57 protein-coding genes (2 of these 57 cut by a window edge) are annotated in these 55,245 nt (G+C 63.2%); 33 read left to right on the forward strand and 24 right to left on the reverse strand.

The features are described 5' to 3' along the window. Positions 1 to 719: the 5' portion of a YeeE/YedE family protein gene (locus ACIQUF_RS05495; RefSeq protein ID WP_403129265.1), read on the reverse strand. Its footprint begins 496 nt before the window's first position; only the first 719 of its 1,215 coding nucleotides appear in the window; the start codon lies at positions 717 to 719; its stop codon lies beyond the left edge, outside the window. A 132-nt stretch (positions 720 to 851) separates the two neighbouring features. On the opposite strand from ACIQUF_RS05495, the gene ACIQUF_RS05500 reads away from it, so the two are divergent. Then, on the forward strand, positions 852 to 1,760 hold the full coding sequence (locus tag ACIQUF_RS05500; RefSeq protein ID WP_403129268.1) for a LysR family transcriptional regulator: 909 nt from the start codon (positions 852 to 854) through the stop codon (positions 1,758 to 1,760). Here the strand turns inward: ACIQUF_RS05500 and ACIQUF_RS05505 are convergent, their stop codons facing one another. The 4 genes from ACIQUF_RS05505 to ACIQUF_RS05520 form a co-directional block, all read right to left on the reverse strand. Further along, positions 1,761 to 2,279 carry a DMT family transporter gene (locus ACIQUF_RS05505; protein ID WP_403129270.1) on the reverse strand — a complete coding sequence of 173 codons (519 nt, stop codon included), beginning with the start codon at positions 2,277 to 2,279 and terminating at the stop codon, positions 1,761 to 1,763. Positions 2,280 to 2,415: 136 nt separating this feature from the next. Further along, entirely contained in the window at positions 2,416 to 2,994 is a 579-nt protein-coding gene (locus tag ACIQUF_RS05510; protein WP_403129272.1) for a hypothetical protein, read from the reverse strand. A gap of 75 nt (positions 2,995 to 3,069) precedes the next feature. Further along, a complete protein-coding gene (locus tag ACIQUF_RS05515; RefSeq protein ID WP_403129274.1) occupies positions 3,070 to 4,362 on the reverse strand; it encodes a PQQ-dependent sugar dehydrogenase in 1,293 nt (430 codons plus the stop codon). After that, the gene (locus ACIQUF_RS05520) at positions 4,359 to 4,787 is read right to left on the reverse strand and encodes a DUF2231 domain-containing protein (RefSeq protein WP_403129276.1); all 429 of its coding nucleotides are present in this window, start codon (positions 4,785 to 4,787) and stop codon (positions 4,359 to 4,361) included. The genes ACIQUF_RS05515 and ACIQUF_RS05520 overlap by 4 nt, the downstream gene beginning before the upstream one ends. 174 nt (positions 4,788 to 4,961) lie before the next feature. Between ACIQUF_RS05520 and ACIQUF_RS05525 the strand changes: the two genes are divergently transcribed. Next, positions 4,962 to 5,261, forward strand: a complete 300-nt coding sequence (locus ACIQUF_RS05525; protein WP_400803122.1) for a hypothetical protein — start codon at positions 4,962 to 4,964, stop codon at positions 5,259 to 5,261. A gap of 131 nt (positions 5,262 to 5,392) precedes the next feature. On the opposite strand, the gene ACIQUF_RS05530 is transcribed toward ACIQUF_RS05525, so the two are convergent. Both ACIQUF_RS05530 and ACIQUF_RS05535 read right to left on the reverse strand, forming a co-directional pair. Continuing rightward, positions 5,393 to 6,205, reverse strand: coding sequence for a class I SAM-dependent methyltransferase (locus ACIQUF_RS05530; RefSeq protein ID WP_403129278.1), 813 nt, complete (start codon positions 6,203 to 6,205; stop codon positions 5,393 to 5,395). 212 nt (positions 6,206 to 6,417) lie between these two features. Next, on the reverse strand, positions 6,418 to 8,604 hold the full coding sequence (locus ACIQUF_RS05535) for an OsmC domain/YcaO domain-containing protein (protein WP_403129280.1): 2,187 nt from the start codon (positions 8,602 to 8,604) through the stop codon (positions 6,418 to 6,420). Positions 8,605 to 8,850: 246 nt separating this feature from the next. Here ACIQUF_RS05535 and ACIQUF_RS05540 point away from each other — a divergent pair, with 246 nt between their 5' ends. Genes ACIQUF_RS05540 through ACIQUF_RS05555 form a run of 4 tightly spaced genes read left to right on the forward strand, consistent with a single transcriptional unit; the run spans position 8,851 to position 13,961 of the window. Further along, complete coding sequence (locus ACIQUF_RS05540; RefSeq protein WP_346614344.1) at positions 8,851 to 9,306, forward strand: (2Fe-2S)-binding protein; 456 nt, start codon at positions 8,851 to 8,853, stop codon at positions 9,304 to 9,306. Continuing rightward, positions 9,306 to 11,555 carry a molybdopterin cofactor-binding domain-containing protein gene (locus ACIQUF_RS05545; RefSeq protein WP_403129283.1) on the forward strand — a complete coding sequence of 750 codons (2,250 nt, stop codon included), beginning with the start codon at positions 9,306 to 9,308 and terminating at the stop codon, positions 11,553 to 11,555. Before ACIQUF_RS05540 ends, ACIQUF_RS05545 begins: the two co-directional genes overlap by 1 nt. 18 nt (positions 11,556 to 11,573) lie before the next feature. After that, positions 11,574 to 12,920 (forward strand): c-type cytochrome, encoded by a 1,347-nt coding sequence (locus ACIQUF_RS05550; protein WP_403129285.1) that lies wholly within the window; start codon positions 11,574 to 11,576, stop codon positions 12,918 to 12,920. A 12-nt stretch (positions 12,921 to 12,932) separates the two neighbouring features. Continuing rightward, positions 12,933 to 13,961, forward strand: coding sequence for an XdhC family protein (locus tag ACIQUF_RS05555; RefSeq protein WP_403129287.1), 1,029 nt, complete (start codon positions 12,933 to 12,935; stop codon positions 13,959 to 13,961). 130 nt (positions 13,962 to 14,091) lie between these two features. Here the strand turns inward: ACIQUF_RS05555 and ACIQUF_RS05560 are convergent, their stop codons facing one another. Both ACIQUF_RS05560 and ACIQUF_RS05565 read right to left on the reverse strand, forming a co-directional pair. Continuing rightward, positions 14,092 to 14,907, reverse strand: coding sequence for a substrate-binding periplasmic protein (locus ACIQUF_RS05560; protein WP_403129289.1), 816 nt, complete (start codon positions 14,905 to 14,907; stop codon positions 14,092 to 14,094). Between the two features lie 141 nt (positions 14,908 to 15,048). Next, positions 15,049 to 15,369 carry a hypothetical protein gene (locus ACIQUF_RS05565; protein WP_403129291.1) on the reverse strand — a complete coding sequence of 107 codons (321 nt, stop codon included), beginning with the start codon at positions 15,367 to 15,369 and terminating at the stop codon, positions 15,049 to 15,051. Between the two features lie 250 nt (positions 15,370 to 15,619). Here ACIQUF_RS05565 and ACIQUF_RS05570 point away from each other — a divergent pair, with 250 nt between their 5' ends. From ACIQUF_RS05570 to ACIQUF_RS05580, 3 genes are all read left to right on the forward strand, one after another. Beyond that, on the forward strand, positions 15,620 to 16,282 hold the full coding sequence (locus tag ACIQUF_RS05570) for a TetR/AcrR family transcriptional regulator (RefSeq protein ID WP_403129293.1): 663 nt from the start codon (positions 15,620 to 15,622) through the stop codon (positions 16,280 to 16,282). Further along, complete coding sequence (locus tag ACIQUF_RS05575) at positions 16,279 to 17,796, forward strand: MDR family MFS transporter (RefSeq protein WP_403129295.1); 1,518 nt, start codon at positions 16,279 to 16,281, stop codon at positions 17,794 to 17,796. Before ACIQUF_RS05570 ends, ACIQUF_RS05575 begins: the two co-directional genes overlap by 4 nt. A 129-nt stretch (positions 17,797 to 17,925) precedes the next feature. After that, positions 17,926 to 18,399 carry a YMGG-like glycine zipper-containing protein gene (locus ACIQUF_RS05580; RefSeq protein WP_403129297.1) on the forward strand — a complete coding sequence of 158 codons (474 nt, stop codon included), beginning with the start codon at positions 17,926 to 17,928 and terminating at the stop codon, positions 18,397 to 18,399. Between the two features lie 202 nt (positions 18,400 to 18,601). Here the strand turns inward: ACIQUF_RS05580 and ACIQUF_RS05585 are convergent, their stop codons facing one another. Beyond that, positions 18,602 to 19,429, reverse strand: coding sequence for an amidohydrolase family protein (locus ACIQUF_RS05585; RefSeq protein WP_403129299.1), 828 nt, complete (start codon positions 19,427 to 19,429; stop codon positions 18,602 to 18,604). Positions 19,430 to 19,569: 140 nt separating this feature from the next. Here ACIQUF_RS05585 and ACIQUF_RS05590 point away from each other — a divergent pair, with 140 nt between their 5' ends. From ACIQUF_RS05590 to ACIQUF_RS05610, 5 genes are all read left to right on the forward strand, one after another. Further along, positions 19,570 to 20,514 carry a LysR family transcriptional regulator gene (locus tag ACIQUF_RS05590; RefSeq protein ID WP_403129301.1) on the forward strand — a complete coding sequence of 315 codons (945 nt, stop codon included), beginning with the start codon at positions 19,570 to 19,572 and terminating at the stop codon, positions 20,512 to 20,514. A gap of 85 nt (positions 20,515 to 20,599) precedes the next feature. After that, complete coding sequence (locus ACIQUF_RS05595) at positions 20,600 to 21,100, forward strand: sigma-70 family RNA polymerase sigma factor (RefSeq protein ID WP_403129303.1); 501 nt, start codon at positions 20,600 to 20,602, stop codon at positions 21,098 to 21,100. A 4-nt stretch (positions 21,101 to 21,104) separates the two neighbouring features. After that, positions 21,105 to 22,043: a FecR domain-containing protein gene (locus ACIQUF_RS05600; protein ID WP_403129305.1), complete on the forward strand. Its 939-nt coding sequence runs from the start codon at positions 21,105 to 21,107 to the stop codon at positions 22,041 to 22,043. A gap of 102 nt (positions 22,044 to 22,145) precedes the next feature. Beyond that, on the forward strand, positions 22,146 to 24,554 hold the full coding sequence (locus ACIQUF_RS05605) for a TonB-dependent siderophore receptor (protein ID WP_403129307.1): 2,409 nt from the start codon (positions 22,146 to 22,148) through the stop codon (positions 24,552 to 24,554). A gap of 234 nt (positions 24,555 to 24,788) precedes the next feature. Beyond that, positions 24,789 to 25,022, forward strand: a complete 234-nt coding sequence (locus tag ACIQUF_RS05610; RefSeq protein WP_403129309.1) for a hypothetical protein — start codon at positions 24,789 to 24,791, stop codon at positions 25,020 to 25,022. Here the strand turns inward: ACIQUF_RS05610 and ACIQUF_RS05615 are convergent. Continuing rightward, positions 24,988 to 25,461 (reverse strand): isochorismatase family protein, encoded by a 474-nt coding sequence (locus tag ACIQUF_RS05615; protein ID WP_403129311.1) that lies wholly within the window; start codon positions 25,459 to 25,461, stop codon positions 24,988 to 24,990. The two genes, ACIQUF_RS05610 and ACIQUF_RS05615, sit on opposite strands and share 35 nt — an antisense overlap. 177 nt (positions 25,462 to 25,638) lie before the next feature. On the opposite strand from ACIQUF_RS05615, the gene ACIQUF_RS05620 reads away from it, so the two are divergent. The 5 genes from ACIQUF_RS05620 to ACIQUF_RS05640 all read left to right on the forward strand — a co-directional run bounded on the left by ACIQUF_RS05620 (position 25,639) and on the right by ACIQUF_RS05640 (position 30,090). Continuing rightward, positions 25,639 to 26,025, forward strand: a complete 387-nt coding sequence (locus tag ACIQUF_RS05620) for a hypothetical protein (protein ID WP_403129313.1) — start codon at positions 25,639 to 25,641, stop codon at positions 26,023 to 26,025. A 107-nt stretch (positions 26,026 to 26,132) separates the two neighbouring features. Next, complete coding sequence (locus ACIQUF_RS05625) at positions 26,133 to 26,774, forward strand: TetR family transcriptional regulator C-terminal domain-containing protein (protein WP_403130294.1); 642 nt, start codon at positions 26,133 to 26,135, stop codon at positions 26,772 to 26,774. Between the two features lie 102 nt (positions 26,775 to 26,876). Further along, a complete protein-coding gene (locus ACIQUF_RS05630) occupies positions 26,877 to 27,416 on the forward strand; it encodes a winged helix-turn-helix transcriptional regulator (protein WP_403129315.1) in 540 nt (179 codons plus the stop codon). 5 nt (positions 27,417 to 27,421) lie between these two features. Further along, positions 27,422 to 28,528 carry an HlyD family secretion protein gene (locus ACIQUF_RS05635; protein WP_403129317.1) on the forward strand — a complete coding sequence of 369 codons (1,107 nt, stop codon included), beginning with the start codon at positions 27,422 to 27,424 and terminating at the stop codon, positions 28,526 to 28,528. After that, a complete protein-coding gene (locus ACIQUF_RS05640) occupies positions 28,525 to 30,090 on the forward strand; it encodes a DHA2 family efflux MFS transporter permease subunit (protein ID WP_403129318.1) in 1,566 nt (521 codons plus the stop codon). The genes ACIQUF_RS05635 and ACIQUF_RS05640 overlap by 4 nt, the downstream gene beginning before the upstream one ends. 9 nt (positions 30,091 to 30,099) lie before the next feature. Here ACIQUF_RS05640 and ACIQUF_RS05645 read toward each other — a convergent pair whose 3' ends face one another. The 6 genes from ACIQUF_RS05645 to ACIQUF_RS05670 all read right to left on the reverse strand — a co-directional run bounded on the left by ACIQUF_RS05645 (position 30,100) and on the right by ACIQUF_RS05670 (position 34,528). Further along, entirely contained in the window at positions 30,100 to 30,831 is a 732-nt protein-coding gene (locus ACIQUF_RS05645; protein ID WP_403129320.1) for a DUF2063 domain-containing protein, read from the reverse strand. Then, positions 30,824 to 31,669 carry a DUF692 domain-containing protein gene (locus ACIQUF_RS05650; RefSeq protein ID WP_403129322.1) on the reverse strand — a complete coding sequence of 282 codons (846 nt, stop codon included), beginning with the start codon at positions 31,667 to 31,669 and terminating at the stop codon, positions 30,824 to 30,826. Before ACIQUF_RS05650 ends, ACIQUF_RS05645 begins: the two co-directional genes overlap by 8 nt. Before the next feature lie 64 nt (positions 31,670 to 31,733). Then, entirely contained in the window at positions 31,734 to 32,255 is a 522-nt protein-coding gene (locus tag ACIQUF_RS05655; protein WP_403129324.1) for a hypothetical protein, read from the reverse strand. A 213-nt stretch (positions 32,256 to 32,468) separates the two neighbouring features. Then, entirely contained in the window at positions 32,469 to 33,233 is a 765-nt protein-coding gene (locus ACIQUF_RS05660) for a hypothetical protein (RefSeq protein WP_403129326.1), read from the reverse strand. 93 nt (positions 33,234 to 33,326) lie between these two features. Then, positions 33,327 to 33,611 (reverse strand): DUF1330 domain-containing protein, encoded by a 285-nt coding sequence (locus tag ACIQUF_RS05665; RefSeq protein ID WP_403129328.1) that lies wholly within the window; start codon positions 33,609 to 33,611, stop codon positions 33,327 to 33,329. Continuing rightward, positions 33,608 to 34,528, reverse strand: coding sequence for a DMT family transporter (locus tag ACIQUF_RS05670; RefSeq protein ID WP_403129330.1), 921 nt, complete (start codon positions 34,526 to 34,528; stop codon positions 33,608 to 33,610). The genes ACIQUF_RS05665 and ACIQUF_RS05670 overlap by 4 nt, the downstream gene beginning before the upstream one ends. Before the next feature lie 127 nt (positions 34,529 to 34,655). Between ACIQUF_RS05670 and ACIQUF_RS05675 the strand changes: the two genes are divergently transcribed. Continuing rightward, entirely contained in the window at positions 34,656 to 35,546 is an 891-nt protein-coding gene (locus ACIQUF_RS05675) for a LysR substrate-binding domain-containing protein (protein WP_403129332.1), read from the forward strand. A gap of 34 nt (positions 35,547 to 35,580) precedes the next feature. After that, positions 35,581 to 35,964 (forward strand): tautomerase family protein, encoded by a 384-nt coding sequence (locus tag ACIQUF_RS05680; protein WP_403129334.1) that lies wholly within the window; start codon positions 35,581 to 35,583, stop codon positions 35,962 to 35,964. Positions 35,965 to 35,975: 11 nt separating this feature from the next. Here ACIQUF_RS05680 and ACIQUF_RS05685 read toward each other — a convergent pair whose 3' ends face one another. Continuing rightward, the gene (locus ACIQUF_RS05685) at positions 35,976 to 36,137 is read right to left on the reverse strand and encodes a DUF2986 domain-containing protein (RefSeq protein ID WP_403129336.1); all 162 of its coding nucleotides are present in this window, start codon (positions 36,135 to 36,137) and stop codon (positions 35,976 to 35,978) included. A gap of 215 nt (positions 36,138 to 36,352) precedes the next feature. Between ACIQUF_RS05685 and ACIQUF_RS05690 the strand changes: the two genes are divergently transcribed. After that, complete coding sequence (locus ACIQUF_RS05690) at positions 36,353 to 37,597, forward strand: DUF1835 domain-containing protein (protein ID WP_403129338.1); 1,245 nt, start codon at positions 36,353 to 36,355, stop codon at positions 37,595 to 37,597. Between the two features lie 15 nt (positions 37,598 to 37,612). Here ACIQUF_RS05690 and ACIQUF_RS05695 read toward each other — a convergent pair whose 3' ends face one another. Beyond that, on the reverse strand, positions 37,613 to 37,813 hold the full coding sequence (locus ACIQUF_RS05695) for a DUF1289 domain-containing protein (protein WP_400804727.1): 201 nt from the start codon (positions 37,811 to 37,813) through the stop codon (positions 37,613 to 37,615). A gap of 67 nt (positions 37,814 to 37,880) precedes the next feature. Further along, positions 37,881 to 39,092, reverse strand: coding sequence for an MFS transporter (locus ACIQUF_RS05700; RefSeq protein ID WP_403129340.1), 1,212 nt, complete (start codon positions 39,090 to 39,092; stop codon positions 37,881 to 37,883). A 197-nt stretch (positions 39,093 to 39,289) separates the two neighbouring features. Here ACIQUF_RS05700 and ACIQUF_RS05705 point away from each other — a divergent pair, with 197 nt between their 5' ends. Next, on the forward strand, positions 39,290 to 39,748 hold the full coding sequence (locus tag ACIQUF_RS05705; RefSeq protein WP_403129342.1) for a GNAT family N-acetyltransferase: 459 nt from the start codon (positions 39,290 to 39,292) through the stop codon (positions 39,746 to 39,748). A gap of 4 nt (positions 39,749 to 39,752) precedes the next feature. Here the strand turns inward: ACIQUF_RS05705 and ACIQUF_RS05710 are convergent, their stop codons facing one another. After that, positions 39,753 to 40,484 (reverse strand): SDR family oxidoreductase, encoded by a 732-nt coding sequence (locus ACIQUF_RS05710; RefSeq protein ID WP_403129344.1) that lies wholly within the window; start codon positions 40,482 to 40,484, stop codon positions 39,753 to 39,755. Between the two features lie 123 nt (positions 40,485 to 40,607). On the opposite strand from ACIQUF_RS05710, the gene ACIQUF_RS05715 reads away from it, so the two are divergent. After that, positions 40,608 to 41,411 carry a LysR family transcriptional regulator gene (locus ACIQUF_RS05715; RefSeq protein WP_403129346.1) on the forward strand — a complete coding sequence of 268 codons (804 nt, stop codon included), beginning with the start codon at positions 40,608 to 40,610 and terminating at the stop codon, positions 41,409 to 41,411. A gap of 4 nt (positions 41,412 to 41,415) precedes the next feature. Here ACIQUF_RS05715 and ACIQUF_RS05720 read toward each other — a convergent pair whose 3' ends face one another. Further along, on the reverse strand, positions 41,416 to 42,300 hold the full coding sequence (locus ACIQUF_RS05720; protein ID WP_403129348.1) for a LysR family transcriptional regulator: 885 nt from the start codon (positions 42,298 to 42,300) through the stop codon (positions 41,416 to 41,418). A 105-nt stretch (positions 42,301 to 42,405) separates the two neighbouring features. On the opposite strand from ACIQUF_RS05720, the gene ACIQUF_RS05725 reads away from it, so the two are divergent. Together ACIQUF_RS05725 and ACIQUF_RS05730 are read left to right on the forward strand one after the other, a co-directional pair. Further along, on the forward strand, positions 42,406 to 43,509 hold the full coding sequence (locus ACIQUF_RS05725; protein ID WP_403129350.1) for an NADH:flavin oxidoreductase: 1,104 nt from the start codon (positions 42,406 to 42,408) through the stop codon (positions 43,507 to 43,509). Positions 43,510 to 43,595: 86 nt separating this feature from the next. Beyond that, positions 43,596 to 44,258 carry a class I SAM-dependent methyltransferase gene (locus ACIQUF_RS05730; protein WP_403129352.1) on the forward strand — a complete coding sequence of 221 codons (663 nt, stop codon included), beginning with the start codon at positions 43,596 to 43,598 and terminating at the stop codon, positions 44,256 to 44,258. A gap of 46 nt (positions 44,259 to 44,304) precedes the next feature. On the opposite strand, the gene ACIQUF_RS05735 is transcribed toward ACIQUF_RS05730, so the two are convergent. Further along, complete coding sequence (locus ACIQUF_RS05735; RefSeq protein ID WP_403129354.1) at positions 44,305 to 45,183, reverse strand: hypothetical protein; 879 nt, start codon at positions 45,181 to 45,183, stop codon at positions 44,305 to 44,307. 209 nt (positions 45,184 to 45,392) lie between these two features. Here ACIQUF_RS05735 and ACIQUF_RS05740 point away from each other — a divergent pair, with 209 nt between their 5' ends. The 4 genes from ACIQUF_RS05740 to ACIQUF_RS05755 all read left to right on the forward strand — a co-directional run bounded on the left by ACIQUF_RS05740 (position 45,393) and on the right by ACIQUF_RS05755 (position 49,457). Next, on the forward strand, positions 45,393 to 46,373 hold the full coding sequence (locus tag ACIQUF_RS05740) for an aliphatic sulfonate ABC transporter substrate-binding protein (RefSeq protein WP_403129357.1): 981 nt from the start codon (positions 45,393 to 45,395) through the stop codon (positions 46,371 to 46,373). Between the two features lie 16 nt (positions 46,374 to 46,389). After that, positions 46,390 to 47,754 (forward strand): LLM class flavin-dependent oxidoreductase, encoded by a 1,365-nt coding sequence (locus ACIQUF_RS05745; RefSeq protein WP_403129359.1) that lies wholly within the window; start codon positions 46,390 to 46,392, stop codon positions 47,752 to 47,754. Positions 47,755 to 47,886: 132 nt separating this feature from the next. After that, complete coding sequence (locus tag ACIQUF_RS05750) at positions 47,887 to 48,723, forward strand: bifunctional allantoicase/(S)-ureidoglycine aminohydrolase (RefSeq protein WP_403129361.1); 837 nt, start codon at positions 47,887 to 47,889, stop codon at positions 48,721 to 48,723. 89 nt (positions 48,724 to 48,812) lie between these two features. After that, on the forward strand, positions 48,813 to 49,457 hold the full coding sequence (locus ACIQUF_RS05755) for an START domain-containing protein (protein WP_403129363.1): 645 nt from the start codon (positions 48,813 to 48,815) through the stop codon (positions 49,455 to 49,457). On the opposite strand, the gene ACIQUF_RS05760 is transcribed toward ACIQUF_RS05755, so the two are convergent. Further along, positions 49,408 to 50,526 carry an MFS transporter gene (locus ACIQUF_RS05760; RefSeq protein ID WP_403130296.1) on the reverse strand — a complete coding sequence of 373 codons (1,119 nt, stop codon included), beginning with the start codon at positions 50,524 to 50,526 and terminating at the stop codon, positions 49,408 to 49,410. The two genes, ACIQUF_RS05755 and ACIQUF_RS05760, sit on opposite strands and share 50 nt — an antisense overlap. 250 nt (positions 50,527 to 50,776) lie before the next feature. Here ACIQUF_RS05760 and mexE point away from each other — a divergent pair, with 250 nt between their 5' ends. The 3 genes in view from mexE to ACIQUF_RS05775 are tightly spaced (at most 12 nt apart) and all read left to right on the forward strand, a layout consistent with a single transcriptional unit that may run on beyond the window. Beyond that, positions 50,777 to 52,018 carry a multidrug efflux RND transporter periplasmic adaptor subunit MexE gene (gene mexE / locus ACIQUF_RS05765; protein ID WP_400803505.1) on the forward strand — a complete coding sequence of 414 codons (1,242 nt, stop codon included), beginning with the start codon at positions 50,777 to 50,779 and terminating at the stop codon, positions 52,016 to 52,018. 12 nt (positions 52,019 to 52,030) lie between these two features. Beyond that, positions 52,031 to 55,210, forward strand: a complete 3,180-nt coding sequence (locus ACIQUF_RS05770) for an efflux RND transporter permease subunit (protein WP_400803503.1) — start codon at positions 52,031 to 52,033, stop codon at positions 55,208 to 55,210. Continuing rightward, on the forward strand, positions 55,207 to 55,245 hold the beginning of the coding sequence (locus ACIQUF_RS05775) for an efflux transporter outer membrane subunit (protein WP_403129366.1). It continues 1,377 nt past the right edge of the window; 39 of the gene's 1,416 nt are visible here — the first part of the coding sequence; the start codon lies at positions 55,207 to 55,209; the stop codon falls past the right edge of the window. Before ACIQUF_RS05770 ends, ACIQUF_RS05775 begins: the two co-directional genes overlap by 4 nt.

The raw sequence follows: 55,245 nt of genomic DNA on the forward strand, positions 1-55,245 counted from the left end.
ATCGCGCCCCACAGCAGCGGCCATGGGCCACGCAGGAAACGGCGCAGGCCCTGATCTTCACTGCTCACCGGGGCCTCCAGGGCGCCGTGGCGGCGCTTTTCCAGCACCACGGTGGCCCAGGCGATCAACGCGAACACGGCCACGCTCACCAGCAACGCCGGGGCCACTCCCCAGGCTTGGACAATCGAAGTCGCGGGGAATGACGGCAAGGCAAACCACCAGTCGGCGTGGTGCGTGGCGGTTACCGAGCCGATGATGAAAAACAGCAGAGTCACCAGCATCCGCGCATTGCCACCGCCCACGGTGAACAGCGTGCCCGAGGCACAGCCGCCGCCCAGCTGCATGCCGATGCCGAAGATGAAGGCGCCGAACACCACCGACACACCCGCCGGGGCCACCAGACCGGTCACCGGGTTGCCGAACAAGCTGCCGGCTGAAAGCGCCGGGAAGAACAGCAGCACGGCCAGGGTCAGCATGACCATCTGCGCGCGCAGGCCGGCGCCTCGGCGTTCGTTGATGAAGACTCGCCAGGCCGAGGTGAACCCGAAGGCGGCGTGGTACAGCGTCAACCCCAGTGCGGCGCCAACGATCAGCAGCAGTACCTGCTTGAAGCCGGCGTTGAGGTTGAGGAACCAGGCGCCTGCCAGCAGCAGGGTCAGGGCGATCACGGGGGCGCCCAGACGGCGTGGTTCGGGTGTGGCGGTTGTGGAAAGACCCATTGGAATGCTCGGATTACAGTAAAACGGGCGGCGATTATAGCGCCGTAGGCCATTCAATGGCTGCCCGCGAACAGGTCGGTACATCTGTTAGGCTGATAGACAGCCCATCAAGCCACCCAGGCCATTCGCCCCATGGATGAACTGCGCAAGATCGACCTCAACCTGCTGCTGGCCCTCCACGCCCTGCTGAGTGAAAAGCATGTGACCCGTGCAGCCCTACGCCTGCACCGCAGCCAGCCGGCGGTGAGCCATGCTCTGGCGCAATTGCGCACATACTTCAACGACCCCTTGCTGATTCGCCAGAACGGGCAGATGGCCCTGAGCGCACGCGCCGAGTCCCTGATCAAACCCCTGCAGGATGCCCTGGGTAGCCTCAACAGTCTGCTGGCCGCCCCCTCTTTCGAGCCTGCCCTGGCGCAGCGCCGTTTCCGCCTGTCGTTGTCCGACTACTCCTCGCGGATCATCCTGCCGCCGTTGGTTCGCCACCTGCGCCAGACGGCTCCCGGCGTCGACCTGGCCATCAGCCAGGCCAGCCGCGAGGCGATGATGGCGCAGCTGCTCGATGGTGAGCTCGACCTGGCCCTGGGCATCTTCCCCGAGCTGCCTCCAGACATCACGGCCCAGACCTTGTTCGAGGACACCTTCGTCAGCATCGCCGACCGCCAGGTACTGCCGCCCAAAGGCGGACTAATGCTGGACGATTGGCTGATGCGCCCGCATGTGCTCATGGCCATGCGCCCGGATGCCCATGACGAGATCGAACGCGCGCTGGCCGCGCAGGGCTTGCGGCGACGTATTGCACTGGCGCTGCCGCACTGGAGCGCCGCCGTGGAGGTGCTCGGCGGCACCGACCTGATCCTCACAGTGGCCAAACGCGCAGTGGGCCCGATGGGGCAACACAAGACGCTGCGACAATTCACACCGCCGTTGGCGATACCTTCCCTGGCTTATCAACAGGCCTGGCACGCGAGAAAAGACAGCGACCCCGGTCATCGCTGGCTGCGCGAGACGGTCTGGGCCTGCTGCCAACCCGGGCAGTGATCAGCCTTCCGGCTGTTTGACGACAGTTGCCTGAGCAGCAGCCGGACTTGCTGCCCAGGTACTCTGGACCAGAAATACGCCTGCCAGGATCAGGACAACGCCAGCAATCCTCGGCAGACTCACCGGCTTGCTGGTCACGCCCATCAGCCCGAAGTGATCGACGACTACCGACGTCAGAATCTGCCCTGCCACCACCAGTACCAGAAAACCCGCAGTGCCAAGTTTGGGCGTCAACGCCGCGGCAGCCGCCACGTACAAGGCGCCCAGCACCCCGCCGACCCACAGCCACCAGGGGCCTTGCACCGCCTTGCCCAGATCGGGCATGGGTACCCGCAGGATCAGCAGGGCCGCAATGACCACCACAGAGCTGATCGTCAGCGATGTGAAGGCACCCCATAACCAGTGCCCAAGCGTGCGGCCCACTGCCGCGTTGCTGGCGGCCTGATAGGGCAGCACCATCCCGGCCACAAGCGCCAGTACCAGAGGAAGAAAACCGATAAACAGAGCCTTGTTAGGCATGAAGATACTCATTTGCGGACGTGGTGAACCTATGATCTACAAATTCACGTGAACTATGGAAATCGAAACCTTGCACCCTGATCATTCGCCATATGGATACTGAACGGCCCCTTCATTGCGAAGGGGCCGGTACGACTCACCGCGAGGTCTCGATCCGCAGCACTTCGGTGTAGATCGCATCAACCGTCTGGTCGACCTTCAAGTTCTTCATGCGCGCCTGCAGTTCAGGGTCCTCGACCTTGACCACCTTCAGCTTGCCTTCCGGTGGCAACAAGCTCACCTCATGGTTTTTCAGGTCGATCTTCTTGATCTGCGATGTGACCCTGACCTGGCGGAACGCCTCGCCGCCCGGGTTGGGGTTGTCCTTGGTGGCGCGGATGGTGCCGGACTCTTCGCTGGCCTTCGGCGCCCCACCCACATTGGTGTTGAGCACATAAGCCACAGCACGCGTCACGTAGATGTCGACTTTGTCACCCACCTTGAGGTTGGGCAGTGCCTTGGCTTTTTCCGTGAGCTGGAAGGTTACATCCTTCTCGTGCGGCCCTTTCACCGTAACCCGGCGATTAGCCTGGTCGATGGCCGTGACCTGAGTGGTGACATGGCTTTCCAGCGCTTCGCTGGCAATCGGTATATCGGCAGCTTGCACCGCGAAACTGGCGGTGCCGACGAGCGTAGCAAGCGCAACGGCGCGAGCGAGTGTACCAAGAGCATTCATAGGCCTGCTTCCCTGTGATCAAGACCGGACTGGCGCGTGAACGGTTCACGCGCCGCCCTTTCACCATAGCTGGAGTTACTGATTGCGCGTGACCCGCCACACGGTATTGGCCAGGTCATCGGCGATGATCAACGCCCCCTTCGGATCCACCGTCACCCCGACCGGCCGCCCGCGAGTCTTGCCATCATTACCCCGGAAGCCCGTGGCAAAATCGATCGGCTCACCGGCAGGCTTGCCGTTGCTGAACGGCACGAAGATCACCTTGTAGCCCACCGGGTTCGGCCGGTTCCAGCTGCCGTGCTCGCCCACGAACACGCCGTCGGCGAACCGCTCGCCCATGGCGGGGAGGGAGAAATCCACACCCAGCGCGGCGACGTGCGAGCCGAGGCTGTAATCCGGCTTGATCGCGGCAGCCACCTTGTCCGGGTTCTGCGGTTTCACTCGCTCATCGACGTTTTGCCCCCAGTAGCTGAACGGCCAGCCATAGAAGCCACCTTCGCGCACCGAAGTGAGGTAGTCCGGCACCAGGTCCGGGCCCAGTTCATCGCGTTCGTTGACCACCGTCCATAGCTGCCCACTACCAGGCTGAATGGCCAGCGCGGTCGGGTTGCGCAGGCCAGTGGCATAAGGCTTGTGCGCACCGCTGGCGGCATCGATCTGCCAGACCATCGCCCGGTCGACCTCCGCCTCCATGCCTCGCTCGGTGATGTTGCTGTTAGAGCCGATGCCCACATACAGGTAGCGGCCATCCGGGCTGATGGTCAGGGCCTTGGTCCAGTGGTGGTTGATCTCGCTTGGCAGGTCGGTGACCTTGGTCGGCGGCCCCCCGGCTTTGGTCTGGCCGTCCTGATAATCGAAACGCACCAGCGCATCCTGGTTGGCCACGTACAGCTTGCCATCGGCAAAGGCCAGGCCGTAGGGCGCGTTGAGGTTTTCGGCGAACACCGTCTGCACCTCGTAGGTGCCATCGCCGTCGGCGTCACGCAGCAGGGTCAGGCGGTTGCCGCCCTTGACCTGGGTGTTGCCCTTGGCCTTGATCTGGCTGGCGATGACGTCCTTGGGCTTGAGTTTGGCGGCACTGCCACCCCGGCCTTCGGCCACCAGAATGTCGCCGTTGGGCAATACCAGGCTCTGACGCGGGATTTTCAGGTCGGTGGCGATGGCGGTAATGCTGTAGCCCTCCGGCACCGTCGGTTTCTGCTCGCCCCACTGCGCCGGTTGGGCAATCTTCATGCTCGGCAGCAGGCCCCGCTCCGGGGCGGGTAGTTTCGGGTCAGGGCCAAGCGCCTGAGTGGCCTCGCCGTCACCGCCACACGCGCTCAACAACAGCGCCACGCTCAATACGGGCAATGCCTGCAATGGCTTCATGCCTCACCTCCCGAACGCAGATTGCTCATCCCCAGCCAGGCCGCCACGCAGGCCAGCACCGTCACCACCAGCGACAGCACCAGGCCAGCCGGCATCACTGCCCAGGCGTCCTTGGCATGCTCGAACGCATTGACCAGGCCCAGTACCCAGGTCACCAGCAGCAACAGGAAATACAACGTCGGCCTCCCGCCCTTGCGCTCGGCGCGGATCAGGTTTGCCAGGGCGAACAACAGTGCCAGGCCGCAGAACAGCAACCCGCCCGCAATCAGCCAGGCGGCGAAGTTGCTCCACTGGATCTGGTAGCTCTTGAAGTAGGCAATGTCGCTCAGCAAGGCGCCGAGAAACAGCGGAACCGTGCCGGCCAGCAGAATCGCATGCAGCGGGCTGGGCCTGCATCGGTAGAGGGTTTGCTCAGTAGCGGTCACGGCGCCTCCTTATCAGTCAGTGACCTGGAACTGATGACCTGGCGTGGATGCCCGGTCCATCAGGCGTGCGCGGGGTGCGCAATGCAAGTGATCACGATGTCGTCCGATAAGTTCACCGCTTGGCTTGATTGACCTATCCTGAAAGCATTAATCCACCGCTGCAGAGGCAATTGCATGAGCGCTAACTCCGTACGGCCCTACGCGTTCTGGGCTGCCCATGCCCTGCTGGCCCTCAGCCTGGCGGTGAACGCGGGGTGTTCGAGCAAGAGCAGCAAGGCGCGCTACTACGCAGCGGCACCTGGCTCGAATTGCTTCGCCAAGGCCGTGCCCAGCTTGGGCGAAGGGGGCCTGGCGTGGGGCAATACGTTGAGCATTGCCCGGCAGAAGTCGATGAACAATTGCATCCGCTATGCAGGGCGGTCTGGCGGGACACCGAACACTTGCCAGGTAGTCATGGCCAAGTGCAAGAACTAGTCACTGACTTGTCTGTCCCGGCCTCTTCGCGGGGCAAGCCCGCTCCCACAGGTTCACTACCGTTCTTCAGTTAGTGTTATGCCTCTGGGAGCGGGCTCGTCCCGCGAAGAGGCCGGCAAGGTCAATGCAAGTCAGCGTTTCATGATCACCACTTCCAGATACTCGCTAGGCACTACCAGCGACGATTGACCTCCTTGATTGTTCTCGTTCAGCAAGGCCGTCAGGTCACTTTCCAGCGCTGCAGCAGCCTCCGCCGGCAATGCCGCGAATGCTTTGTGAACCGGCCCGTACCAGGTGCGGAACACCTCGATGAAGTGCGCCGCCGAGCGATAACGGAAGTTGAAGTGCTGGCGGCTGACATCCATGGCGCCGATGGCGCCCTCGAACATCGCCCGCAGTTGTTCCTCATCGCCCCAGCGCGACGGTGGCAACGCGCCGGCGGGTGGTGGCACATGCCGGCCCAGGGTCTTGAACATCTGCCCGACGAAGCCCTGGGGCGTCCAGTTTGCCAAGCCCACCCTGCCACCGGAACGGCAGACGCGCGCCAACTCCCGGGCGGCCTGCGCCTGGTCGGGCGCGAACATCACGCCAAAGGTCGAGACAACCGCATCGAAGCTGCCGTCGCGAAACGGCAAGTCCTCTGCATCGGCCACCTGAAAATCGACATTGAGGTGTTCGGCACGAGCGCGCTCTTCACCGCGTTTGAGCAGTTCGGGCACATAGTCGGTAGAGGTGACCCGGCAACCGCGCCGGGCCGCAGCCAGGGTGGCATTGCCGTTGCCCGCCGCTACATCCAGTACCTGCTCGTCCCAACGCAGGTCGCAGGCTTCGGCGAGCCGTTCGCCCACCAGCTGCAGGGTAGTGCCGATCACCGCGTAATCACCACTGGCCCACGCAGCCTGCTGGCGGGCTTTCAAGGCATTGGTATCGAAAGGAGTGCTCATTGGTCTGCGCCTTCTCGTTCTGCGCGCGGCCGAGGTCCTTCTGGCGGTTATCGCGCCGTGGGTTGGATAGTTTTGAGCGGGATATAGCTAAGCGCCGGGCAATGCACTCGGCAAGCGATACGGAATGGATGGCAATACGGATTGGCGATAGGGCGAATGCTGTTCAGCTATATGGTTGTGACAAGGGGCGCCTGGCGCCCCTTGAAAACCTATCAGATTGCCTTGGCCCGCGCGGCATGCAGCTTCTTGTAGCTCTCGATCAGGCGCAGGTGACGATCCAACCCTTCAAGCTTCATGCTGGTCGGCGTCAGCCCGTGGAAACGCACACTGCCGTCCACCGAGCCCAACACCGCGTCCATACGCGGGTTGCCGAACATGCGGCGGAAGTTGGCTTCGTAGTCTTCCATCTCCAGCTCATCGTCCAGCACCACTTCCAGCACCACGTTCAGCGCCTGGTAGAACAAGCCCCGGTCGACGGTGTTGTCGTTGAACTGCAGGAACGCTTCGACCAGCTCCTTGGCATCTTCGAACTTCTTCAACGCCAGGCAGATCAGCAGCTTCAGCTCAAGAATGGTCAGCTGGCCCCACACCGTGTTGTCGTCGAACTCGACACCGATCAGCGTGGTGATGGTGGTGTAGTCATCCACCTCGCACTTTTCCAGGCGTCGGCGCAGCGCGCGCAGGGCGCGGTCGTCGAGGCTGTGCAGGTTGAGGATGTCGGCACGGAAGCCCAGGGCGCGGTTGGTGTTGTCCCAGATCAGGTCCTCGACCGGGTAGATCTCCGAGTAACCCGGTACCAGGATTCGGCAGGCGTTGGCTCCGAGGTTGTCGTACACGGCCATGTACACCTCTTTGCCCAGGTCTTCGAGGATACCGAACAAGGTGGCGGCTTCCTGGACGTTGGAATCTTCGCCGTGGCCGGAGAAGTCCCACTCGACGAACTCGAAGTCGGGCTTGGCACCGAAGAAGCGCCATGACACCACGCCGCTGGAATCGATGAAGTGCTCGACGAAGTTGTTCGGCTCGGTCAGCGCATGGCTTTCGAAGGTCGGCTGCGGCAGGTCGTTGAGGCCCTCGAAGCTGCGGCCCTGCAGCAGTTCGGTGAGGCTGCGCTCCAGCGCCACTTCGAAGCTTGGGTGCGCGCCGAACGAAGCGAACACACCGCCGGTGCGCGGGTTCATCAAGGTCACGCACATCACCGGGAATTCGCCGCCCAGCGAGGCGTCCTTGACCAGCACCGGGAAGCCCTGCTCTTCCAGCCCCTGGATACCGGCGACGATACCTGGGTACTTGGCCAGCACCGCCTGCGGCACGTCCGGCAGGCAAAGCTCGCCTTCGAGGATTTCGCGCTTGACGGCCCGTTCGAAGATTTCCGACAGGCACTGCACCTGCGCTTCAGCCAGGGTGTTACCGGCGCTCATGCCATTGCTGAGGAACAGGTTTTCGATCAGGTTGGACGGGAAGTACACCACCTTCTCATCCGACTGGCGCACGAACGGCAGCGAGCAGATGCCGCGCTCGGTGTTGCCGGAGTTGGTGTCGTACAGGTGCGAGCCACGCAGCTCGCCGTCCGGGTTGTAGATTTCCAGGCAGTGTTCGTCGAGGATCTCGGCCGGTAGCTCGTCCTTCGGACCTGGCTTGAACCACTGCTCGTTGGGGTAGTGCACGAACGGCGCATTGGCGATGTCCTCGCCCCAGAACTGGTCGTTGTAGAAGAAGTTGCAGTTCAATCGCTCGATGAACTCACCCAGCGCCGAGGCCAGCGCGGCCTCCTTGGTCGAGCCCTTGCCGTTGGTGAAGCACATCGGCGACTGCGCATCGCGCACGTGCAGCGACCACACGTTCGGCACGATATTGCGCCACGAGGCGATCTCGATCTTCATGCCGAGCCCGGCGAGCAGGCTGGACATGTTGGCGATGGTCTGCTCCAGCGGCAGGTCCTTACCAGCGATGTAGGTGGTGGTGTCGGCCACCGGCATGAGCAGGCCCTGGGCATCGGCGTCGAGGTTTTCCACCTCCTCGATGATGAACTCGGGGCCGGTCTGCACGACTTTCTTGACCGTGCAACGGTCGATGGAGCGCAGGATGCCCTGGCGGTCCTTGTCGGAGATGTCCTCCGGCAGCTCGACCTGGATCTTGAAGATCTGGTTGTAGCGGTTTTCCGGGTCGACGATGTTGTTCTGCGACAGGCGAATGTTCTCGGTGGGGATATCGCGGGTCTGGCAGTACAGTTTGACGAAATAGGCGGCGCACAGGGCCGACGAGGCAAGGAAATAGTCGAACGGCCCCGGCGCCGAGCCATCACCCTTGTAGCGGATCGGCTGGTCGGCGATCACCGTGAAGTCGTCGAATTTGGCTTCTAGACGGAGGTTGTCGAGAAAGTTGACCTTGATTTCCATGCGGGGGTACCAGAAAGCGTGCGGAACGAATGGCGGGCATTATCCGGCTTTTTTGCCGGAAAGTCTTGGGGGCAGCACCCTGCCCCGCGCAATTGCGCATTTCACCGGATTGCTTGCCTGATCCTCTGAACTTGCAGCCCCTGCCAGACCGGCGGTCACAGCGCTGTGCTAGCGTTTCTGGATTGGGGAACAACGTATTCCTCACCAGACCGTAAACGATGACAACCGATGATCAGCAGGTGAGCCATGGAACTTCGAATCAACCAGAAGACCTACCAGGTCGAGGCCGACGCCGACACGCCGCTTTTGTGGGTGATCCGCGACGACCTGGGCCTGACCGGCACCAAGTATGGCTGCGGCCTGGCCCAGTGCGGCGCCTGCTCGGTGCTGGTGGACGGCAATGTGGTACGCGCCTGCGTCACGCCAGTGGCCGGGGTGGTCGGGCGTGAAGTGACCACCATCGAAGCCATAGAGGCCGATGACGTGGGCAAGCGCGTGGTGGCGGCGTGGGTCGAACACCAGGTCGCGCAATGCGGCTATTGCCAGTCCGGCCAGGTGATGGCGGCCACCGCGCTGCTCAAGCACACCCCGCAACCCAGCGATGCGCAGATCGACGCGGCAATGGTCAACCTGTGCCGCTGCGGCACCTACAACGCCATCCACGCCGCCGTGCATGAGCTTGCCCAAGGGGAGAAGGCCTGATGAACACGCCTGTCGAAATCCCTGCAGCCCTGCTCGACCTGCCAGCGGGCGAAACGGTCAACCTGTCGCGTCGGCGCTTTCTCGCCGGCACCGCCGTAGGTGCTCTGGTACTCGGTTTCGGCCTGCCGCTGGGCGCCGGTCGGGTGCAGGCAGCTGTGGCTGCCACTGTGGAACGCGGCACACAGGTTCCTGCTTTTCTGGAAATCCGCCCTGACAGCACGGTGCGCCTGCTGTGCCCCTTCATGGAAGGCGGCCAAGGCACCTACACCGCCATGGCGCAGATCGTCGGTGAAGAACTGGACGTCGACCCGGCCACTTTCGTGGTCGACAGCGCCCCGCCTGGCGAAGCCTATGTGGTGATGGACAATGGCATGCGCATCACCGGCGGCAGCATGTCGGTGCGCACCAGCTACCCGACCATGCGCCGCCTCGGCGGGCTAGCCCGGGCCATGCTGCTGCAGGCGGCCGCCGAGCAATGGGGGGTGCCGGTGGGTGAACTGTCCACCGAGCCTGGCAAAGTGCTGCATGCCGCCTCCGGCCGTTCACTGGCCTATGGCGAGCTGGCCGAACGGGCCATGGACCTGCCGGTGCCGGACCCGGCCAGCATCAAGTTGCGCGACCCCAGCCAGTTCCGCTGGATCGGCAAGCCGGTACGCCGCGTCGATGCCTACGACAAATCCACCGGCAAGGCGCTGTACACCATCGACATCAAGGTCGACGACATGCTCCATGCCGCCGTGCAGCACGCGCCACGCCTGGGCATGACCGTCGGCGGCCTGCGCAACGAAGCCCAGGTCAAGGCGATGAAAGGCGTGCATTCGGTGCATCAGTTGCCGGGCGCCGTCGCGGTGGTGGCCGAGCGCTGGTGGCACGCCAAACGCGCTGTGGAAGCCATCCAGGTGGACTGGCAAGAACCCGGTGCCGACAGCAAGGTGCGGCCGATGCCGGCCTACTTCTCCAGTGATGCCTGGCGCGACCATCTGGCTGCCCAGCAGGGCCCGGCCCGCGACGAGGAAAACGAGGGCGACATCGCTGGCGCCCTGGCCAACGCCAAGACCAAGGTCGAGGCCACCTATCAAAACCAATACCTCAACCACGCCCAACTTGAGCCACCGTCAGCCATCGCGCGGTTCAACCCGGACGGTTCGCTGGAGGTTTGGCTGCCCAATCAGGCACCGGACATGTTCCGCGACGACATTGCCAAGCGCACCGGCCTGGCCCCGGCGCAGATCACGCTGCATTCACCGCTGCTGGGCGGCTTCTTTGGCCGTCACTTCCTGTATGACTCGGCCAACCCTTACCCGCAGGCCATTTTGCTGGCCAAAGCGGTTGGCCGGCCGGTCAAGCTGATCTGGAGCCGCGAGGAAGAATTTCTGCGCGATGTACTGCGGCCCGTGGCCGTGGTCAAGTTCCGCGCCGGGCTCGATGCCGACGGCCTGCCCGTGGCCATCGAAGCGGTCAGCGCCACCGAAGGCCCGACCGAAGCTTTGGCTGGCAAGCAAGGCGAGAAAATCGACCCGACCGCGCTTGAGGGGCTGTCGGGCAAGTCATACGCCATCGCCAACAAACGCATCGCGCAGATCTACGTCAAAGGCCCGGCCATGCTCGGTTACTGGCGTTCGGTGGGCAACTCGCTGAACGACTTCTTCTATGAATCGTTCCTGGATGAACTGGCCGACAAGGGTGGCAAGGACCCCTTTGAACTGCGCCTGCACCTGCTGCGCGACAACCCGCGGCTGACCACGCTGCTGCAGGCGGTCGGCGAGCTGTCCGGCGGCTGGAAACGCGGGCCGTTTACCGCCGAAGACGGCAGCAAACGGGCGCGCGGCGTGGCGATGGCTTCGCCATTCGGTTCTGAAGCGGCGGTGATCGCCGAGGTGTCGCTTGAGGGTGGCCAAGTCAAGGTGCACGACATCTGGCAGGCGATCGACCCCGGCAGCATCGTCAACCCGGCGATCATTGAAGCGCAGGTCAACGGTGCCGTGGCATTGGGTCTGTCGCAGACGCTGATCGAAGAAGCGGTGTTCATCGATGGTAAACCGCGCGCGCGCAACTACGACCTGTACCCGATCCTGCCGGCCTCGCGCATGGCCCGGGTGCATGTGCGCATCGTTGAAAGCGGCGCGAAGATGGGCGGCATCGGTGAGCCGCCTCTGCCGGCAGTGGCGCCGGCCGTGGCCAACGCGGTAGCGCAGCTCACGGGCCAGCGCGTGCGCAGCCTGCCATTGAGCCGCCATACCTTCAGCTGACCAGACAAGGACTGCCCCATGACCCAGCGTCGCTTCGCAAGAACCGCAACCTGGCTGGCGCTGCCGTGCCTGGTCGCGGTAGGCCTGTTGGCCTGGTATGTCACCCGCGAGCCCGCCTCGCCGTTCGTTACTGAACAAAACAGCAGTTTCGACCCGGCGCTGGTCAGCCGTGGCGAGTATGTGGCCAGGCTCAGCGATTGCGTGGCCTGCCACAGCCTGCCCGACGGCAAGCCCTTTGCCGGCGGGCTGGAAATGGCCACGCCACTGGGCGCGATCCACGCCACCAACGTGACCCCGGACCCTGCGACCGGCATCGGCACCTACAGCCTCGCCGACTTCGACCGCGCGGTGCGCCATGGCGTCGCGCCGGGTGGCCGGCGCCTGTACCCGGCCATGCCCTACCCGTCGTACGCCAAGCTCAGCGATGACGATGTGCGGGCGCTGTATGCCTTCTTCATGAAGGGTGTACAGCCTGCGCAACAGGCGAATATCCCCAGCGACATTCCCTGGCCGCTGAACATGCGTTGGCCGATTGCCCTGTGGAACGGCCTGTTCTCGGCTGACACGCCTTACGCGACCAAGCCAGAGCAGGACGCGCTGTGGAACCGCGGCGCCTACATCGTCCAGGGCCCTGGGCACTGTGGCAGCTGCCATACCCCGCGCGGGCTGGCGTTCAATGAAAAAGCCCTGGATGAAGCGGGTAAACCCTTCCTGGCCGGTGCGCTGCTCGATGGCTGGTACGCACCCAGCCTGCGCAACGACCACAACACCGGCCTGGGCCGCTGGAGCGAAGCCGAGATCGTCCAGTTCCTCAAGACCGGGCGCAACCAGCATGCGGTGGTCTATGGCTCGATGACCGAGGCGTTCAACAACTCTACGCAGTTCATGGGCGATGACGACCTGGCGGCGATTGCCCGCTATCTCAAAACATTGCCGGGCGACCCACAACGCGACGGCGCACCCTGGCAGTATCAAACCGTATCGGCCGCCGAACGCCTGAACACCCCCGGCGCCCACACCTACGTAACGCGCTGCGCCACGTGCCACGGCCTGGACGGCAAAGGCCAGGCCGAGTGGATGCCGCCGCTGGCGGGGGCAACTTCGTCGCTGGCCAAGGAGAATGCCTCGGCGATCAACATCACCCTCAACGGCTCGCAACGGATCGTCGCCGCTGGCGTACCGGATGCCTATCGCATGCCGGCCTTCCGTGAGCAGTTGTCGGACCAGGAGATTGCCGAGGTGCTGAGTTTCGTCCGCAGCACCTGGGGCAATCACGGCGGCGCGGTGGATGCGCAGGCCGTCGGCAAGCTGCGCGAGCATACCGACCCGGCCAGCAGCAGCCCGATCATTTTGCATATGCGATAAGGAGCCCTGCCCATGGAAAGCATCGACCTGTTGGTCCTGCGCACCGCCCGCGACTGGTTGCAAGCTGGCCAACGGGTGCTGCTGGCCACCGTGGCCCGCACCTGGGGATCGTCGCCAAGGCCGGTGGGTTCGATGATGGCGCTGCGCGGCGACGGCCGAGTGATTGGCAGCGTGTCCGGGGGCTGTATCGAGGATGATCTGGTCCACCGCTACACCACCGCCTACCAGGGCGACGGTATGCCAGAGGGGCTGCCGCGCGTGGTCCGCTACGGTGTCAGCGCCGACGAGGCGCACCGCTTCGGCCTGCCCTGCGGCGGTACCCTGGAGCTGATCCTGGAATTCAACCCGTCTTTGCCAAGCCTGGAGCAGCTATTGCCACGCCTGGACGCGGGCAACCTGGTACGTCGCGAGCTGGACCTTGGCAACGGTGACGTTCAGTTGACCACCACCCACGCGCCCGAACAATTCAGCTTCGACGGCCAGCGCATGGTCAACACTTTAGGCCCTGGCTACCGCATGCTGATGATCGGAGCCGGTGTGCTGGCCGAATACCTGGCGACCATGGCGCTGTTCAACGGTTTCAAGGTGGCGGTGTGCGACCCGCGCCCGGAATACATGGATGGCTGGAACGTCGCAGGCGTAGAGAAGATCGTCGGCATGCCGGACGACGTGGTCAGAGATTTCGCCCCCGACCTACGCAGTTGCATCGTCGGCATCAGCCACGACCCCAAGCTGGACGACCTGGCCCTGCTTGAAGCCTTGCGCAGCCCGGCGTTCTACATTGGCGTGATCGGCTCAAGGCGTAACAACGAACTGCGCCGTGCGCGCCTGATCGAGCATTTCGGTGAAACCGAAGTCACCCTCAAGCGCCTGCATGGTCCCATCGGCATCTACATCGGCAGCAAGACTCCGGCGGAGATTGCCGTGAGCGTCATGGCCGAGATCCTTGCCATCAAGAATGGCGTGGCGCTACCCGGCGAGGTCAGTGTGACCCAGGCCAAGCGGGCCGGGGAAGCCAGCGCTGGATTGCCGTTTGCTTGAAATATACATCAGGCTCATTAACAGCGCAGGCCCTGTGGGAGCGGCTTCAGCCGCGAACACCGGCGAAGCCGGTGCCATCCACCGCGTCGTCTGCTTCGCGGCTAAAGCCGCTCCCACAGGGTTCGCCAGTTCAGTGCTGCAGCCGCAACTGCTCCTGCTTCCAGCGCTCGAGATTCTTCTCCAGCAATTGCCCAGGTAACGGGCCGGAAACGATTTCCTTCATCTTCTGCGCCAGCTGTTCACGCAGCGCTGGCTGGTTGCAGGGCGATTCCCGGGACAGCGCCAGGTACAACCCCTCACTGGAAACCGGCGGCTCAAGGACCTTCAGCTGCTTGTCCATACCCAGCGTACGCGCCAGCGCCATACCCGGATACTGCTCGAAGATCACGTAGTCGTTGCGCTTGTGCAGCAGCTTCTCGAATGCCTGCCTGGCACTGGGCACCGCTTCGAGCTTGAGGTTGGCCGCGGCATAGTCGTCGAACTGCTGGCCATGGCTATTGCTGACCAGCGTCCCACCGATGTGCCCCTGCAGATCTGCCCAACTGCGATAGACAAAGGCCGCGTCCTGGCGCACCCAGACAACGCTGGGAGTCCGCAGGAATGGCGGTTTGACGAAGTCCACCTCCTGCTGACGTGCCTGGGTCAGAAAATAGCCAGCCAGCAGGTCGATACGGCCAGTGCGTACTTCCTCCTGTGCCCGCGACCACGGCCCCCCGTAGAGCACCTGAATCTCTAGCCCAAGCGCCTCGCCCAGGTATTTGAGCAAGTCGGCATTGGCGCCAACCAAGTGCTGGGGATTACGCGGGTCGCGCCACAGGTAGGGGGGATATTCCGGATTGCCGGTGGCTGTCAGTTGCCGACAACCTTCGTCTGCCGCCGAGAATTGCGGCAGCAGAAACAGGCCAAGGAAAAGCAGCAAGGACCGGCCAGACTCGCGCGCAACCATCTGAACCCTCGATGCATGCGCCCTTCAGCGACCAGGCGTGGTCGCGAAAGGCTGCCACATCCAGTGGACGACTGCTGTACCGCTGTGCGCATGTCCTACACAGTCTGGACCAAAATCAGGCGGCCGCCAGTCCTTCCGGGATCATCTTGGCAAACGCTCCAAGGAGCGCTTCGCGGCCGCCTGGAACACGCCGCGCAACGCTTTGATCTGCTCTTCGGTAAACGCCTGGGCGCAGGTCAGCCCCTGCAGGAAGCCAATGCCCCAGTTCCTGGTCTGATCCAGTTGCTGGCGGCTTTTGGCATCGGCGATATCGCCCAGGTAAAGCGCAGCATGGTACTCGTAGCGGTCACCCAGCGCCAGTTTGCGCAATTCATCCAGAGCGACCTTGAATTCGGCGGCGGCAACATCGTCCAGGCCCAGGTGCTCATACTGCAGCAGGCTCAGACGGTCGGTGGCGGTCATCTTCGAATCTCCGTTTCACAATAAAAGGAGCAGTTGCATGTTAATCACCACCCAAGCGTGGACTCATCCGGGGGCCAGGCGATAAGTGGTGTCGTTAAGGGGCTTGTATACCATAGGTAGAGGCTCTCGCCCTAGCACTGTGCGCCGCCCGGTTACCTTGACCCGCCCGTCGCCAACACCATATTTAAATTGAATTTAGATTTAAATTAAGTCAGCTTGATTTCACCTGTGTTTTTTCGGAACCGACCTCATGGCAACAGCGCCGCGTGAACCGCGCAAGGATGGCGAAGCGACCCGCAACCGAATTCTTGAAGCTGCCGGCGAACTGTTCGCCGCCGTTGGCTATGCCGAAACCAGCAACAAGGCGGTCGCCGCCAAGGCCGAGGTCGACCTGGCCTCGATCAACTATCACTTCGGCAGCCGTAACGGCCTGTACCTGGCGGTGCTCGACGAAGCCCGGCGGCGCTTCCTGGACATTTCCGACCTGCAGCGGATCACCCTCGGCGAGCAGCCCGCAACCGAAAAGCTGAGCGCCCTGATCGAGCTGGTGGTCAACAAGGCCTCGCAGCGGCGCAACAACTGGCACCTGCGCGTGCTGGCGGCCGAGATCCTCGCTCCCAGCCCACATGGCCAGACACATCTGCAAACCGGGGCGCCGTTGAGGCTGGCGCTGCTCAAAGGCCTGTTCAGCGAGATCACCGGGATTGCCCCGGAGCACCCCGCCCTCACCCGCTGCATCCTGTGCGTCACTGCCCCCTGGGCCATGCTGCTGATCGGCCCGCGCGGTGCCTCCGGTGCGCTGCACGAAATCCTCGGCATGCCTGCCGATGAAGTCGCGACTCACTTGTACAGCTTCGCGCAGGCAGGGCTGCGGGAAAGCAGCCGCTTGTATACCCAAGGAGTGCAGCCGTGACCCTGCTCCAACGAAATCCCCAAACCCCACCGGCCGAACCGCAGACACAGACGTCCATTCCCTTGCTGCTCGGCGCATTGATGCTGGTGATGTTCCTCGCAGCACTCGACCAAACCATCGTCTCTACGGCGCTACCGACCATCGTCAGCGACCTCGGCGGCCTGCGCTGGCTGTCGTGGGTGGTCACCGCCTACCTCCTGGCATCGACCGTGGTGGTGCCGCTGTATGGCAAGTTCGGTGATCTGTTCGGCCGCAAGCGGGTCCTGCAGATCGCCATCGCCTTGTTCCTGCTGGGCTCGGCGCTGTGCGGCGTGGCGCAGGACATGACCCAGTTGATTCTGTTCCGCACCCTGCAAGGCCTGGGCGGTGGCGGCCTGATGGTCGTGGCCATGGCGGCCATCGGCGACGTCATCCCCCCTGCCGAGCGCGGGCGTTACCAGGGCCTGTTCGGCGGGGTGTTCGGCCTGGCCACCGTGGTCGGGCCGCTGATCGGGGGATTTCTGGTCGAGCACCTGTCATGGCACTGGATCTTCTTCATCAACCTGCCGTTGGGCCTGCTGGCGGTGGTGGTGATCGGCAGCGTGTTCCGCCCGCATGTTGCGCCGGTCAAACATGTGGTCGACTACATCGGCGCGTTCTTCCTCACCGTGATGCTCGGCTCGCTAGTGCTGATCACCAGCCTGGGCGGCGGCCTTTTGCCCTGGGCCTCGCTCGATGTGCTGTGCCTGGCGCTTTTTACCATGATCGGCCTGGTCGGTTTCGTTTTCGAGCAACGCCGCGCCGCCGAACCGATCATGCCCCTGCACCTGTTCCGTCACCGCACCTTCGTGCTGGCCGGCCTGATTGGCCTGATCGTCGGCGTATCGCTGTTCGGCTCAGTGACCTTCCTGCCGCTGTACATGCAAGTGGTCAAGGATGCCTCGCCCACCAGCGCCGGTTTGCAGATGCTGCCGTTGATGGGCGGCCTGCTGGTGGTGTCGGCCATCACCGGGCGCCTGATCAGCCATTGGGGCCGCTACCGGATCTTCCCGATCATCGGCACACTGCTGCAGGTGATCGCTCTCGGCCTGCTGAGCCGGCTGGAACTTAATACGCCGATGTGGCAGATGAACCTCTACATGGGCTTGCTCGGTGCGGGATTGGGGATGGTGATGCAGGTGCTGATCCTGGCCGTGCAGAACAGCGTCGAACGGCGCTATATGGGCGTGGCGACCTCAGGGGCCACACTGTTCCGCTCCATCGGCGGTTCGGTGGGCGTGTCGGTGTTTGGCGCGTTGTTCTCCCGCGCATTGCTGGATGGGCTGCGCGGCGATTTCGCCGCGGGTGCAGGAGGGGCGGCAAGCCTGTCACCAACGGCGGTGCATGCTTTGTCAGCGCCGCTGCAGCAGGCTTATCTTGCGGCGTTTTCCGGGGCCATGCATGGGGTGTTTCTGGTGGCGGCGGTGGTTAGCGGTGTGGCGTTCGGGTTGTCGTGGTTGTTGCGGGAGGTGCCGTTGCGTACGGCGCATGGCTGATACCTGAGCATAGTGATAGCCGTGATTAGCGGCAGCGCCTGATGCTGAAGCACTGGTCGCCCTGGCGGGGCGGTGCTTCCGATACCAGCTATGCTTTCTGATGCGATTCCCATCCAGTGGAGGTGTGCCATGCGTACGCTCACAGGGAGTTACCTGCTGGTGCTGCTTTGCGCAGCGCAACCCCTGCAAGCTCAATCGATAGTGCCTCTCAAAGGCCAGAGCAGCCAGCAGATGCAACTGGACATCAATGACTGCAACAACGTGGCCGCCAATGCCGCGAACAGTGCCAACACCCCCTCCAGCCCGCATGTCGGTGGGCGGGTAAAAGGCGCTGCCGTGGGTGCTACAGCCGGTGCGGTAGGGGCGCAGGTACGTGGCAATCAGCACGATGAAGTGTACGACCGGGTCAGCGACGACACCAAACAGCAATACCGGCAGAACCGTGCTGGCGAGGTTGCCGCAGCGGGTGCGGTAGTCGGCGGCGCTCATCAGCGTCAGGAGAGGCGCCAGGACCGACGCAGCCAAAGTCAGGCACAAAGCTCGGCTCAAGCCAGCGCCTACAGCGGTTGCCTGCAAGGGCGGGGATACCAGATCAACCCTTGAAACTGCACGCTGTCACCCTTGCAGCAGCAGAGAAGGCGTCTCCACACTCACCTGCACATCGGCCGGCAACGCATCCATCAACGCCGGCAACTGCCCCTGCCCAGGCAATAACCGCCCTTCCCTGTGGTGCGGCTCAGGGTATTTGCGCCGCCAGAGGTCAGCGCCAGGATCTTGAGCGAGTGCAGGTTCTTTGTTGCAGGCATCAGGCGAAGCCGAACAGGCGCCTGGGGGTGTCCCAGAGGATGGTGCGGCGCAGGTGCGGGTCAGGCATCAGGCGCTCGGCCAGCTTCAGTAGCGGGCCGTAATCCACGCGTGTGCGCTGGCGAATGAACGGCCAGTCTGAGCCCCACACGCAGGCCTGCGGGCCAAAGGCGTTGATCAGCTCATGCACGTAGGCGCTGCTCTGCGCGTGCAGGGCATCGGCGGCGGCAAATTTCTGCATGCCCGAAAGCTTCACGCAGACCCGCCCGTGCCGGGCCAGCCGGAGCAAGGCCTGGAAGCCGGGCTGCTGGATGCCGGCGGCAGCGTCCGGTCGCCCGCAATGGTCGATCAGTACACGCACCGCACTGCGCTCGATCAGGCCCAGCAAATCGAGCAACTGGTCTTCGCAGACTTGAACCTGGGCGAACAGGCCAAGCTCGGCAAGCTTGCCGAACAGCGGCTCGACATCGTGCAGGCTGGCCACGCCATAAAGCGCAGGATTGAACGCCACACCGACCACACCCTGCTCACGCAGCGCGGTCAGTTGTTCGAGGCTTATCTGGCGATCGACCACCGCCACGCCCTTGAAGCGCCCCTCGCCGCTGGCCAAGGCATGCAGCAGGCAGCGGTTATCGGTGTGGTAGCCGCTGTTCGGCCCCACCAGCAGGGCATGACGCACGCCGTAGGCGTCCATCACCTGGTTGAACTGCTCCAGCGGTGCGACCTCCTGGCCGGACGGTGCGTAGGGGGCGTCGGGGTGATACGGGAAGCGTGCGGGGTCAAACAAATGGTTATGGCAATCGATCTTCGGTTCGTCAAAGATGTTCAAAGGCGGCTCCTTCAAGCGCCACTGCGCTTGCCTGCAGATCTTGTTATTGTTCGCCACCAGGGCGATTGGCCTGGGCTCACGATACTGCGGGCGCGGCCCTGGCGCTCATACACAGATGGCCAAAACCATAACCGAAGGTAATGCCAATGCTTGCCGACGCCAGCACGCTGGTTTTCAAACTGCGTCACATGGAGGTGTTCCGCGCCGTCATGCTCACCGGCTCGATCAGCGCCGCGGCGAAGATGCTCTACGTTTCGCAGCCGGCGGTGAGCAAGCTGATCGGTTACATCGAGGGGCGCCTGGCCTATCGCCTGTTCGAGCGCATCAACAACCGCCTGGTGCCCACGGCTGAAGCGCAGATCCTGTTGCGTGAGGTCGAGCGGGTGTACCAGGCGGCGCTGCAGGTCAATGAGACCGCGCTGTCACTGGCGTCCGGCGCTCATCGCCAGTTGCGCATCTCCTGCAGCGCTTCGTTGTCGACGGTGGTGATTCCGATTGCCTTGGCCCAGCTCAAGCGTGAGGCACCGGCGCTGCAGATCGAATGGCAGACCTCGCTGATGGGCGAGATGCCCAACCAGCTCCTGTCAAAAAAAGTCGACCTGTCGATTGCCGCCCTGCCGGTGGTCCATGATCACCTGCATTCGCAGGCCTTCATGCGCGGGCGCATGGTGGCGGTGATGCCCGCCGATCATGTGCTGGCTCATCAGCCCACACTGACGTTGCACCAACTGGAGGGCCACGCGCTGCTGCTGTTCCGCCCGGACATGCCGTTCGGCAAGTTGTTGGCGCAGGAAATCGCTCGCCACGGCCTGCAACTGGAGTCGTTGCTGTCGTTTACCAATGCCAACGAAGCCGTGGCGCTGGTCAAGCAAGGCATGGGCATCACCCTGATCGATGAATTCGTCGCGCAAGACAGCGGCCTGGCGGTGGTGCCGCTGGCCGAGGAGATTCACTTCGACATCAGCTTCGTTTATTCGCGCTTCGAACCGCCGTCGCAGGCGATGCTGCACCTGATGCGTGTGCTACATGCGCGGGCGCTCAAGCTTGGCCGAGGCATTGGCGGGTACGAGCTGCCGACGGTTTAGTGAGCGATAGCTGCCGACTCGGGGCTTGTCTTCGACGACCATTGCAGCCAACAATATAGAGAATCATTCGCATAAAAAGATCACCATGCCTTCTCCCGACTCCGCCTCTCTGCATCAGCTCTTCCAAGCGCACAATGGCTGGCTGAACAATTGGCTACGTGCCCGCCTGGGCAACTCCAGCGACGCGGCGGATCTGGCCCAGGACACCTTCCTGAGAGTGCTGAGCGCACGTAATGTCGACACCATAAGGGAACCGCGCACCTACCTTACCGCCGTTGCCCGGGCCTTGATGATCGACCGCTTTCGCCGCCGCGCAGTCGAGCAGGCTTACCTCGATGCACTGGCGCTGCGCCCGGAAGCGCTGGATATCTCCCCGGAAACCCGGCTGTTGATCATCGAAACGCTCACTGCCGTGGACGCCATGCTCGACGGCCTGGGCGAACGTACCCGCAACATATTCCTCGCCGTGCAACTCGAAGGCCTGAGTTACGTGGCCACCGCCGAGCGGTTGAACGTGTCGGTGACCACCGTGAAAAAACACATGGTCCGCGCCATGACCCAGTGCCTGCTGCTGATGGAGGACTGAAAGCGTGCTTGATCGCAAGGTGCTGGAAGCGGCTGCCACCTGGTACGTGCAGCTCAACGCAGCGCTGCCCAGCCAGGCGGACCGGTTGGGCTGGGAGCGCTGGATGGCCCAGGATGCTCGGCACGCCCAGGCGTGGGCGCGGGTGCAGAAGCTCCAGCAGCAACTGGGCGTGCTGCCCTGTGACGTTGCATTGCCAACACTGGCCGGTGCCCGCGCACGGCGGCGGGCGGTGGTCAAGGTGCTGGGCCTGCTACTGGTGACGAGCGCTACGGGTTTGGGCTTGCATGCCAGCGAACCCTGGCCAGCGCGCTTGGCGCAGTTGCGCACGGGCAAGGGCGAGCGGCGCCTGGTGCAGCTGGCCGATGGCGGGCGAATGACCCTCAACACCGACAGCGCAGTGGACGTCAGCTACACCGAGCAGCTACGCGAGGTGCACCTGTACCACGGCGAGATCCTCATCGAAACCGCTCACGATCCCGCCGGGCGCGCCTTCATCGTGCATACCGCCCAAGGCAGCATTCGCGCGCTGGGCACCCGGTTTGTCGTGCGTGGGGGCGCCGAGTATTGCCAGGTGCGAGTGCAGGAGCACGCCGTCGAAATGCGCCCAGCCCTGGCCCCCCAACACATGCTGCGCCTGGGGGCCGGCCAACAGGCAGATTTTGATCGCCAGCAGCTCGGCCAACCGCAATCGCTAGCGCCAGACAGCGACGCCTGGGTTCACGGCATGCTGAGCGTGCCGGACTGGCCACTGCATGCATTGGTCACCGAACTGCAACGCTATCGCCCTGGTGTACTGAGCTGCAGTGAGGCAGTGGCCAACCTGCGGGTAACCGGCGCATTTCGGCTGGACGATACCGACATCATCCTGCAGAACCTGGCGAGTTCGCTGCCCATCCGCGTGCGCTACCTGACGCGTTATTGGGTGCGCATCGAGGCGGCATGAAAAAAATCATGTTCAGGGGTTGCTGATTTGCATTCTCATTCGGCCAAACCATGAAGCGGCGATAACTGCCGCATGTTTGCCACGCTAATCAGGAAACCCTCGATGCCCCGTCTTCCCCTGGCCCTGGCCACCCAGCTGGCTGTTGCCGGCCTGATCGCCCTGCCCTGCTGCGCACCCGCTTTTGCCGCCGAGCAGCAGCTCGGCCGCTACCAGATAGCACCCGGCCCGTTGGGCACTGTGTTGAGCCAGTTTGCGACGCAAGCGGGTGTCACCTTGTCGTTCGCCAGCGCCCAGACCACCGGGTTGACCAGCCAAGGCCTTCAAGGCGAGTACAGCATCGACGAAAGCCTTTCCCGATTGCTGGCAGGCAGCGGCCTGCAGGCTCGCCGAGAGAGCAATGGCAGTTATGTGCTGATGCCCGCCAGTGCGTCGGGAGACAGCGCGCTGGAGCTGACTCCCTTGAGCATTTCCGGCAAGGCGCCCGGTGCCACCACTGAAGGTTCCGGGTCCTACACCACCGAGTCGTCCAGCAGCTCGACCCGCCTGAACCTGTCACTCAAAGAGACGCCGCAGTCGGTCACCGTGCTCACGCGCCAGCGTCTGCAGGATCAGAAACTGGACAACCTCACCGATGCCCTGGACGCCACGACCGGGATTACCGTCGTGCGCGAAAGCGTCGGTGCCGACAGCACCGCGTATCTGTCCCGCGGCTTCCCCATCAGCAACTTTGAAATCGACGGCGTGCCGACCTCGTCACGCATGGACAACTACACCCAGAACACCGCCCTGTACGACCGCATCGAAGTGGTACGCGGCGCCACCGGCCTGATCAGCGGCCTGGGCACCCCCTCGGCGACCATCAACCTGATCCGCAAGCGCCCCACCAGCACCCCGCAAGTTCTGCTCTCGGCCGAGGCTGGCAGTTGGGACCGCTACGGGCTGCAGGTGGATGTTGCCGGGGCGCTGACTGACAGCGGCAACGTGCGTGGGCGTTTCCTCGCCGAGCAGAAAGACCAGCATGCCTGGATCGACCGCTTCAGCCAGGAACTGTCGACGCTGTATGGCATCACCGAACTGGACCTGAGCGACTCCACCTTGCTGACCGTGGGCTTCAGTCACCAGGTGACCCACGCCAACGCCCCAATGCGCACTGGCTTCCCCTTGTTCACCACCGATGGGGGCAAAACCGACTTCAAGCGCTCGTTCAACCCGTCGCCAGACTGGAGCTATTACGACCGTAAACAGAGCACGCTGTTTGCCTCCGTGGAACAGCAGTTCGACAACGGCTGGAGTGGCAAGCTGGAGTACAGCCATGCGCGCAACGACTATGACACGGTGATCGCTTACATGTCCGGCGAGATAGACCCGGCTACCGGTGCCGGCGCGTTCATCATGCCTACCCGCTGGCAGGCCACGCCCGAGCAGGACAACCTCGATGCCTACGTCACGGGCATGTTTCCCTTTCTCGGCCGTGAGCACGAGCTGATCGGTGGCGTGACCCTGTCCCGGATCGAAGAGCGCGACACGCCTAACTACGGGGGCTGGCAGCGCCCCTCCTCTGGCTATCAGGGCAGCATCGCCGATGTCTACAACTGGGATGGCCACACGCCCAAACCCGTGTTCAATGAAATCGGTGCCAGCGACCTCACCGAAACCCAGTACGCCGCCTACCTGACGTCGCGCTGGCACCTCACGGACGCCGCCAGCCTGATCGTCGGTGCCCGCGTGGTCGACTGGCACCGCGAGAACAAAAGTTGGCTCAACGGTGGCGCCACCACCAAGGTCGAGCGCACCGAGACCGGCATCGTCATCCCGTACGCCGGCCTGGTCTACGACCTGGACGACACCTGGACGGCCTACGCCAGCTACACGCAAATCTTCAACCCGCAGAACAACAACATCCGCGACGTCAATGGCTCGCCCCTCGATCCGCAGGAAGGCACCGGCTACGAGGTGGGGCTCAAGGCCGGCTTCGATGAGGGCCGCTTGAACGCCAGCCTGGCGCTGTTCCGGGTCGAGCAGGACAACCTGGCGGTCGCCGATGGCGGCCTGCTGCAGCCCAATGGCTTCCAGGCCTACAAGGCGGAGAATGGCACCACCAGCGAGGGCGTCGAGCTGGAGGTCAATGGCCAACTCAGCGAAGACTGGCAGGTCACCGGCGGCTACTCGTACAGCGTCAGCTTCAACGACGACGACCGCCGTATCGTCACCGAAATCCCGCGCAACAGCGTCAAGCTGTTCACCACTTACCGGCTGCCGGGTGAACTGGACAAGCTGACCGTGGGTGGCGGTGTGAACTGGCAGAGCGCGAGTGGCTATGACCTCAGTTATGCCACCACCCAAGGCAGCTATGCGCTGGTCAACCTGATGGCGCGCTACCAGATCACCCCGGCGCTGTCGGCGTCGGTCAACCTCAACAACCTGTTCGACAAGGAATACTTCACCACTACGGCCGCAGGGCTCTACGGCGCGCCACGCAATTTCATGACGACCTTGCGTTACGCCTACTGATGGGCCGGCCGCCGCTGTCGCCACCGCGGTTGAGTGGCTCGAAGATGCTCTGCAGGCGTGGGTGTGGCAGCGTGGGCCTTGATCAGCTGGCAGTGTCTATCCTGTAGGAGCGGATTCATCCGCGAAGCAAACGACGCGGTGGATGGCACCAGCTTCGCCGGTGTTCGCGGCTGAAGCCGCTCCTACGAGGTATTACGCGCGTTTACCCCAGCGTTACCCAAGTTGACAATCCGCTTGCCTAAGCTGGCATCCCCTAAAATTCTCTTGGCGATCCTGGATGCCGGCCGCGACCTGTCGCTGGAAGACACCGGCAGCATCAGCCCAGACTTCGCCGAACGTATGCTGACACTGGGCAAACCGCTCAAGTCCATGCTCGAATCGGAAATGTTCAAGCGCATGGCCAGCCATGATCCCTCCCGCCCCCTGGTCTGGGTCAGCGACCGGCCAACACCTCAGCACGGGTGGTGACGTTGCCGAAATGGTGCTTCCACAGCTCGATCCCCATCTTGCCTGAGCGGTCCAGGGAAGACCCCACCGTCAAGTCGGTAATCAACGTTGGCATCAGCCCCGCATCGAACAGCGCGAAGCCGGCGGCCAGCACGCAGGTTTCGGTCTGCAGCCCGCAGACCAGCACCCGCTCGACACCTAGCTGGCGGATGTAATCGAGGGTCTCGGGGGTTTGCCCATAGCCGTGCTTGATAAAGACCTTGTCGGCTTCGACCAGGCTTTCGTCTTGCGCCGCAGGGTGCCAGCCAAGCTGCCGATCAAAGGGGGTCACCTGCTCATCGTGCAATTCGATCGAGGCGATGGTCGGGATCATCGCGGACAACGCACGCACGCCGTCGACCAGCCACTCCGGCGGGCTGAAAGTGGACTGAACATCGACGATAAGCAAAACCTGCCGCATGAGCTTCTCCGGGGCATTGGCAAAAGCGCGAAGTATACCGTTCCCGATTGGCCCTGCCATTTAAGTGGCGGTTTTCCCGAACTTTTTCCGCTTTGCTGGTCTATGTGATCAGGCTCATGCCGTTCTCGTGAACGCATGGCCCAGCGTCCCAATATCCAGCAGAGGTTGTCTTCGCTCATGAAAATCCATGTCCCACGGATAGTGCTGTTCGGCCTGTTCGCGTTCGCGGCAATGGGCTCGGCATCTGCAACACCCATGAAGGCGTCCACGCCTGTTTCAGTAACCGAAGTCGTGCCTGTGCAGGCCCCAAACAACCCCTGGCCGAGCCTGGCAAGCGTGACTGCACAACAGCCCGCCACGCTGCTGGCCCATGATGACCGTTACCACCACGACGGCTACCGGCACGACCGTCGCGACGACTGGCGCCGTGAAAACTGGCGCCGGGAGCAGTGGCGTCGGGAGCAAGCCCGCCGTGAAGCCGAACGCCGTCGCGACTGGCAGCGCCACCATGACCGAGCCATGCACCATCGCTACGAGGCCGACCATCATTACTACCGCCGCTGATTCAATCCGAGACTGACTACAGGCATTTATCCAGCAAACTAACATTACCGCTGTATAGTTTTGTATATTGCGCAATCGCCCGACTCAGGTGCATTGCCGTGTACATCATGCCGTTCGAATTACCCCGCGAAACCCCGAAGGCATCCGACTCGCCTCAGGCTGACCCTGTCCGCAGGGTCATCCTGAATGCCGCCAGCGAGGCATTCGCCCAGCAGGGCTATGCCGCGACCAAGCTTTCGGTCATTGCCGGCTTGGCCAGCTTGCCCAGATCCAACGTCCTCTACTACTTCAAATCCAAAGCCAACCTCTATAACGGCGTACTGGAAGACATCGCTCCCGGCTATCTGCAAGCCTGCGCGCCCTTCCAGCACGACGACGAGCCTCTACAGGCGCTCAGCCGCACGGTCACTTCGATGATCCGCCTGTTCGAAGGCCGGCCCTACGCGTCGAAGGTGCTGCTACAGGAGCTCAAGGAAGGTGGGCGACGCATGCCCGGCGATTTCCTCGAACGCTGGGCCAGCCAGGCGCGGGACAACACCGCGCATATCCGGAGATGGGTCAACAGCGGACAGCTGGCAGCCGTCAACCCGGAGCATGTGTTGCCGTCGATCTGGGCCATCGCGCAGTCATGCGTCAACATGGGCTGGCACAGCGCCGGCGGCTCGAAGCACCGCATCGATTACCACGCCGCAATGGCGTCCTCTGTGCGCTTGCTGATCAATGGCCTGGCACCGGCAACCTCTAGCTGAGCCGACCAGCGGCATCGCTGATCAGGCAGATAGTAACTTGCATAATGAAAGTTACTGGCGGATAGTGAGCTCATCCGTAGCTCACAGGCCGAGATCAGCCCCATGAAAAAAGCCAGCTTCCAACCTATGCCCTGCCCGGTAGCTCGCGCACTCGAACACATCGGCGATGGCTGGAGCCTGTTGATCCTGCGCGATGCGTTCTATGGTTTGCGCCGCTTCGACGAGTTCCAGCACAGCCTCGGCATCGCCACCAACACCCTCACCCGCCGGCTCAACGACCTGATCACCGCAGGGCTGCTGGAACGCCGCCCGTACCAGCAAAACCCGCCACGCTTCGAGTATCACCTCACCGAAGCCGGTCGCGACCTGCGCCCGGTGATCCTCACGCTGATGGCCTGGGGTGCCAAGCATGCCGCTGGCTCGAAGAAGGTCTACCTGGCCGATGAAAAAACGGGTGAGCCGGTGGCCCTGGCGCTGATGGACAGCAACACCGGCAAGCCGATCACCGTCGACGACCACCGAGTGCATATCTCGCCCGATGCCGACCCGCTGACCCATTGGCGCGCCGAAACCGGCCGCGCCAACCGCCAGGGCAAGACCTGGGTAAGCCCCTTCCCTCAGCAAGACAGCGCAGAGGACTGACCGCCATGAACGCTCCTGCAGGCGCTTTACCGGGCACGATCGAAAGTAGCGAAACGGTTGCCCGCAAACCCGTTGCGAAGAGAGTGCTGCGCCTGGCCGCGCTGGCCCTCACGGTCATTGCCGGCGCGGGTTATGCCAGCCACTGGTGGTCGGCCGGGCGCTTTATCGAAGACACCGACGATGCCTATGTCGGCGCCGATGTAACAGTGATCAGCGCCAAGGTACCGGGCTATATCACCGAGGTGGCGGTGGCCGACAACCAGTTTGTCAAAGCCGGCGAGTTGCTGGCCCGCATCGATGTACGCGACTACCGCGCGGCCTTGGCCAAGGCCAACGGCGCCGTGGCCGCGCAGCGTGCCAGCCTGGCCAACCTCGACGCGGTCGAGCAGTTGCAGCAGGCGGTGATCAGCCAGGCCAGGGCGCAGATCGACGCCCGCAGCGCCGAAGCGCAACGGGCGCTGGATGACCGGGTGCGCTACCAGAACCTGGTACGCAGCCAGGCGGTGTCGGTGGAAAGTGCCCAACGCGCCGAAGCCACCTGGAAAACCGCACAGGCCGAACGCAGCCATGCCGACGCGGGCTTGCGCGCCGCCCGCCAGCAGTTGGCGGTGATCGACACCCAGCGTGAGCAGGTTCGCGCGGCACTGGCGCAGGCTGAAGCCGACCGCGACCAGGCACAGCTCGACATCGGCTATACCGAACTGCGCGCCCCCGTTGACGGCTATGTCGGCAACCGCCGGGCCAAGCTGGGTGCTTATGCCGCAGCCGGTAGCCAGTTGCTCTCCGTGGTCCCGGCCCACGGCCTGTGGGTGGACGCCAATTTCAAGGAAGACCAGCTTGCCCGCATGCAGGTTGGCCAGGCTGTCAGCGTGACTGCCGACATCCTTCCGGGGCGCACCTTCCACGGCCGTATAGAGAGCATCGCGCCGGCCACCGGTGCGCAGTTCAGCGTACTGCCGCCGGAAAACGCCACGGGCAACTTCACCAAGATCGTTCAGCGCGTACCGGTGCGGGTGCGTCTCGAGGGCGACGATGCCGACTTCGGCGCACTGCGCCCAGGCCTGTCGGTGATCGCCGAAATTGATACCCAGACCGCAGCAGCCCGGCCGTGAACAGCGAACTGCCGGCTCTCACTCCGGCGCAGAAAGTCGCCGCCTTTGCCTGCATGTGCGTGGGGATGTTCATTGCCCTGATCGATATTCAGATCGTGTCGGCCTCGCTCAAGGACATCGGTGGCGGGCTGTCGGCCGGCGCGGACGACACCACCTGGGTGCAGACCGCTTACCTGATCGCGGAAATCATCGTCATCCCGCTATCCGGCTGGCTGTCGCGGGTGATGAGCACGCGCTGGCTGTTCGCCGCCTCGGCGGCCGGCTTCACCTTGACCAGCCTGCTGTGCGCGCTGGCCTGGAACATCCAAAGCATGATTGCCTTTCGCGCCCTGCAGGGTTTTCTTGGCGGCTCGATGATCCCATTGGTGTTCACCACGGCGTTCATCTACTTCAGCGGCAAGCAGCGGGTGATCGCGGCATCGGTGATCGGCGCCATCGCCTCGCTTGCGCCGACCCTGGGGCCAGCGGTGGGAGGCTGGATCACTGATATTTCGTCCTGGCACTGGTTGTTTTACGTCAACCTGCTGCCCGGCCTGTTCGTTACCTTCGCCGTGCCGCTGCTGGTCAAGGTCGACCAGCCCAACCTCGGCTTGCTGAAAGGTGCCGACTATTGGGGCATGGCGCTGATGGCAGTATTTCTCGGTTGCCTGGAGTACACCCTGGAGGAAGGCCCGCGCTGGAACTGGTTCAGTGACGCCACGATCGCCACTACCGCCTGGATTGCAGCCCTCAGCGGTGCCCTGTTCATCTGGCGCTGCCTGCAAATCAAGGAACCCATCGTCGACCTGCGTGCACTGGGCGACCGCAATTTTGCCTTGGGTTGCCTGTTTTCCTTCATCACCGGCATCGGCATCTTCGCCACGATCTACCTCACCCCGTTGTACCTCGGCCGAGTACGTGGCTATGGCGCGCTGGACATCGGCCTGGCAGTGTTTTCCACCGGCGTGTTCCAGTTGCTGGCCATCCCGGTGTACGCCTTCCTGGCCAACCGCGTGGACCTGCGCTGGATCCTGATGCTGGGGCTGGCGCTGTTCGGCCTGTCGATGTGGAACTTCGCACCCATCACCCATGACTGGGGCGCCAAGGAGTTACTGCTGCCGCAAGCCATTCGCGGCTTTGCCCAGCAACTGGCGGTGCCGCCCACCGTCACCCTGACCCTGGGCGCGCTTGCGCCCGCGCGGCTGAAGCTGGCTTCAGGCTTGTTCAACCTCATGCGAAACCTGGGTGGCGCAATCGGCATTGCCGCTTGCGCAACGCTGCTCAACGACCGCACCAACGTGCATTTCCTGCGTCTTGCCGAGCACCTGGACGCGCGCAACGAGAATATGAACAACTGGTTTGAGCAACTGCGCGATGGCGCTCAAGCCCTCGGCCTGGATACCCTGCATGCCAACCAAGTTGCTCTGTCTCGGCTGTGGGCGTTGACCTGGCGTGAAGCACTGACCATGACCTTTGCCGACACCTTTCTGGTGATCATGGCCTGCTTCGTGCTCGCCACGCTGCTGGTGCCGCTGATGCGCCAGGTCAAGCCACCTGCGCAGCCTTCTGCCGATGCTCATTAGGTCCATCGATTACAGGGATATGCGCAATACACCCTGGGACCTGAGTTTATGCATAAGCTCCAGGCCCTGTGACTGAATGGCTTGCTGCTCGGTGCCGGCAAGCGCTGCCAAAGCTGCAAGGTGTTCACGGCCACTGCGCTGCTGCTCCTGGATGGACACCAACAACGCATGCGCCAGCGGCGCCAGACGCGAGAAGCGCACCTTGTGGTCGGCGCCCCGGTGAGCGAGCAACAAGGTCGGTTCAGTCGGCGCCTGCAGAGGAATATTGCCGGGGCCAACGTGGCTGACCGGCCAGGTATAGGCCAGCGGTACAGCCACGTTGGACAACAGCGGCACACCCTCGAGCAGGTCCCCGTCAGGATCATGCTCAGGCTCGGCATCGTCGCTGAGCAACAACACCGTCTCGATCCATTCGTAATGGGCCAGCTCAACCACCCAGCCAGGAAGGTCGACACGGGTTTGCAGGTAGCCGACCAGCTCACCGGCCACCTCGGTGAACAACGGCGTCTGGCAACGATGGTTTGTGTAGAAGTCTTCAATCAGCGCCTGCCATTGCGTGCCTCCCAGGCTGGCATGAAGCACCGGGAAGCTTCCGGCCAGCAGCGACTGCATATTGCCGAAGAACAACTGCCGATACACTGCCAGGCGCCGCGCTTCGATGCCCGGCGGCGCCGGGTTGGCCAGCGGGTCACGGATGAAGCCGGTCATGCTCAGTTGTTGTTCACGCAGGGTGTCAGCCATGGCGTACCTCCGGCGCCTGTGCGGCGATTTGCAGGTCGCGGATGTAGTCCACCTCGGTCAGCAACTCGGGCAGCGGCGGCAGGTTGAAGTCGCGTTCCAGCAAGGTTGGCACGCTACCCAGGTGCTGGTAGGCACTGGCCAGCAGGTTCCAGACATCGGCCTTCACACTCGCGCCGTGGGTATCGATCTTCAGGTCCGGCGCTTCGTCGTAGTGCCCAGCCACGTGCAGGCACGCCACGCGTTGGGCCGGCACTCGGGCGAGGAAATCGGCAGCGTCATAGCGGTGATTGCAGGCATTGACGATCACATTATTGATGTCCAGCAGCAGGTCGCAATCGGCCTCGTCGAGGACTGCGCGAAGAAAATCGATTTCGCTCATCGCCTGGTAGGGCGCGGCGTAGTAGGAGATGTTCTCCACCGCGATACGGCGACCGAGGGCATCCTGCACTTCTTTGATGCGCGCGGCGGTGTGGCGCACGGCTTCGTCGGTGAAGGGCATGGGGATCAGGTCGTAGAGGTGGCCGTCATCGGCGCAGTAGCTCAGGTGTTCGCTGAACAGTGGCACGTGATAACGGTCGAGAAAATCGCGGATTTGGCGCAGGAAGGCATGGTCGAGTGGTGCTGGGCCGCCGAGCGATAATGACAGGCCGTGACAAGCCAGCGGATAACGCTCGGCCAGGTGTGCCAGGCCTTCGCCGTAGCTACCGCCTACGCCAATCCAGTTGTCCGGGGCACATTCGAGAAAGTCCACGGCGCCAGGGGCCATGGTCAGTAATTCAGGCAACAACCCACGACGCAGGCCAAGGCCCGCGCCATGCAGAAAGAGTGTAGTGCTCATGGTTGGATCCTTTGGGCGCATTGCCCTCCCCGGCCTGTCAGCGCGGGGAGGAAGCCGCTAGCGGTCAGTTCTTGGCCTGGCTCAGCTTGCTGTACAGGTCGGACGGGAACGGCTTACCGTTGGCGTCGAACTGGTGCTTGCGGAACTGGAACACCTCGCCCTCTGACAGGTAGCCGTCATGGTTGGCATCGATCGCGTCGAACTCGGCGTTGGTGCGTGGCGCCACGGCCAGCAGCTCGGCGCGGGAAACGCGGCCATCGTGGTCGGCGTCGGTGCGGGCGAAGGAAGCATCGCCACACTTGCCTTCACCGCATTTACCTTCGGCCTGAGCAGCTTTGCCCGCAGCGCCGCTGGCGCCACACTTGCCCTCGCCGCATTTGCCTTCGCCCTGGGTGGCTTTGGCCTTGGCGGCGCCAGCGCCACATTTGCCCTCACCACATTTGCCCTCCCCGGCTTTCTCGGCGGCGGCGAGCTGGTAGCCCTGGGGCAGCGCTTCGACGGCGAACGCCGAGGAAGCCAGGTTGATACCGCCGACCAGGGCAATGCTCAGCAGGCCAAGGCGGGTCTTGTTAGGGAAGCGAGTCATGGTGTATCTCCGGATAGGTGCGCAGCCAGGCTGCGCGGTCATGCCTCAAGGGCGAAAGAGCCAGAACAACAGGCCGATGGGGCTGTTCGTTCGGGTTGGCTCATTTGGCCCGAGGCTTGTATCCGTGACGTATCCAGACAGGGAGGCATTTGTAAGCGAGTGGTTGAGAAGTACGCGTTGATACAGAGCGATACATTCAGCCTCGCTGCACGCTCAACGCCGGTTCAACACCTTCGCCAGCGCGAACGTTGCAACAACCGCCAGCACCACTGCGGCCGAGATCGACGGCACCGTGCCGAGCGCCACGATCGAGCTCTTCACGGCCAGGTAGAAGCCCAGGACCCCCACCGCGCCAATGGCATTGCCACGCACGATCGCCCCCAGCTCATGGTGCCCCCCCTGAACGTGGGCGAACACCGCCAGCGGCCAGGCAATCACCGGTATCGGCGCCAGCAGGCCGCTGGCCACCGGCCCCAGCCATTCGGCGCTGGCGGTGATTGCCACCAGCAGCAAGGTGGCCGTGAGCATGCGCATCGGGATGACCCAGCGCGGCAATGCGACCACCGTCGCTGCATGGGCCTCTGCCTTTTTCGAGGTAACGACGATGATCAGCGTGAGCAGCAGCACTGTCACGCCGACCGACAAGGCCACCACACCCAGGCGACTCATCGCGAACGCGGTAGCCGCATAAACTGCCAGGGCCGCGATGCAGCCGATGAAAGCCGATACACGGCGTGTGATCAGGAAGTAGAACAGGTACGCCGCCTGAACCGCCGCCAATCCAGCCAATGCTCCTGGCACGGCCTGCAACGCAAAACCTGGCCCCTGTTCCAGGCTGAGGAACAGCATGACCAAGGCCGACGTGACAGGCAGCCCGGACAGCAGACCGCCGATCTGGGTCCCCCAGCGCTTGGCCGCCAACGAAATGGCCAACATGAGTGTCGGGGTGATGAGGAACTTGAGGTAGAAGGCAGTCATAGAAAACAACGTCAGGTTCAAGAAGGAAGGATTGGCCAGGTACCTGGCGCAGCCCATGCTAATGGAACCGGGGTAGTTTTACGCACGTTTTTATCAGGCAAAGTCGCCTTCAATGATCATCAGTTCACGGCGCGCCGCGCGCAACGCAAACACCTTGGCGTGCACATACGCTGGGTCGTCATAGCAAGCCTTGGCCTGCTCCAGGCTTTCGAACTCGACCGCCAACACCCGGGTGCTGGTGTGCGCCTCCGCCAGCGTGTCCAGCACCTTGATCTTTGCCGCGTACTTTTCCGCTAGCGGCGCCCACTGACGTGCGTATTCCTGCTGCGCCTCGGAGTCGGTAACGTCCGATGCCAGAATGATCCAGTAGCCTTTCACTGCGGTGCCCTCGTAATTGCCTTTTGATTATTTTGCTGCGTTGCGCCTTTGCCCAGGTTGACGACCAACAGCCCCGCCATCGCCAGTACCGCGCCGAACAGGAATCGGTCAGTGGTGTGTTCATCCAGCCAGAGGACGCCCATCAGCACACCGAACAGCGGCGTCATGAACGCCAGCACGCCAAGCCGCGCGGCCAGATAACGCTTGAGCAGCCAGAACCAGATCAGGTAGCTGGCAAACGATACCGCCAGAGTCTGGAATGCAAGGCTGGCGAGCGCCGCACCGGTCAGGTTGACGCTGCTCTGCCCCGTAATGAATGCCAGTGGCATCAGCAGAACACAAGCGCCTGCCAACTGATAAAACAAGGTTTGCGTGGCCGGTGCTTCGCTCAATCGGCTGGTGCGCACCGCCACCGTCGTCAACCCCCACGCGGCGCCTGCACAGAGGCCAAGCGCGTCACCCAGTAGGCTGGAGACAAAACCAGGCGCCCCTTCAACGGCAGTCCGCGGGGTCAGAAAGGTCACGGCAATACCGGCGAATGCCAGGCCGATACCCAGCCACTGCCGAGTGTTCAGGCGCTCTTCCGGCAGCCGCACATGCAACCCGATCGCGGCAAACAATGGCGCGGTGTACAGGAACACGGCCATGTGCGATGCCGTCGTCCAGCGCAAACCCTCGGCGATGAACAGGAACTCGGCGGCGAACAACAAGCCCACCACCGCGCCCGACCGATACCAGATATCCTGCAGCCAGGCCGTGCGAACGACCCAATGCCCAACGCCCCAAACCAGCAATGCGGCGATGCCGGAACGCAACGCCACCTGCATCATCGGCGACACATCCGCAGCAACCAGCTTGATCGCCACCTGCTGTGCACCCCACGTCAGGCACAGCACAACCATAATTGCCGCGGCCACACCATCTACCGGTTTTCTCACCTGTAACACTCTCAGTCATCAATTAGCGCGATGACCTGATTGTCTGGCCCGGGCTAACGGGTTACAAATCATCAAAATTCACACTATGGAAGAGAAAAACTACACCATGCGAGCCGACACCCCGCTCAAGGCCATCGCCTGTTTCGATGCGGTCATGCGCACCGGCAGCGCCACCCAGGCCGCGCAGCAGCTGTTCGTGACACCGGGGGCGGTGGGCCAGCAACTGCGCAAGCTGGAAGACTGGCTAGGCGCGCCCTTGTTCGTTCGCTCGGTACGCAAGCTGCAACCCACCGCACAGGCTTACCTTTACTGGGAGCAGGTGAAACCGGCCCTGCAGCAGATCGACGAAGCCAGTTCGGCCCTGCGCGATCATGGGGCCTGGAAAGTACGCGTGAGCCTTCCTCCCACCTTGGCCAATACCTGGTTCGCCAAGCGCATGCCCGCTTTGATCAAACGTTTTCCGCAGCTGCAACTGGACCTCAGCGCCAGCACCGAGGCGGTGGACCTGGAAGCCGGCACCTTCGACCTGGCCGTGCGCCATTTCGATGGCAAGCATGCCGACCTCGACGCTCGATTACTGTTGCGTGATGACGCCCGGGTCTATTGCAGCCCGGATTACCAGGCGCGCCTGCAGATCGCCGAAATCACAGACCTGCCGGGCGCCACCTTGCTGTACACCACCTCCCACGCCAATTGGTCGCGCTGGCTGGCACAGGTGGGGATGTCGTTCGAAGGGATGTCCAGCGGCTTGCGTTTCGACCAGGCGGGCATGGCCATCGCTGCCGCAAGGCGCAGCCAGGGCCTGGTGCTTACCAGCCCTTGGCTGGTGGAAGAGGAACTTGAAGCGGGCACACTGCTTCAGCTATTCCCCGACAGCCTGAGCACGGGCAAGCACTACTACCTGTTGCGCCCAAGGCACCGGGCGCTCAGCGAGGCCGCGCAACAGTTCTACACGTGGCTCGACGAAGTGGCTTGCGGCCCGGGCAGCGTTGGCTAAGCTCGCAGGTGGTGAATGACCAAGGAGCCCCGCTATGCCTCTGGTACGCATCGACATCAAACGGCATGCCGACCCCGCTCATCTGCAATCGATTGGCAAGGTCGTCTATGCAGCCCTCAAGCACACCATCAACGTCCCCGACCACGACAACTTCCAGGTGCTGACCGAGCACGATGGCGACCGCCTGGTGTATGACCCGCAGTACCTGGGCATCCAGCGCACGGACGGCCAGGTGTTCATCCAGATCACCCTCAGCGAAGGGCGCACGCTGGAGCAGAAGAAAGCGCTGTACCTGGCCATCGCAGAAGGGCTCAACCGCGAAGTGGGCGTGCGCATGGAAGATGTGTTCATCAACCTGGTCGAAGTGCGCAAGGAGAACTGGTCGTTCGGTAACGGCATTGCGCAGTATGCCCTGTGAATTTCACGCGTTCAGCTAGCCGTGCCTTGCTCGCCAGCGGCTTCAGCTTCAGCTTCCATTTTCAGCCTATCGGCCTTGCAGATGTACTTGGGTTTGCTTTTCGGCGCCAGTTTGGCCGCAGCCTTTTTCTGGTGGGCTTTCAGTAGCTGGTTGATTTTCTTGCGACGGTTCATGGTGCCACTCGGTGTGCGGGTTTGGTCGGTCTGCACACATCATACGCGCGCGCCTGGAAAACGTGACATTGATTCACCTCGCACTTGCCGCTACAGTCTGCCCTGGGCGTTCGCTGCGCCTGCGGTCCGCGCAAAGGGGTTGCCCAAGCCACGCTTCATCACATTTCATTCCAGCTCCCGGCTTGTCGGCGGACCGAGCCTCAAAAGGAGTTGGCATGCCTGCCATCAATGCTTCCCGTCACCACGGTCTGCTCGACCTGCCCGCCCTGCGCAAACGCGCCAAGCGCTTGCTGACCGCAGTCAACAATGGCCAAGGCGACGACACACGAGAACAGCTGCGCCTGCTAGGCCTTGCAGGCCCGCCCTATCGCCTCGCCGACACCCAGTGGCTGCTGGCCCGAGAGGCGGGCTTTGCCAGCTGGCCGAAGCTCAAGGCTCATGCCGATGCCGTCGCCTTTGCGGCGCGCCACCCACGTTTCAGCGCCGATGGCGAGGCCGGCGTGAAGCATTGGCGCTGCGGCAATGACATCGCCCACAGTTTGCGCATTGCGGGTTTCAGCGGCGTGTTTCAGATGTTCGACGATCCGATGGTCATGGGGCCGGTCCCGGCGCTGCCAGAAGACCAGTACTGGCAAGTGCGTGCCACCTACACGCAGCAGGCTTTCAACCTTGGCGCCCAAGACATCGAGCAGCGGCAGACCAATCAGCGCGCGGCATTGGCACAGCTGAACGCTGACAGCGAAATGGTGCTCTGGTGCGAGGGGGACGCCTACGATCAGCTGTTTCTGGTTCGTGTTCTGGCAAGCCTGCCCTGCCTTCCGCGACGGCTCGAATTGATCGAAATCACCGAGGTGCCCGGTGTCGAGCGCTTCATCGGCATCGGTCAACTGGCTCCCGACCTGCTTGCCTGGCTATGGCCGCAACGGCGGGCCTTGGGTGAGGACGCGCTGGCGTTGGCGAAGCAGGCGTGGGCGGCCTACACCGCCCCGGACCCTCGCGCCTGGGCAACCCTTGCGGCCCAGGAGCACCCGTCTTTACCGCGTTTGAGAGCAGCCTTGGCGCGACAGTTGCAGGAGCTGCCCGGGGTGAACGATGGCCTGAGTCTAACGGAGCGTTTGCTGCTGCGCATCCTCGCGCAAAAAGGCGAGATGCCCGCCGGCCGCGTCTTTGCTCAGTTGATGATGCACGATGAACCGCTGCCTTACCTTGGCGACCAGATGTTTCACGTGCTGCTGCAACCCTTGATCCACGCGCCGCTCCCACTGTTGCTGGAAGGCCCGGGCGAGGCCTGGGCGCAGCGGCCCTTGCGGCTGACTGAACTGGGCCAGAGCATCCTCAACGGGCAAGCCAATTGGCTTGATCAGGCTCCCCCACCGCGCTGGGTAGGTGGGGTGCTGGTGAATGCCGAGCACATGCCTTGGGTTGTCAGCGGAAACGGCGACGTTTCGCAGCGAGCCTGAGACTAGCCAGCCAAATCAGTCACTGCCCTTGCGCTTGGCGCTTTTCTTGACGATGGCCTTCATCCGCGTAGCCGCCCGCTGCACCGTGGCCATCTTCTCCGGGCGCTTCATGCCGCGCCATTTGCGGATTTCCTCACGCGTTCGGCCACAGCTCACGCACAGTTCGCTGTTGAGCTGGCAGAGCGAGACGCAGGGGTTGTCGATGTCCTTGGCCATGGGCGGCTCCGTTTGCGGGGCACGCATCATACGCCGACTGGCCAAGGACGGCGATCGCACATCCGCTTCAGGCGACCGCTGCTACCTGCCTGCGACGCCACGCGAGGCGTCCAGCGGTGATGGCCCAATTCGCCAGCGCGATCACCAGCAGCAATTGCAACAGTACGGGCATGCCGGCCTCGACGATGACCTTGCCGGCCAGCAGCGGAAAGCCGAACACGCCGACGAAGTAGGCCAGGCTGAACAACACCAGCGCCTGGGCAGTTTGCCCGGCGGGCGCCTCGTTGGCAGCCAAGCCATTGATCACCGAATAGGTCAGGCCGTAGCCAACACCCAGGGTGATTGCCGCAACCAGATAGGTTGCAGCGCTATCAACCCAATACATGAACATCACCACCGACACCACGATCAGCGCCGTCAGCAGGCACGCCATCAGATAAGGGTCGCGCTTGACGATGAACCCGGCGATCAGCAGCCGGCAGGTGATGACGGCGGACATGAAGCCGATGAAGAACAGCGAGTAGTCCAGCTGCTTGAGCGTGGCATAGGACGTCTGGAAGCTGGACAAACCACCGAAAATCGCCCCGCCCAGGCCAACCATGAGGATGGCAAACGCCGCTTTCGACGACAGCACCGAGCGCGCAGCCCTCGGCGTGATCTTGCACACCGCGATACCGTCCCGCTTCAGCTGTTGCCGCTGGATGCGTGGCCCCATCAGCAGGAACAGCAGCCCACCGAGCACGCTGGCCGCAGCGGCTGCCAGGAATGCCGCTTCGACCGGGTACCCCAGCGCCTGCGCGGCACGCCCCAGCAGTGGCCCGGTTCCGATGCCGGTCATCATGCTGCCCGAGAGCAAGGCGAAGAACGTGGCCCGCCGTGCTGGCTCGATGATCATCGCCACGATAATTGGCCCCAACGTATAGAACACGCCCCAACCAAAACCGAGCAGCAAGCCGAACAACAACAGGGCCGCCCCCATGCTCGGCACCGCCGCAAAGCCACAGCACGCAGCCGCAAGAAAGACCGCACCAACGGCAACTGCCTTGGGCGCACCAATGAGGTCGGTCATGTGCCCGGAGAAGATCACGGCAAGAAACGTGCTGAGCATGGCGGCAGAAATCACGGTGCCGGCGTCAGCCTCGCTTGCGCCATGCGCTCGAAGCGTCATTGCCAGCAAGAACGTCGTGCCATACGACAGCGACAGCAGGTAGCTGCTGAAGCAGAACAGGCCGAACAGGCGATTGACAGGCGCCTGGCTGGCGGGAGATTTCGAAGACATCGGGCATTCCTTGTCGGGCAAGCGGGCCTGTCGGCGCCGGCTTTTCCGTTTGTTTTTATTGGCTATGTTCAGGGTGCGTTCTATCACGGGATTTGCGCCGCTTGGATATGAAATCAGCGGAGTGAAGCGTGGCAAGCGCTTACCTATCGGCATGGGGTGTGTGAACATCATCGCCTCGCCCCCCCGGAACTACCAGGATGCACTCAGCCTTTTCTATTCGCCGAGCGGATATGGCCGACGTCGACGCCATTACCGCACTGGTTCATGAAGCCTACACGCCCTACATCGCCAGGATTGGCAAAGCCCCAGCGCCGATGCTGGACGACTATCGTCAGGTGCTCGCCGAAGCCGAGGTGTATGTAGCCCAGGACGGAGCGCGGATTGCCGGGGTGCTGGTGATGAGCCGAGAAGGCAGCGAGATGCTGCTGGTCAATGTCGCGGTGCTGGCCGCGTGCAAGGGCCAGGGCGTCGGTAAGCAGTTGATGCTTTTTTGCGAAGAGCAGTCACGGCTGACCGGGTGCAGTGCAATCCGCCTCTACACCCATGAGCGCATGACCGAGAATATCGAGATCTACCGCAAGCTGGGCTATGTGGAGACCCACCGGGCACAGGAGAAGGGTTTTGCCCGAGTGTTCATGCGCAAACAGCTCGCCTAGTGAATCAGGGCTGCTGGCGGGTAGCGCAGACGACGATCTCACGCACGCACACCGATTGCGGCTGCCCATAAGCGAAGCCGATCACCTCGGCGATGGTGTCGGCAGCCAGCACCCCGCCCATCTCCTGCTTCCAGTCGTCATAACCGGCCTTGATGGCATCGTCGGTGGTGTGGCTCAGCAGCTCGGTATCGACCGCCCCCGGCTCGATGGTGATGACCCGCACGTTGCTCGGCGACAACTCTTCACGCAGGTTCTCGGAGAGCCCGGTGACCGCGAACTTGGTGCCGACATAGGCGACATGGTTGGGGAAGGCCTTGCGCCCTGCCACGGAGCTTACGTTGATGATGGTGCCGTGCTTGCGCTCGACCATGCCGCTGGCCACTGCATGGATGCCATTGAGCAGGCCGCGGACGTTGACGTCGAGCATGCGGTCCCATTCGTTCGGGTCCTGACTGGTGATGCTGCCCAGCAGCATCACCCCGGCGTTGTTGATGATTGCATCCACCGGGCCGAAGCGCTGTTCGGCCTGTGCCACTGCCGCCACCAACGCCTCACGATCAGTGATGTCGACCGACAGCGCCAGGGTGTTGGGCAGGCCCAGTTGCGTCATGGGTTCCAAGCGACGGGACAGTAAAAGCAGAGCATGCCCACGTTGGGAAAGCAGTTTGGCCGTCGCCAGACCGATGCCGGAGCTGGCACCGGTAATCACTATCAAAGGTTTGTGTGTGCTGGTCATCGTTTTCGTCCTGTTATTTAAAGTACCGATGGATAAAGCGTAGAGCGAGTATAGAAGCGCGCTCCGGCGCCGAAAAATGGGATATTCTTTTGGCTGCCATCGGTTCGACTTATGGATAAGGCAATGGACTATCGACAACTTCGCGCGTTTATCGCGGTATTCGAGGAACGCAACATCACCGCCGCGGCCCGCTCGATACACCTTAGCCAACCTGCGCTTTCAGGCAGCATCAAGGCGCTGGAGCAAGCGCTGGGCACTACGCTGTTCGTGCGCCAGGCCAGGGGCGTGGAAGTGACTGAAGACGCCCGCGCGTTGTACCCCGAAGCGCAGCGCATGGTCGCCGATGCGGCGCGGCTGTTTACCCGCTTCAAGCACGACCGCGTGCGCGAACCGTTGCAGATCGGCGTCGAGCATGATGTCGGTTCAGGGGTGGTGAAGCAGCTGGTGCTTGCCGCAGCGTCATTGCAGCCGGCGATACGCCTGCACCTTGTGACTGGCTGCACGGGCGTGGCCAGGTTGGCGAGTGAGGACTTACGCTGTGAGGACGAACTGTTTCTGCCGCTGCACAGCGACGCGTTTGTGCTTGCCCTCCCCTTTGCAGCCGGCGATCACAGTGCGGCGGATGCGCGCTGGATCACCTGCCCCGGCCACTCCAGCCATCAACGGCTGCTGCCGCTCTACGGCAGCGGCGGCGATGCACCGGCTGGCGAGGCCGAGACCTTCGACCTGGCCCTGACAATGGTCGCCGCCGAAATGGGCACGGCCATCGTGCCTCGATCACTGGCAGAGCAGTACCAGGGCGTACGCATCCAGGCCTTGCCGCAACTGGACCTGCGCCGGCGGATCGGCCTGTGCTACAGCGCCCAGGCACTTGAAGTCGAAGGACTCCGGCAATTGCGCGATGCGTTGCACGATCGCCACAACTGACGCGCTATTCGGATAAAGCTGCCAGCTCCGACTCCAGCAACTCAAGAAAGACCTTGACCCGCGCAGGTACATAACGCCGCGTTGGCATCACCGCCCATACCGACAGCTGCTCAGCCCCGGCATCCGCCAGTTCGATCTCGACCAATGTGCCGTCGCGCAGCTGTTCATACACATCCCAGTACGCCAGCATGGCAATCCCCAACCCCTGCACCGCCGCAGCTCTGACCGCGTCGACACTGCTGGTGCTCACGCGCCCGTTCACCCGCCGCCGTTGCAATGCGCCGTCGATGATGAAGGGCCAACGCGGCACCGCCTGCAGCTGGATGCACTGGTGCTCCTCCAAGGCTGCCAGGCAGGTCGGTTGGCCATGGCGCTGCAGATAGGCAGGCGCGGCGCACAATACTCTGGGGTTGGGTGCCACGCGCCGCGCTACCAGTTCGGAGTCGGCCAGTGGCGCAACGCGCAAGGCCAGGTCGAACCCCTGCCCGACGATATCGACCACCCGGTCGGAGACATCCAGGTCGATACGCAAGTCAGGATGTTGCTCCAGCAAGCGCGGCAGCATCGCCAACACGATCGACTGGCCAAATACGCTGGGCGCCGTCACGCGCAACACGCCGCAGACCTTGCTCGATGCCGGACGCAGCTCACTCAACGCAGTGTCTTCGGTATCGGTCAGGGTCTGCGCGTAGGGCAGGAATGCTTCACCTTCGGCGGTGAGTGATACCGAGCGGGTGGTGCGGTGGAACAGCCGCGCCGTCAGCTCCTCTTCCAGTGCTGCAATACGCCTGGAAACCTGCATCGGCATCAGGCCAAGCTGACGCCCTGCTGCCGAGAGGCTGCCCGCAGACACCACGGCAAGAAATATACGCAGGTCCGCTATCAGCATGATTACATCCTTATCAGTTAAAACAGCTTCACGCCCCAGCGGGTTGGCCTGCACCCGCTTAGCCCCTACCCTGCGAGCAGATACAGCACCTCAAGGGGATTCACCGTGACCAACCCAACTCGCAAGATCTTAACACCACACGCTATAAATGGCCTTCCGTTGCGTAATCGCCTGGCGGTCGCACCCATGACCCGCGTCAGCGCCAGCGAAACCGGCAATGCCAGTGCGGCGATGGCGCAGTACTACGCGCGCTTTGCCCAAGGTGGTTTTGCCCTGGTGATCAGCGAAGGGATCTACACCGACCAGCGCCATGCACAGGGTTATCCGTTCCAGCCCGGCCTCACCGACGCCGAACAGGCCGCAGCATGGCAGGACGTTACCAAACGGGTGCACGCCCACCACGGCGCCATGTTCGCCCAACTGATGCACGCCGGGGCCCTGAGCCAGGGCAACCGCTTCTGCGAGCAATCGGCCGCACCTTCGGCCATCCGCCCCAAGGGTGAGCAGATGCGCTTCTACTACGGTGAGGGCCATTACCACGTGCCCAAAGCGTTGAGCGATGAAGAGATCGCAGACGCGATCGAAGGCTTTGCTCAGGCAGCCAAGCGCGCGATCGGCCAGGCCGGTTTCGATGGCCTAGAGATCCATGCCGCCAATGGTTACCTGCTCGACCAGTTCCTGACGGACTACGCCAATCAACGGACCGACCGTTGGGGCGGCAGTACGCAGAACCGCATTGCACTCACCCTTGAAGTGATCAAGGCGGTCAGGGCCGCAGTCGGCAGCGCAGTGCCGGTCGGCGTGCGCATTTCGCAGGGTAAGGTCAATGATTTCGGGCACAAGTGGGCAAACGGTGAAGCCGATGCCGAGGTGATTTTCGGCGCGCTGGGCGACTCGACCGTCGACTTTATCCATACCACCGAATTCGAGGCCTGGCAGCCGGCCTTCGAGAACGGCGAGGCAAGCCTGGTGGCACTGGCACATCGCTTTGCGCCGCAGGTATCGATCATCGCCAATGGCGGCCTGCATGGCATTGACCGTGCCGATACCGCGATTGCAGATGGGGCGGATGTGATCGCACTGGGCAAAGCGGCCCTGGCCAACCCGGACTACCCGCAGCGGCTCGCCAGCGGGCAGGCGATCGCCGAATTCGATGGGTCGGTTCTTGGACCGATTGCCGACATCAAGGCAAGCGAACTCGCGCAGTAACTCAACGCCTGGAGGTGGCTGGCAAGGTTAGCGGACCTCACGCCGGGCCATCTATGCTTGGTTCAATACGCTTCCCGGAGACCGTAATGCCCTCACCCGAAGCCGACTTGCTGCGTAGCTGGCAACTCAATGCCAACGCCTGGATCGAAGCCGTACGCGGTGGCGCCATCGAAAGCCGCCAGCAGGTTACCGACCGGGCCATGGTGCTGTCTGTCATGAGTCGCCAGCCCGAGCGCGCACTCGACCTTGGCTGCGGTGAAGGATGGTTACTGCGTGCCCTGGCTGATCGTGGCATCGAGGTCACCGGCGTGGATGGCGATGCATCGCTGGTTGAAGCTGCCAGGACAGCCGGGGCATCGAAGGTACACCACGCCAGTTATGAGCAGCTGGTCAACAGCGAAATCGACATTGGCGCTGGCTACGATTTGATCTGCGCCAACTTCGCTTTGCTGCAGCAGGACATAATCCCGCTGCTGGCAGCCATGAAAACGCTTTTGCTACCAGGTGGCGCTTTGGTGATTCAGACCCTGCATCCCTGGAGCGTGGCGAATGGAGATTACCAAGATGGCTGGCGCGAAGAAGCGTTTGCCGGGTTTGCTGGCCAGTGGCAGCCGATGCCGTGGTATTTTCGCACGCTGGCCAGTTGGCTGAATGCCCTGGACATGGCGGGCTTCAGGTTGGTGAACCTGCAGGAGCCGCAGCATCCGCAAAGTGCGGTGCCGCAGTCATTGCTGTTGGTGGCTGAATAGCTTGTTGCCAGTGCTTGCCCCGCGAAAGGGCCGGCACTGGCTAACATCAACGCTGCGCGGTGCTTTGCTCGACCGGCGGCGTCAGTCGCAGCACGCGGTTGCGGCCGCCTTCGGCCAGCAGGTAGCCGCCCTTGCCGTCCGCCACGATCGACTGGGGCGCCTTGAGGAAGGTCAGCACGGTGTGCTGGGTGCCATCGGCATCGATACGCAGCAACCGGGCACGATGGGTGTTGTCTTCGCTGATCCACAGGCCACGCTGGTCGCACATCAGAAAGGTGGGGTTGCGCAAGCCCCCGACGACCACCGGATCCTGGCCTTCGTCGGACAGCGCGCGGACCTTGCCGGTGCCTTTTTCGGTGTATAGCAGCCGGCCATCGGCGCAACGGGTCAGGCCTTCGGTTTCGGTCAGGCCCGAGCGCAAAACCTCCAACTCGCCGCTGGCCCACTGGTAACGCATCAGCCGGCCATTGCCCTTGCGGTCCTCGATGGCATAGAGGTAGTCACCATCGTTCCACAGCCCCTGCACACTCTCGCCGTCGAACAAGTGAGTCACCTGGCCATCGCGCGACAGGCTGACCGGTGCGTGGCCGCCTTCCTGGCTGAATACCCAACCGCCCTGAGCCGCGACCATGCCGTCGGGCTTGGACAGGTTGTCGATCAACACCACGCGCTCGCCCTGGGCGGTGATCTTGAGAATGCTGCCCTGGCCATCATCCAGCTCGCGGCTGACCAGCAGGCTGCCGTCGGCCTGGGGCAGCAGCGAGGCGGCCTTGGCTACGTCACGGTGCAGCACCTTGACGTCCCAGCCACTGCTGGCCTGGACCGGGTAGAAACTTTGCCAGGCGAAAAAGCCCAAGGTGGCGGTGAGCAGTGCGGCGGTGGTGGTCAGGGCGATACGCGGGCCGCGCTGGCGCAGGATGGGCATGAAAGGGAAGCTCCTGGGAATTGCGCAGGATCCTAGCAAGGGGATGTGAAAAATTTGTCAACCACGAAATGTCATTACAGACCTGACAATTTAAAAAGGATATAAAAATAACAAAACATTCTAACCAAATGGAATTAAAAAATTGAAAGCCGACTGCGCCCTCCTTACGCTGGATCTGTCGTTTCACACCCAGTTAAAGGATTGCGCCCATGCCCACCCGTGCTTTTTCTCCCTTACGCCGTTTGCTCGTCGGCGGGCTTCTGGCCACCGTCGCCAGCGCCCTGCTGCCCTGGTCCAACGCACTCGCCGATGACGCCAAAACCCTGCGCATCGGCTACCAGAAGTTCAACAGCATCAACATCCTCAAAGGCAGCGGCGCGCTGGAAAAGGCCCTGGCTCCACAGGGCGTGAAGGTCAGCTGGCACGAGTTCGCCGCCGGCCCGCAACTGCTCGAAGCCCTGAGCACGGGCGCCATCGACCTCGGCCATGCCGCCGATGCGCCTTCGGTATTCGCCCAAGCTGCGGGCAAGCCAGTGGTCTACCTCGCCGCCGAACAGCCCTATCCTAACGGTATCGGGCTGGTGGTGCGCGAGCAGGATCACCTCAGCGGCGTGCAGGACCTCAAAGGCAAGCGCGTGGCCACCGGCCGCGGCTGGAACGCTCAGTACCTTCTGGCCGTCGCGCTGGAGCAGGCTGGCCTGAGCTACAAAGACATCACCCCGGCCTATGTCAACAATGCCGCCGATGCGGTCGCTGCGCTGCAGTCGGGCAGCGTCCAGGCCGCGACCCTGTGGGACCCGTTCCTCGCCGCCGCGCAAAGCCAGCCAGGCCTGAAGAGCCTGCGCGATGGCAGCGGGCTGTCCAACAACCGAACCTTCTACCTGTCTACCGCCGCCTTCGCCGACCAGCACCGCGACCTGCTCAAGACCTTCTTCGCCGAACTGGGCAAGGTCAGCCAGTGGGCCAATGCCAAACCCACCGAAGTCGCCGCCCTGCTGGCGCCGCAACTGGGCATCAACGCCAGCGTGCTGGAAGTCGCCAGCCAGCGACGCAACTACAACGCCGTGGCCATCACCCCGCAGATCGTCGCCGAACAGCAGAAGCTGGCCGACACCTTCCAGGGCCTGGGCCTGATCCCGCACAAGCTGCAGGTGGCCGATGCGGTCTACCCGGCTTCCGTACTGCCTTGAGCGGAGAACCCTCGCGATGCCCCGCCCCATCCGTTTCAACGCCTTCAGCATGAACGCCGCCAGCCACCAGTCGCCTGGCCTGTGGCGTCACCCGCGCAATACCAGCGTGGCCTTCAACCGCCTGGACTACTGGACCGACCTGGCGCGCCTGCTGGAGCGCGGATTGTTCGATGCGCTGTTCATTGCCGATGTGCTGGGCATCTACGACGTTTACCAGGGCGGCCCCGAGGCGGCCCTGCGTGGTGGCGTGCAGGTGCCGGTCAACGACCCGCTATTGCTGGTGCCGGCGATGGCCGGGGTCACCGAACACCTGGGTTTTGGCGTGACCTTCTCGCTCACCTACGAGCATCCCTACCCCTTCGCCCGGCGCATGTCCACGCTCGATCACCTGAGCAATGGCCGGGTCGGCTGGAACATCGTCACCGGCTACTTGGACAGCGCCGCGCGCAACCTGGGCCTGGCCCGCCAGCTCGGGCACGACCAGCGCTACGATTTGGCCGAGGAATACCTGGAGGTGTTGTACAAGCTCTGGGAAAAAAGCTGGGACAACGACGCCGTGCTGCTGGAACGGGGAACCGGCCGCTACATCGAGCCGTCCAAGGTGCACGCCATCAGTCATGCCGGCGAGCACTTCCAGGTGCCCGGCATGCACCTGTGCCAGCCCTCACCGCAGCGCACGCCGGTATTGTTCCAGGCCGGCGCCTCGGCGCGCGGCCAGCAGTTCGCCGCCAAACATGCCGAATGCGTGTTCATCAGCGGGCCGACGCCCACCGTGTTGCGCCGCTATGCCGATGGCATCCGTCAAGCCAATGAAGTGGCTGGGCGCGGTCGCGATGAAGTGTTGATCTATGCGCAGGCACTGTTGATCGTCGCCCCGACCACCAAGCAAGCTCAAGAGCGTTTTGCCGAATACCGCCGCTATGTCGACCTGGACGCCGCCCTTGCCCTGCTGTCGGGCTGGACTGGCATCGACTTTGCCGGCCTCGACCCGGACACCTACATCGAATACGTCGAGAACGACGCCGGCCGCGCCGCGTTGGCCGCCTTCACCGCCGCCGACCCGAACCGTCGCTGGACCGTAAGTGAAGCGGCCGAGTTCATAGGCCTCGGTGGCCGTGGTCCGGTGCTGGTGGGCAGCGCCAGCGAGATCGCCGACCAGCTGGAAAGCTGGCTCGACCAGACCGGCATCGATGGTTTCAACCTGACCTATGCCGTGCAACCGGACGACCTGGCCAATGTCGTCGAGCTGCTGGTACCCGAGCTGCAACGCCGCGGCCGCTACCCGCTGAGCTACAGCGACGGCACCCTGCGCCACAAGTTGTTCGGCCAAGGCGACCACTTGCCCGAAGCCCATGCTGGACGCCAGGTTCACATTCAGTAAGCAAATACCGGGTATTTCAACATTTAATTTGTGGATACCACGGGCTGGCCCCTATGCTGTCCGTGCATCCCCTGCACGCACCGGCCGGTGTGGTCCAAGGCATGGGGAGAGAACAACAAGTCGAGATCGTTCATGTCGAATCACTCCTACTTCGCCCCCCACGGTGGGCACCCGGCTCAAACCGAGCTGCTGACTGACCGTGCCATGTTCACCGAAGCCTATGCCGTCATCCCCAAAGGCGTGATGCGTGACATCGTCACCAGCCACTTGCCGTTCTGGGACAAGATGCGCATGTGGGTCATCGCCCGCCCGCTGACCGGTTTTGCCGAAACCTTCTCCCAGTACATCGTCGAAGTGGCCCCGGAAGGCGGCAGCGAGCGTCCTGAGCTGGACCCCAACGCCGAAGCGGTGGTGTTCGTCGTCGAAGGCGAAATCGACATTACCGTCGAAGGCAAACACCACACCCTCGGCCAGGGCGGCTACGCCTTCCTCGCTCCGGGTGCCGAGTGGAGCCTGCGCAACAACAGCAAGTCCAACGTCACCTTCCACTGGCTGCGCAAGCACTACCAGAAGGTCGAAGGCCTGGACATCCCTGAGTCGTTCGTTACCCACCGCGACAACGCCACCGTCATCGAAATGCCGGGCACCGAAGGCCGCTGGAAAACCACCCGCTTCGTTGACATGGCCGACATGCGCCACGACATGCACGTCAACATCGTCACCTTCCAACCTGGCGGCGTGATTCCGTTCGCCGAAACCCACGTCATGGAGCACGGCCTGTACGTGCTGGAAGGCAAAGCCGTATACCGCCTGAACCAGGATTGGGTCGAAGTGGAAGCCGGCGACTTCATGTGGCTGCGCGCCTTCTGCCCGCAAGCCTGCTATGCCGGCGGCCCAGGCAACTTCAGCTACTTGCTGTACAAAGATGTGAACCGTCACGTGCACCTGACGCTGAACCCACAGCGCTAAGTCCTGACTGCTTAAACGAAGCCCGCCACCTGGCGGGCTTTGTGTTTGCCGCGCATACTCGAAAACTTACCCACCGCGCGGTGCTCGCCATGAACCGCAGCCTCCTGCTGTCCGTCCTGCTGATGTGCACTTGTGCCCAGGCCGCGGACGACTGGAACCTGGCCTACGACCGTGAAGGCATTCGCGTCTACCTGCGCGCTGCCGGTGATTCACCCTACCAGCAGTTCCGTGGTGTCAGCACCATGAAAGCCAACGTGCGCACACTCACCGACCTGCAGGAAAACCTGCGTGTGGCCTGCAAGTGGTTGTATGCCTGCGAACAGATGCGCTTGCTGGAAGTCGACGGCGACAGCACCTGGGTCTACTTGACCACCAACCTGCCCTGGCCGACCTTGCCACGGGACATGGTCCTGAAGGTGACCAGCGAACGCCTGGATGACGGCACCCTGGTGCGGCACCTGAGTGCCGATCCTGGAAAGCTGCCGGAGCAGGCAGGACTCATCCGCGTACAGCGCCTGAGCGGCGAGTGGATCATGAAGCCCTTAGGCGAGCGGGAGACCGAGGTGACCTATCAGCTGCAGGCCGACCCGGCTGGCGATGTGCCGGGGTGGCTGGCCAACCGCTTCGTGGTGGATGCGCCGGTGGTCACGCTCAGAACACTACGCGCCGTGGCCGAGCGACAACCTACTGGCCACGCACCCGCCGCATCACAATCCCCACCAGCACCACGTTGACCAACGCCAGCAGGCACAAGGTGAGCAGTACCCCCATCGAACCAAAGTGCTCGAACAGGTAGCCGCCCACCAGCGGTGTCAACGCCTGCCCGATCAGCGATGGCCGCGACATGCGTCCCATCAGCAGCACATATTGCGCGGGCGGCATCATCGCCAGCGGCAGCAGCCCGCGCACGATCGCGCGCAAACCATTACCGCACCCGAACACCAGCAGCCCGATCGCCGTGGCCGCTGGCACCAGCGTCACCAGCAGCAAGCCGACCAGCACCAGGCTGACCCAGGCCAGCGCTGTCCAGATCGGATGGCGCTTGCCCGCGAGGATTTGCAGCACCCGCGATGCCACCTGGCTGGGGCCGAGCATGGCCGCTAGGCCGATCGCCACTGGCAGCGAGTGGCCAAGGCCCTGAAGCACGGCGACCAGGTGCACGGCAATCGCCGTCATGATGATCGCACCGATGGCGAACATACTGGTCAGCAGCAGGTAGAGCTGGCGATCTACCCCCAATGTGGCGCCGCTTTCCTGCGCCTTGCGCACCTCGACTTGCCCGCCCGGCGGCAACACCCGCCAATACAGGGGCGCCACCACCAGCAACAGGACGACCGCATAGCACACGCAAGTCATCCGCCAACCCAAGTGCTCGATCGCCAATGCCACCGTCGGCCAAGACAGGGTCGAGGCAAAGCCCGCAATCAGTGTGATGCCCGTAATGGCTTTGCCTGCACCTTCGCCGTAGAGCCCACCCAGGGTGGCGAACAAGGCTTCGTACAGCCCCATGGCCATGCCCATGCCGATCACTGCCCACGCCAGCATGAATAACGCCAGGCTGTGGCTGGCGGCCATTATCAACAAACCCACCGCCACCACCGCACCGCTGGCCGCCATTTGCGGACGGCCGCCGTAGCGAGCGACCAAGCGGCTGGACAGCGGAGCGAACAGGGCGGAAACCATCAGGCTCAGCGACAGCGCGCCGTACACCCACTGGCTGGGCCAGCCGGTGTCACGGCTGATGGGGTCGGCCATCACCGCCATGAGGAAGAACGAACCACCCCAAACCAGGATTTGCAGGATGCCCAGGCAGACGATGCCGAGAGGCCTGGGGAATTGAGCGGTACTGGTCACGGTGAGGCCTTGGGTCATATGCGGGGTATCAGGGCCGGCCTCTTCGCGGGGCCGGCGCAGGCACCCTACCATGCCCGACATCGATGAAATATCCAGAGATATCATTGCCCGTGATAATAACCTTCGCTGCGTTCGATTCGTGCGTCACGCGCAAGGCACTCACACTCCGCCCACTACTAATATCTTGGCGGAGTTCTCCATGGACCACTCACTCAAACCCTTGCGCTTTCCCCTCGCTGCCCTGGCAGTGGTGGTGCTCAGCGCTTGCGGTCGAACCCCAGACGCCGTGCAGGCTCCCGCCGCGCCCAAAGTCACCGTGGCCAAGGTGATCGAACAGCCGATCAACGAATGGGACGAATTCACCGGCCGCCTGGAAGCGCCGGAAACCGTGGAAGTGCGCCCACGGGTTTCCGGCCAGATCGATCAGGTCGGCTTCACCGAAGGTGCCCAGGTCAAGAAAGGCGACCTCTTGTTCCAGATCGACCCTCGCCCGTTCCAGGCCGAAGTGCGACGCCTCGAAGCGCAACTGCAACAGGCCAAGGCCACCGCCATCCGCAGCGCCAACGAAGCCCGTCGTGGCGAGCGCCTGCGGGACAGCAATGCCATCTCCGCCGAGCTGGCCGAATCGCGCAGCAGCGCCGCCGCCGAAGCTCGCGCCGGTGTCGATGCGATCCAGGCTCAGCTCGACCTGGCCCGCCTGAACCTCAGCTTCACCCGCGTCACCGCGCCGATCAGCGGCCGCGTCAGCCGCGCCCAGTACACCGCCGGCAATATCGTCAGCGCCGATGTCACCCCGCTGACCAGCGTGGTCTCCACCGACAAGGTCTACGCCTATTTCGACGCCGACGAGCGCGTGTACCTCAAGTACACCCAGCTGGCGCGTGAAGGCCAGCGCGGCCAGGCCACCCCGGTGTACCTGGGCCTGACCAACGAAACCGGCAACCCGCACCTGGGCCAGATGAACTTCGTCGACAACCAGGTCAACCCGCGCACCGGCACCATCCGTGGCCGCGCCGTGTTCGACAACCGTGACGGCCAATTCACCCCCGGCCTGTACGCACGCCTGAAGCTGGTCGGCAGCGCCCAGTACGACGCCGTGCTGATCAACGACGAAGCCGTGGGCACCGACCTTGGCAAGAAGTTCGTGCTGGTCATGGACAAGGACAACAAGGCCGCTTACCGCGCCGTAGAACTGGGGCCGAAGCTCGAAGGCCTGCGCATCGTGCGCAGTGGCCTGGCCAAGGACGACCGCATCGTGGTCAAGGGCCTGCAGCGCGTGCGCCCTGGTTCGCAAGTCACTCCGGAAGAAACAGCAATGGCCAGCGAACAGACCCTCGCCGCCCTCGCCCAGCAGCGCCAGGCCCTCGAAGCCAGCAACCCGGCGCAGAAAGTAGCGGGCTCCACTGAGAAAGTCGCCAGCGCCCAGGCGCCACGCGGTTAAGGGACCACACCGATGAACTTTTCAAAATTTTTCATTACCCGGCCGATCTTCGCCGCGGTGCTGTCGCTGGTGCTGCTGATCGCCGGTTCCATTTCGCTGTTCCAACTGCCGATCAGCGAATACCCGGAAGTGGTTCCGCCTACCGTGGTGGTGCGCGCCAACTTCCCCGGCGCCAACCCGAAGGTGATCGGCGAAACCGTCGCCGCGCCACTGGAACAGGCGATTACCGGTGTCGAGAACATGCTGTACATGTCCTCGCAGTCCACCGCCGACGGCAAGCTGACCCTGACTATCACCTTCGCCCTGGGCACCGACCTGGACAACGCCCAGGTGCAGGTGCAGAACCGCGTGACCCGCACCCAGCCCAAGCTGCCGGAGGAAGTGACGCGTATCGGTATCACCGTCGACAAGGCGTCGCCCGACTTGACCATGGTCGTGCACCTGACCTCGCCGGACAACCGCTACGACATGCTCTACCTGTCCAACTACGCCATTCTCAACATCAAGGATGAGCTGGCGCGCCTGGGTGGCGTGGGCGATGTGCAGCTGTTCGGCATGGGCGACTACTCGCTGCGCGTGTGGCTCGACCCGAACAAGACCGCTTCGCGCAACCTGACCGCCAGTGACGTGGTCGCGGCCATCCGCGAGCAGAACCGCCAGGTCGCTGCCGGCCAGCTGGGCGCCCCGCCCGCCCCCGGCTCGACCAGCTTCCAGCTGTCGATCAATACCCAGGGCCGTCTGGTCAACGAGGAAGAATTCGAGAACATCATCATCCGTGCCGGTGCTGATGGCGAAATAACCCGCCTGAAGGACATCGCCCGGGTCGAACTCGGCTCCAGCCAGTACGCCCTGCGCTCGCTGCTGAACAACCAGCCAGCGGTGGCGATCCCGATCTTCCAGCGCCCAGGCTCCAACGCCATCGAGATCTCCGACGAAGTGCGGGCGAAAATGGCCGAGCTGAAGAAGGACTTCCCGGAAGGGATGGACTACAGCATCGTCTATGACCCGACCATCTTCGTGCGTGGTTCCATCGAAGCGGTGGTGCACACCCTGTTCGAAGCGCTGGTGCTGGTGGTGCTGGTGGTGATCCTGTTCCTGCAGACCTGGCGCGCCTCGATCATCCCGTTGTTGGCTGTGCCGGTGTCGCTGATCGGGACCTTTGCGGTGATGCACCTGTTCGGCTTCTCGCTCAACGCCCTGTCGCTGTTCGGGCTGGTGTTGGCCATCGGGATCGTGGTGGACGACGCCATCGTCGTGGTGGAGAACGTCGAACGTAATATCGGGCTGGGCCTGAAACCGCTGGAGGCCACGCAGAAGGCCATGAGCGAAGTGACCGGGCCGATCATCGCCACCGCCCTGGTGCTGTGCGCGGTGTTCGTACCTGCCGCGTTCATTTCCGGCCTTACCGGGCAGTTCTACAAACAGTTCGCGTTGACCATCGCCATCTCCACCGTGATTTCGGCGTTCAACTCGCTGACCCTGTCGCCGGCGTTGGCTGCGGTGCTGCTCAAGGACCATCACGCGCCCAAGGACCGTTTCTCGCGGTTCCTCGACAAACTGCTGGGAAGCTGGTTGTTCTCGCCGTTCAACCGCTTCTTCGACCGTGCCAGCCACAGTTATGTCGGCGGCGTGCGCCGGGTCATCCGTTCCAGCGGCATCGCCCTGTTCGTCTATGCCGGCCTGATGGGCCTGACCTACCTGGGCTTCTCGTCCACCCCGACCGGCTTCGTCCCGGCCCAGGACAAGCAGTACCTGGTGGCCTTCGCCCAACTGCCGGACGCCGCCAGCCTCGACCGTACCGAGGCGGTGATCAAGCGCATGAGCGAAATCGCCCTGAAGCAGCCGGGCGTTGCCGACTCGGTGGCCTTCCCGGGCCTGTCGATCAACGGTTTCACCAACAGCCCGAACAGCGGCATCGTGTTCACCCCGCTCAAGCCGTTCGATGAGCGCAAGGACCCGAGCCAGTCGGCAGCCGCCATCGCCGCCGCGCTGAACGCCCAGTTCGCCGACATCCAGGACGCCTACATCGCGATCTTCCCACCGCCGCCGGTACAGGGCCTGGGCACCATCGGCGGTTTCCGCCTGCAGATCGAGGACCGTGGCAACCTGGGCTACGAAGCGCTGTACAAGGAAACCCAGAACATCATCGCCAAGAGCCACAACGTGCCGGAGCTGGCGGGCCTGTTCACCAGCTACCAGGTCAACGTGCCGCAGGTCGATGCCGCCATCGACCGGGAAAAGGCCAAGACCCACGGCGTGGCGATCACCGACATCTTCGACACCCTGCAGGTTTACCTGGGTTCGCTGTACACCAACGACTTCAACCGCTTTGGCCGCACCTACCAGGTCAACGTCCAGGCCGAACAGCAGTTCCGCCTCGACGCCGAGCAGATCGGCCAGCTGAAGGTGCGCAACAACCTGGGCGAGATGATCCCGCTGGCGACCTTCCTCAAGGTCAGCGACACCTCCGGGCCTGACCGCGTGATGCACTACAACGGCTTCATCACCGCGGAAATCAACGGTGCTGCCGCCCCAGGCTACAGTTCCGGCCAGGCCGAGGCGGCCATCGAGAAGCTGCTGAAAGAGGAACTGCCCAACGGCATGACCTTCGAGTGGACCGACCTGACCTACCAGCAGATCCTCTCCGGCAACACTGCGCTGCTGGTGTTCCCGCTGTGCGTGCTGCTGGCGTTCCTGGTGCTGGCGGCCCAGTACGAAAGCTGGAGCCTGCCGCTGGCGGTGATCCTGATCGTGCCGATGACCCTGCTGTCGGCCATTACCGGGGTAATCGTCTCGGGTGGCGACAACAACATCTTCACCCAGATCGGCTTGATCGTACTGGTGGGCCTGGCGTGCAAGAACGCGATCCTGATCGTCGAGTTCGCCAAGGATGAACAGGCCAAGGGCCTCGACCCGCTGGCTGCGGTGCTGGAAGCCTGCCGCCTGCGCCTGCGGCCGATCCTGATGACCTCGATCGCCTTCATCATGGGCGTGGTACCGCTGGTGTTCTCCTCCGGTGCAGGTTCCGAAATGCGCCATGCCATGGGTGTTGCGGTGTTCTCGGGGATGATCGGCGTGACCGTGTTCGGCCTGTTCTTGACCCCGGTGTTCTTCTTCCTGATCCGTCGTTTCGTCGAACGTCGCCAGGCCCGCAAGGCCGCACGCGTTCAATCGCTGGAGAGCCACGCATGAACCTGCTCAAGCCCCTGACCCCGAGCCTGCTGGCA

The sequence above is a fragment of the Pseudomonas sp. NPDC090233 genome (assembly GCF_044772285.1).
Classification (GTDB): domain Bacteria; phylum Pseudomonadota; class Gammaproteobacteria; order Pseudomonadales; family Pseudomonadaceae; genus Aquipseudomonas.

Coding starts and splice junctions, on each gene's coding strand:
- ACIQUF_RS05500 (WP_403129268.1), top strand. CDS start 852: ATGGATGAACTGCGCAAGATCGACCTCAACCTGCTGCTGGCCCTCCAC.
- ACIQUF_RS05505 (WP_403129270.1), bottom strand. CDS start 2,279: ATGCCTAACAAGGCTCTGTTTATCGGTTTTCTTCCTCTGGTACTGGCG.
- ACIQUF_RS05510 (WP_403129272.1), bottom strand. CDS start 2,994: ATGAATGCTCTTGGTACACTCGCTCGCGCCGTTGCGCTTGCTACGCTC.
- ACIQUF_RS05515 (WP_403129274.1), bottom strand. CDS start 4,362: ATGAAGCCATTGCAGGCATTGCCCGTATTGAGCGTGGCGCTGTTGTTG.
- ACIQUF_RS05525 (WP_400803122.1), top strand. CDS start 4,962: ATGAGCGCTAACTCCGTACGGCCCTACGCGTTCTGGGCTGCCCATGCC.
- ACIQUF_RS05530 (WP_403129278.1), bottom strand. CDS start 6,205: ATGAGCACTCCTTTCGATACCAATGCCTTGAAAGCCCGCCAGCAGGCT.
- ACIQUF_RS05535 (WP_403129280.1), bottom strand. CDS start 8,604: ATGGAAATCAAGGTCAACTTTCTCGACAACCTCCGTCTAGAAGCCAAA.
- ACIQUF_RS05540 (WP_346614344.1), top strand. CDS start 8,851: ATGGAACTTCGAATCAACCAGAAGACCTACCAGGTCGAGGCCGACGCC.
- ACIQUF_RS05545 (WP_403129283.1), top strand. CDS start 9,306: ATGAACACGCCTGTCGAAATCCCTGCAGCCCTGCTCGACCTGCCAGCG.
- ACIQUF_RS05550 (WP_403129285.1), top strand. CDS start 11,574: ATGACCCAGCGTCGCTTCGCAAGAACCGCAACCTGGCTGGCGCTGCCG.
- ACIQUF_RS05555 (WP_403129287.1), top strand. CDS start 12,933: ATGGAAAGCATCGACCTGTTGGTCCTGCGCACCGCCCGCGACTGGTTG.
- ACIQUF_RS05560 (WP_403129289.1), bottom strand. CDS start 14,907: ATGGTTGCGCGCGAGTCTGGCCGGTCCTTGCTGCTTTTCCTTGGCCTG.
- ACIQUF_RS05565 (WP_403129291.1), bottom strand. CDS start 15,369: ATGACCGCCACCGACCGTCTGAGCCTGCTGCAGTATGAGCACCTGGGC.
- ACIQUF_RS05570 (WP_403129293.1), top strand. CDS start 15,620: ATGGCAACAGCGCCGCGTGAACCGCGCAAGGATGGCGAAGCGACCCGC.
- ACIQUF_RS05580 (WP_403129297.1), top strand. CDS start 17,926: ATGCGTACGCTCACAGGGAGTTACCTGCTGGTGCTGCTTTGCGCAGCG.
- ACIQUF_RS05590 (WP_403129301.1), top strand. CDS start 19,570: ATGCCAATGCTTGCCGACGCCAGCACGCTGGTTTTCAAACTGCGTCAC.
- ACIQUF_RS05595 (WP_403129303.1), top strand. CDS start 20,600: ATGCCTTCTCCCGACTCCGCCTCTCTGCATCAGCTCTTCCAAGCGCAC.
- ACIQUF_RS05605 (WP_403129307.1), top strand. CDS start 22,146: ATGCCCCGTCTTCCCCTGGCCCTGGCCACCCAGCTGGCTGTTGCCGGC.
- ACIQUF_RS05615 (WP_403129311.1), bottom strand. CDS start 25,461: ATGCGGCAGGTTTTGCTTATCGTCGATGTTCAGTCCACTTTCAGCCCG.
- ACIQUF_RS05620 (WP_403129313.1), top strand. CDS start 25,639: ATGAAAATCCATGTCCCACGGATAGTGCTGTTCGGCCTGTTCGCGTTC.
- ACIQUF_RS05625 (WP_403130294.1), top strand. CDS start 26,133: ATGCCGTTCGAATTACCCCGCGAAACCCCGAAGGCATCCGACTCGCCT.
- ACIQUF_RS05630 (WP_403129315.1), top strand. CDS start 26,877: ATGAAAAAAGCCAGCTTCCAACCTATGCCCTGCCCGGTAGCTCGCGCA.
- ACIQUF_RS05635 (WP_403129317.1), top strand. CDS start 27,422: ATGAACGCTCCTGCAGGCGCTTTACCGGGCACGATCGAAAGTAGCGAA.
- ACIQUF_RS05645 (WP_403129320.1), bottom strand. CDS start 30,831: ATGGCTGACACCCTGCGTGAACAACAACTGAGCATGACCGGCTTCATC.
- ACIQUF_RS05650 (WP_403129322.1), bottom strand. CDS start 31,669: ATGAGCACTACACTCTTTCTGCATGGCGCGGGCCTTGGCCTGCGTCGT.
- ACIQUF_RS05655 (WP_403129324.1), bottom strand. CDS start 32,255: ATGACTCGCTTCCCTAACAAGACCCGCCTTGGCCTGCTGAGCATTGCC.
- ACIQUF_RS05660 (WP_403129326.1), bottom strand. CDS start 33,233: ATGACTGCCTTCTACCTCAAGTTCCTCATCACCCCGACACTCATGTTG.
- ACIQUF_RS05675 (WP_403129332.1), top strand. CDS start 34,656: ATGCGAGCCGACACCCCGCTCAAGGCCATCGCCTGTTTCGATGCGGTC.
- ACIQUF_RS05680 (WP_403129334.1), top strand. CDS start 35,581: ATGCCTCTGGTACGCATCGACATCAAACGGCATGCCGACCCCGCTCAT.
- ACIQUF_RS05685 (WP_403129336.1), bottom strand. CDS start 36,137: ATGAACCGTCGCAAGAAAATCAACCAGCTACTGAAAGCCCACCAGAAA.
- ACIQUF_RS05690 (WP_403129338.1), top strand. CDS start 36,353: ATGCCTGCCATCAATGCTTCCCGTCACCACGGTCTGCTCGACCTGCCC.
- ACIQUF_RS05695 (WP_400804727.1), bottom strand. CDS start 37,813: ATGGCCAAGGACATCGACAACCCCTGCGTCTCGCTCTGCCAGCTCAAC.
- ACIQUF_RS05700 (WP_403129340.1), bottom strand. CDS start 39,092: ATGTCTTCGAAATCTCCCGCCAGCCAGGCGCCTGTCAATCGCCTGTTC.
- ACIQUF_RS05705 (WP_403129342.1), top strand. CDS start 39,290: ATGCACTCAGCCTTTTCTATTCGCCGAGCGGATATGGCCGACGTCGAC.
- ACIQUF_RS05710 (WP_403129344.1), bottom strand. CDS start 40,484: ATGACCAGCACACACAAACCTTTGATAGTGATTACCGGTGCCAGCTCC.
- ACIQUF_RS05715 (WP_403129346.1), top strand. CDS start 40,608: ATGGACTATCGACAACTTCGCGCGTTTATCGCGGTATTCGAGGAACGC.
- ACIQUF_RS05720 (WP_403129348.1), bottom strand. CDS start 42,300: ATGCTGATAGCGGACCTGCGTATATTTCTTGCCGTGGTGTCTGCGGGC.
- ACIQUF_RS05730 (WP_403129352.1), top strand. CDS start 43,596: ATGCCCTCACCCGAAGCCGACTTGCTGCGTAGCTGGCAACTCAATGCC.
- ACIQUF_RS05735 (WP_403129354.1), bottom strand. CDS start 45,183: ATGCCCATCCTGCGCCAGCGCGGCCCGCGTATCGCCCTGACCACCACC.
- ACIQUF_RS05740 (WP_403129357.1), top strand. CDS start 45,393: ATGCCCACCCGTGCTTTTTCTCCCTTACGCCGTTTGCTCGTCGGCGGG.
- ACIQUF_RS05745 (WP_403129359.1), top strand. CDS start 46,390: ATGCCCCGCCCCATCCGTTTCAACGCCTTCAGCATGAACGCCGCCAGC.
- ACIQUF_RS05750 (WP_403129361.1), top strand. CDS start 47,887: ATGTCGAATCACTCCTACTTCGCCCCCCACGGTGGGCACCCGGCTCAA.
- ACIQUF_RS05755 (WP_403129363.1), top strand. CDS start 48,813: ATGAACCGCAGCCTCCTGCTGTCCGTCCTGCTGATGTGCACTTGTGCC.
- mexE (WP_400803505.1), top strand. CDS start 50,777: ATGGACCACTCACTCAAACCCTTGCGCTTTCCCCTCGCTGCCCTGGCA.
- ACIQUF_RS05770 (WP_400803503.1), top strand. CDS start 52,031: ATGAACTTTTCAAAATTTTTCATTACCCGGCCGATCTTCGCCGCGGTG.